This is a genomic window from Pseudomonas sp. BP01 (assembly GCF_022760795.1).
In the GTDB taxonomy this organism is placed as follows: Bacteria; Pseudomonadota; Gammaproteobacteria; order Pseudomonadales; family Pseudomonadaceae; genus Aquipseudomonas; species Aquipseudomonas putida_Q.
Window position 1 is genome coordinate 57,672 of the sequence record NZ_JAFBKA010000022.1, and the last position, 43,457, is coordinate 101,128.

General features: G+C 62.7%; 45 protein-coding genes and 1 riboswitch (1 of these 46 only partly in view). Of the genes, 16 read left to right on the top strand and 29 right to left on the bottom strand.

What is annotated here, in order from left to right:
- Positions 1–206, bottom strand: the 5' portion of a protein-coding gene (locus JOY50_RS19375; RefSeq protein ID WP_016484906.1) for a peptidylprolyl isomerase. It extends 280 nt beyond the left edge of the window; the window shows 206 of its 486 coding nt (coding positions 1–206); it begins with the start codon at positions 204–206; its stop codon lies beyond the left edge, outside the window.
- On the opposite strand from JOY50_RS19375, the gene JOY50_RS19380 reads away from it, so the two are divergent.
- Positions 205–507, top strand: a complete 303-nt coding sequence (locus JOY50_RS19380; RefSeq protein WP_138737441.1) for a DUF3565 domain-containing protein — start codon at positions 205–207, stop codon at positions 505–507. The two genes, JOY50_RS19375 and JOY50_RS19380, sit on opposite strands and share 2 nt — an antisense overlap.
- Positions 508–538: 31 nt before the next feature.
- Positions 539–2,626, top strand: coding sequence for a phosphate acetyltransferase (pta, locus tag JOY50_RS19385; RefSeq protein ID WP_243055652.1), 2,088 nt, complete (start codon positions 539–541; stop codon positions 2,624–2,626).
- 118 nt (positions 2,627–2,744) lie between these two features.
- Here pta and JOY50_RS19390 read toward each other — a convergent pair whose 3' ends face one another.
- The 10 genes from JOY50_RS19390 to JOY50_RS19435 all read right to left on the bottom strand — a co-directional run bounded on the left by JOY50_RS19390 (position 2,745) and on the right by JOY50_RS19435 (position 15,850).
- Positions 2,745–3,467, bottom strand: coding sequence for an OmpA family protein (locus JOY50_RS19390; protein ID WP_016501466.1), 723 nt, complete (start codon positions 3,465–3,467; stop codon positions 2,745–2,747).
- A 109-nt stretch (positions 3,468–3,576) separates the two neighbouring features.
- Positions 3,577–4,221, bottom strand: a complete 645-nt coding sequence (locus JOY50_RS19395) for an MBL fold metallo-hydrolase (RefSeq protein WP_138737442.1) — start codon at positions 4,219–4,221, stop codon at positions 3,577–3,579.
- Positions 4,222–4,239: 18 nt separating this feature from the next.
- Positions 4,240–4,587: a type II toxin-antitoxin system ChpB family toxin gene (locus tag JOY50_RS19400; RefSeq protein ID WP_019472461.1), complete on the bottom strand. Its 348-nt coding sequence runs from the start codon at positions 4,585–4,587 to the stop codon at positions 4,240–4,242.
- Positions 4,584–4,862 carry an AbrB/MazE/SpoVT family DNA-binding domain-containing protein gene (locus JOY50_RS19405; RefSeq protein ID WP_019472462.1) on the bottom strand — a complete coding sequence of 93 codons (279 nt, stop codon included), beginning with the start codon at positions 4,860–4,862 and terminating at the stop codon, positions 4,584–4,586. Before JOY50_RS19405 ends, JOY50_RS19400 begins: the two co-directional genes overlap by 4 nt.
- Positions 4,863–5,031: 169 nt before the next feature.
- Complete coding sequence (locus JOY50_RS19410) at positions 5,032–5,724, bottom strand: sensor histidine kinase KdpD (protein WP_138737444.1); 693 nt, start codon at positions 5,722–5,724, stop codon at positions 5,032–5,034.
- A complete protein-coding gene (locus JOY50_RS19415) occupies positions 5,721–7,328 on the bottom strand; it encodes a tetratricopeptide repeat-containing response regulator (protein WP_019472464.1) in 1,608 nt (535 codons plus the stop codon). Before JOY50_RS19415 ends, JOY50_RS19410 begins: the two co-directional genes overlap by 4 nt.
- A gap of 159 nt (positions 7,329–7,487) precedes the next feature.
- Positions 7,488–10,205: a LuxR C-terminal-related transcriptional regulator gene (locus JOY50_RS19420; RefSeq protein ID WP_132846353.1), complete on the bottom strand. Its 2,718-nt coding sequence runs from the start codon at positions 10,203–10,205 to the stop codon at positions 7,488–7,490.
- Between the two features lie 356 nt (positions 10,206–10,561).
- Positions 10,562–11,926, bottom strand: coding sequence for a DUF1329 domain-containing protein (locus tag JOY50_RS19425; protein WP_132846675.1), 1,365 nt, complete (start codon positions 11,924–11,926; stop codon positions 10,562–10,564).
- Positions 11,927–11,951: 25 nt separating this feature from the next.
- Positions 11,952–13,835, bottom strand: coding sequence for a DUF1302 domain-containing protein (locus JOY50_RS19430; protein ID WP_019472467.1), 1,884 nt, complete (start codon positions 13,833–13,835; stop codon positions 11,952–11,954).
- 332 nt (positions 13,836–14,167) lie between these two features.
- Complete coding sequence (locus JOY50_RS19435) at positions 14,168–15,850, bottom strand: fatty acid--CoA ligase (protein ID WP_132846676.1); 1,683 nt, start codon at positions 15,848–15,850, stop codon at positions 14,168–14,170.
- Between the two features lie 162 nt (positions 15,851–16,012).
- Here JOY50_RS19435 and JOY50_RS19440 point away from each other — a divergent pair, with 162 nt between their 5' ends.
- The 3 genes from JOY50_RS19440 (at position 16,013) to JOY50_RS19450 (ending at position 18,881) form a co-directional block, all read left to right on the top strand.
- Complete coding sequence (locus JOY50_RS19440; protein ID WP_132846677.1) at positions 16,013–16,978, top strand: 2-hydroxyacid dehydrogenase; 966 nt, start codon at positions 16,013–16,015, stop codon at positions 16,976–16,978.
- A gap of 52 nt (positions 16,979–17,030) precedes the next feature.
- Positions 17,031–18,029 carry a class I SAM-dependent methyltransferase gene (locus JOY50_RS19445; protein ID WP_132846678.1) on the top strand — a complete coding sequence of 333 codons (999 nt, stop codon included), beginning with the start codon at positions 17,031–17,033 and terminating at the stop codon, positions 18,027–18,029.
- 39 nt (positions 18,030–18,068) lie between these two features.
- Positions 18,069–18,208: riboswitch (yybP-ykoY riboswitch) on the top strand.
- Positions 18,209–18,296: 88 nt separating this feature from the next.
- Positions 18,297–18,881, top strand: coding sequence for a TMEM165/GDT1 family protein (locus tag JOY50_RS19450; RefSeq protein WP_243055653.1), 585 nt, complete (start codon positions 18,297–18,299; stop codon positions 18,879–18,881).
- A 137-nt stretch (positions 18,882–19,018) separates the two neighbouring features.
- Here the strand turns inward: JOY50_RS19450 and JOY50_RS19455 are convergent, their stop codons facing one another.
- From JOY50_RS19455 to JOY50_RS19470, 4 genes are all read right to left on the bottom strand, one after another.
- Complete coding sequence (locus JOY50_RS19455; RefSeq protein ID WP_019472471.1) at positions 19,019–19,834, bottom strand: M48 family metallopeptidase; 816 nt, start codon at positions 19,832–19,834, stop codon at positions 19,019–19,021.
- Between the two features lie 180 nt (positions 19,835–20,014).
- Positions 20,015–20,635 (bottom strand): SOS response-associated peptidase, encoded by a 621-nt coding sequence (locus JOY50_RS19460; protein WP_019472472.1) that lies wholly within the window; start codon positions 20,633–20,635, stop codon positions 20,015–20,017.
- A gap of 15 nt (positions 20,636–20,650) precedes the next feature.
- Positions 20,651–20,911, bottom strand: coding sequence for a putative signal transducing protein (locus JOY50_RS19465; protein ID WP_016501480.1), 261 nt, complete (start codon positions 20,909–20,911; stop codon positions 20,651–20,653).
- Positions 20,911–21,093, bottom strand: coding sequence for a CPXCG motif-containing cysteine-rich protein (locus JOY50_RS19470; protein ID WP_019472473.1), 183 nt, complete (start codon positions 21,091–21,093; stop codon positions 20,911–20,913). Before JOY50_RS19470 ends, JOY50_RS19465 begins: the two co-directional genes overlap by 1 nt.
- A gap of 125 nt (positions 21,094–21,218) precedes the next feature.
- Between JOY50_RS19470 and JOY50_RS19475 the strand changes: the two genes are divergently transcribed.
- Positions 21,219–22,385, top strand: a complete 1,167-nt coding sequence (locus tag JOY50_RS19475) for a 1-acyl-sn-glycerol-3-phosphate acyltransferase (RefSeq protein ID WP_243055654.1) — start codon at positions 21,219–21,221, stop codon at positions 22,383–22,385.
- Between the two features lie 36 nt (positions 22,386–22,421).
- Here the strand turns inward: JOY50_RS19475 and JOY50_RS19480 are convergent, their stop codons facing one another.
- The gene (locus JOY50_RS19480) at positions 22,422–22,682 is read right to left on the bottom strand and encodes a hypothetical protein (protein ID WP_132846679.1); all 261 of its coding nucleotides are present in this window, start codon (positions 22,680–22,682) and stop codon (positions 22,422–22,424) included.
- A 159-nt stretch (positions 22,683–22,841) separates the two neighbouring features.
- On the opposite strand from JOY50_RS19480, the gene JOY50_RS19485 reads away from it, so the two are divergent.
- Positions 22,842–23,048, top strand: coding sequence for a hypothetical protein (locus tag JOY50_RS19485; protein ID WP_016501484.1), 207 nt, complete (start codon positions 22,842–22,844; stop codon positions 23,046–23,048).
- A gap of 68 nt (positions 23,049–23,116) precedes the next feature.
- Here the strand turns inward: JOY50_RS19485 and JOY50_RS19490 are convergent, their stop codons facing one another.
- Positions 23,117–23,701 carry a YajG family lipoprotein gene (locus JOY50_RS19490; RefSeq protein ID WP_016484885.1) on the bottom strand — a complete coding sequence of 195 codons (585 nt, stop codon included), beginning with the start codon at positions 23,699–23,701 and terminating at the stop codon, positions 23,117–23,119.
- A 145-nt stretch (positions 23,702–23,846) separates the two neighbouring features.
- Between JOY50_RS19490 and JOY50_RS19495 the strand changes: the two genes are divergently transcribed.
- Together JOY50_RS19495 and mqo are read left to right on the top strand one after the other, a co-directional pair.
- Positions 23,847–24,080 (top strand): hypothetical protein, encoded by a 234-nt coding sequence (locus tag JOY50_RS19495; protein ID WP_243055655.1) that lies wholly within the window; start codon positions 23,847–23,849, stop codon positions 24,078–24,080.
- A 600-nt stretch (positions 24,081–24,680) separates the two neighbouring features.
- Complete coding sequence (gene mqo / locus JOY50_RS19500) at positions 24,681–26,189, top strand: malate dehydrogenase (quinone) (protein WP_243055656.1); 1,509 nt, start codon at positions 24,681–24,683, stop codon at positions 26,187–26,189.
- Positions 26,190–26,304: 115 nt separating this feature from the next.
- Here mqo and JOY50_RS19505 read toward each other — a convergent pair whose 3' ends face one another.
- The 4 genes from JOY50_RS19505 to JOY50_RS19520 all read right to left on the bottom strand — a co-directional run bounded on the left by JOY50_RS19505 (position 26,305) and on the right by JOY50_RS19520 (position 28,219).
- Positions 26,305–26,595, bottom strand: coding sequence for a PA4642 family protein (locus JOY50_RS19505; RefSeq protein ID WP_019470524.1), 291 nt, complete (start codon positions 26,593–26,595; stop codon positions 26,305–26,307).
- 68 nt (positions 26,596–26,663) lie between these two features.
- Entirely contained in the window at positions 26,664–27,134 is a 471-nt protein-coding gene (locus JOY50_RS19510) for a hypothetical protein (protein ID WP_132846681.1), read from the bottom strand.
- A gap of 51 nt (positions 27,135–27,185) precedes the next feature.
- Positions 27,186–27,659 carry a WbuC family cupin fold metalloprotein gene (locus JOY50_RS19515; RefSeq protein ID WP_019470522.1) on the bottom strand — a complete coding sequence of 158 codons (474 nt, stop codon included), beginning with the start codon at positions 27,657–27,659 and terminating at the stop codon, positions 27,186–27,188.
- A 2-nt stretch (positions 27,660–27,661) separates the two neighbouring features.
- Positions 27,662–28,219, bottom strand: coding sequence for a hypoxanthine-guanine phosphoribosyltransferase (locus tag JOY50_RS19520; protein WP_016501490.1), 558 nt, complete (start codon positions 28,217–28,219; stop codon positions 27,662–27,664).
- A 161-nt stretch (positions 28,220–28,380) separates the two neighbouring features.
- On the opposite strand from JOY50_RS19520, the gene upp reads away from it, so the two are divergent.
- Together upp and JOY50_RS19530 are read left to right on the top strand one after the other, a co-directional pair.
- Positions 28,381–29,019 (top strand): uracil phosphoribosyltransferase, encoded by a 639-nt coding sequence (gene upp / locus JOY50_RS19525; RefSeq protein ID WP_016501492.1) that lies wholly within the window; start codon positions 28,381–28,383, stop codon positions 29,017–29,019.
- 2 nt (positions 29,020–29,021) lie between these two features.
- Positions 29,022–30,296, top strand: coding sequence for a uracil-xanthine permease family protein (locus JOY50_RS19530; RefSeq protein WP_019470521.1), 1,275 nt, complete (start codon positions 29,022–29,024; stop codon positions 30,294–30,296).
- A gap of 132 nt (positions 30,297–30,428) precedes the next feature.
- Here JOY50_RS19530 and hemH read toward each other — a convergent pair whose 3' ends face one another.
- On the bottom strand, positions 30,429–31,445 hold the full coding sequence (hemH, locus tag JOY50_RS19535; RefSeq protein WP_243055658.1) for a ferrochelatase: 1,017 nt from the start codon (positions 31,443–31,445) through the stop codon (positions 30,429–30,431).
- 13 nt (positions 31,446–31,458) lie between these two features.
- The gene (locus JOY50_RS19540) at positions 31,459–32,364 is read right to left on the bottom strand and encodes a TIGR01777 family oxidoreductase (protein ID WP_243055659.1); all 906 of its coding nucleotides are present in this window, start codon (positions 32,362–32,364) and stop codon (positions 31,459–31,461) included.
- 187 nt (positions 32,365–32,551) lie between these two features.
- Between JOY50_RS19540 and JOY50_RS19545 the strand changes: the two genes are divergently transcribed.
- The 5 genes from JOY50_RS19545 to JOY50_RS19565 all read left to right on the top strand — a co-directional run bounded on the left by JOY50_RS19545 (position 32,552) and on the right by JOY50_RS19565 (position 37,624).
- Positions 32,552–33,538, top strand: coding sequence for an NAD(P)/FAD-dependent oxidoreductase (locus JOY50_RS19545; protein ID WP_132846683.1), 987 nt, complete (start codon positions 32,552–32,554; stop codon positions 33,536–33,538).
- A 100-nt stretch (positions 33,539–33,638) separates the two neighbouring features.
- Entirely contained in the window at positions 33,639–34,607 is a 969-nt protein-coding gene (locus JOY50_RS19550) for a DUF523 and DUF1722 domain-containing protein (RefSeq protein WP_132846684.1), read from the top strand.
- Positions 34,597–35,496 (top strand): MerR family transcriptional regulator, encoded by a 900-nt coding sequence (locus tag JOY50_RS19555; RefSeq protein ID WP_132846685.1) that lies wholly within the window; start codon positions 34,597–34,599, stop codon positions 35,494–35,496. Before JOY50_RS19550 ends, JOY50_RS19555 begins: the two co-directional genes overlap by 11 nt.
- Complete coding sequence (gene phrB, locus JOY50_RS19560) at positions 35,487–36,914, top strand: deoxyribodipyrimidine photo-lyase (RefSeq protein WP_243055661.1); 1,428 nt, start codon at positions 35,487–35,489, stop codon at positions 36,912–36,914. Before JOY50_RS19555 ends, phrB begins: the two co-directional genes overlap by 10 nt.
- An 11-nt stretch (positions 36,915–36,925) precedes the next feature.
- On the top strand, positions 36,926–37,624 hold the full coding sequence (locus JOY50_RS19565) for an SDR family oxidoreductase (protein WP_243055662.1): 699 nt from the start codon (positions 36,926–36,928) through the stop codon (positions 37,622–37,624).
- Positions 37,625–37,762: 138 nt separating this feature from the next.
- On the opposite strand, the gene JOY50_RS19570 is transcribed toward JOY50_RS19565, so the two are convergent.
- The 6 genes from JOY50_RS19570 to hemA all read right to left on the bottom strand — a co-directional run bounded on the left by JOY50_RS19570 (position 37,763) and on the right by hemA (position 43,111).
- Positions 37,763–38,281: an acyloxyacyl hydrolase gene (locus JOY50_RS19570; RefSeq protein ID WP_026034358.1), complete on the bottom strand. Its 519-nt coding sequence runs from the start codon at positions 38,279–38,281 to the stop codon at positions 37,763–37,765.
- A 104-nt stretch (positions 38,282–38,385) separates the two neighbouring features.
- The gene (murI, locus tag JOY50_RS19575) at positions 38,386–39,183 is read right to left on the bottom strand and encodes a glutamate racemase (protein WP_243055663.1); all 798 of its coding nucleotides are present in this window, start codon (positions 39,181–39,183) and stop codon (positions 38,386–38,388) included.
- Positions 39,176–39,931 (bottom strand): molybdopterin-synthase adenylyltransferase MoeB, encoded by a 756-nt coding sequence (locus JOY50_RS19580; protein ID WP_138737451.1) that lies wholly within the window; start codon positions 39,929–39,931, stop codon positions 39,176–39,178. The genes murI and JOY50_RS19580 overlap by 8 nt, the downstream gene beginning before the upstream one ends.
- Positions 39,925–40,755: a peptide chain release factor N(5)-glutamine methyltransferase gene (gene prmC / locus JOY50_RS19585; RefSeq protein ID WP_243055664.1), complete on the bottom strand. Its 831-nt coding sequence runs from the start codon at positions 40,753–40,755 to the stop codon at positions 39,925–39,927. Before prmC ends, JOY50_RS19580 begins: the two co-directional genes overlap by 7 nt.
- Positions 40,755–41,837, bottom strand: a complete 1,083-nt coding sequence (prfA, locus tag JOY50_RS19590) for a peptide chain release factor 1 (protein WP_016501505.1) — start codon at positions 41,835–41,837, stop codon at positions 40,755–40,757. Before prfA ends, prmC begins: the two co-directional genes overlap by 1 nt.
- Positions 41,834–43,111 carry a glutamyl-tRNA reductase gene (gene hemA / locus JOY50_RS19595; protein WP_019470509.1) on the bottom strand — a complete coding sequence of 426 codons (1,278 nt, stop codon included), beginning with the start codon at positions 43,109–43,111 and terminating at the stop codon, positions 41,834–41,836. Before hemA ends, prfA begins: the two co-directional genes overlap by 4 nt.
- Positions 43,112–43,457: the final 346 nt, after the last annotated feature.

Here is a 43,457-nt window from a genome sequence, read left to right on the forward strand (position 1 = left end):
CCGTAGGCGTCTTCCGGCTCGATGGTAACGTTCAGCTCGTCACCGGCCTGTTTGCCTTCCAGGGCTTTTTCCAGGCCTGGGATGATGTTGCCGGCACCGTGCAGGTAGACCAGCGGCGCGCCACCGGCGGAGCTGTCGATGGTCTCCCCGGCGTCGTTGGTCAGGGTATAGTCGATGGAGACAGCCTTGTTGGCGGCGATCAGCATGGGGCAAGACCTTTTGCAAAAGTATGTAGAGCGGACAAGTGTAACCAAGCCATCGTCCGATTGCGAACGCACTGCGGACGAGCAGCGGCCCATCAGTCGGATCACCGGCTTCCATCAGGACGAAGAAGGCCACTGGGTGGCCGAGCTGTCTTGCGGCCATACCCAGCACCTGCGCCACCAACCGCCGTGGCAGGCACGCCCCTGGGTGCTCGACCCGGCACAACGCGCGCAGCGCATCGGCCAGCCTTTTACTTGCGGCTGGTGCGCGCAAGGGGCCGATAGCGCTACCCTTGGCCGTTAATTTCTTGCACCGCTTATTTCGAGAAGCACGCATGCAGACATTTTTCATTGCGCCGACCGACTTCGGTGTCGGCCTGACCTCCATCAGCCTCGGCCTGGTGCGCACCCTGGAGCGCGCCGGCCTGAAGGTCGGTTTTTTCAAGCCGATCGCCCAGCCCCACCCGGGTGATACCGGCCCTGAACGCTCGACAGAACTGGTTGCGCGCACCCACGGCATCAAGCCTCCCGTGCCACTGAGCCTGGCCCAGGTCGAGCGCATGCTCGGCGACGGCCAGCTGGACGAATTGCTCGAAGAAATCATCCGCCTCTACCAACAAGCCTGCGTCGGCAATGACGTGGTGGTGGTCGAGGGCATGGTGCCCACGCGCCACGCCAGCTACGCGGCGCGGGTCAACCTGCACCTGGCCAAGAGCCTGGATGCCGAAGTGATCCTGGTATCGGCCCCGGAAAACGAAGTGCTCAGCGAATTGTCCGGCCGGGTTGAACTGCAGGCCCAGCTGTTCGGCGGCCCACGCGACCCGAAGGTACTCGGGGTAATCCTCAACAAGGTGCGCACTGACGAAAGCATGGCGGATTTTGCCACCCGCCTGCGCGAGCACTCGCCCCTGCTACGCGGCAACGACTTCCGCCTGCTCGGCTGCATCCCCTACCAGCCTGAGCTGAACGCCCCGCGCACCCGCGACGTGGCCGAGCTGCTCGGCGCCCAGGTGCTCAACGCCGGCGACTACGAACAGCGGCGCATGAGCAAGATCATCATCTGTGCACGCACCGTGGCCAACACGGTGCCGCTGCTGACGTCGGGTACCCTGGTGGTCACCCCGGGCGATCGCGACGACATCATTCTCGCCGTCAGCCTGGCCGCCATCAATGGCGTACCGCTGGCCGGGCTGCTGTTGACCAGCGACAGCAAGCCCGACGCGCGCATTCTCGGCCTGTGCCGCGGCGCGCTGCAGGCCGGCCTGCCGATCCTGTCGGTCAGCACCGGCTCGTACGACACGGCCAACCAGCTCAATTCGCTGAACCGCGAAATCCCGGTCGACGACCGCGAACGCGCCGAGTTCATCACCGATTTCGTCGCCAGCCACCTCGATGCAGCCTGGCTGCACCAACGCTGCGGCACCCCGCGCGAAATGCGCCTGTCACCAGCGGTGTTCCGCTACCAGCTGATCCAGCGGGCGCAGCAGGCCAACAAGCGCATCGTCCTGCCAGAAGGTGCCGAGCCGCTGCTGGTGCAGGCTGCAGCCATCTGCCAGGCGCGCGGCATCGCCCGCTGCGTGCTGCTGGCCAAGCCCGAAGATGTCGAGGCCGTGGCCCGCGCCCAAGGCATTAGCCTGCCGCCTGGCCTGGAAATCCTCGACCCCGAGCTGATTCGCGGGCGCTACGTGGAGCCGATGGTTGCGCTGCGCAAGAGCAAGAACCTCAACGCACCGATGGCCGAGCAGCAACTGGAAGACCCGGTGGTGATCGGCACCATGATGCTGGCCCTGGACGAAGTGGACGGCCTGGTATCGGGCCTGGTGCACTCCACCGCCAACACCATCCGCCCGGCCCTGCAGCTGATCAAGACAGCGCCGGGCTCCAGCCTGGTGTCGTCAGTGTTCTTCATGCTGTTCCCCGAGCAGGTGCTGGTGTACGGCGACTGCGTGATGAACCCACACCCGAGCGCTGCCGAACTGGCGGAGATCGCCCGGCAGAGTGCTGAATCGGCGCAGGCCTTCGGCATCGCGCCGCGGGTGGCGATGATCAGTTATTCAAGCGATTCGGCCAGTGATGAAGAGGTCGGGAAAGTACGCGAGGCGACACGCCTGGCACAGGGTGCAGCGCGACAGCTGCTGATTGATGGGCCGCTGCAGTATGACGCGGCGGCCAACCCGGCGATTGCACGGGAACTGGCGCCGGATAGCCCGGTGGCCGGGCGTGCCACGGTGTTCGTGTTCCCTGACCTCAATACCGGCAATACCACGCATAAAGCGGTGCAACGCAGTGCCGACGGGGTCAGCCTGGGGCCGATGCTGCAGGGATTGCGCAAGCCGGTGAACGACTTGCCGCGCGGGGCTCAGGTTGACGATATCGTGCATACCATTGCCCTGACGGCGATTCAGGCCAGCGTGGCGCGCTAAAAGCTGGGGCTGCTTTGCAGCCCATTCGCGGCACAAGGCCGCTCCTACAGGGATCGCGTAATGCCTGTGGGAGCGGCCTTGTGCCGCGAATGGGCCGCAAGGCGGCCCCGGGCATCAATCAGGGATATTGCTGAACCTGGCCTTGTTGCTGGTCATACTGCTGACCCGGAATCGGCTTCAGGTTCACTTCCACCCGGCGGTTCTGCGCACGGCCATTGGCGTCGGCGTTGCTGGCGATCGGCTGGTCCGGGCCCATGCCACGCACTGAAATACGCGAAGCATCCACACCCTGCGAGGTGAGGTAGGTGCTGACCGCCTGCGCGCGGCGCTGGGACAGGTCCATGTTGTGCTGGCGGCTGCCGGTGCTGTCGGTGAAACCGACCACTTCGATGGTGTTCTGGTTGAACTGCTTGAACGAGCCTGCGAGGTTGTTCAGCGGCGAGTAGAAGCTTGGGGCGATGTTGGCCGAGTCGGTGGCAAAGGTGATGTTGCCCGGCATGATCAGTTTGATCTGGTCGCCCTGACGCTGTACTTCCACGCCGGTGTTGGCCATCTGGGCGCGCAGCTCGGCCTCTTGCTTGTCGGCGTAGTAGCCATAACCCGCTGCTGCAGCACCCACCGCGGCGGCGCCGATCAGTGCACCCTTGCCACGGTTGTTGTGGTCGATGGCAGCACCGGCGATGGCGCCAGCCAGCGCGCCCAGGCCGCCATACTTGGCAGTCTTGCTCATCCCCGTGGAGCCCTGCGCCTGACCCTGGTTGTCATAAGGGTTCTGGCCGGCACAGCCAGTCATCAGGGCAGCGGCAGTTGCGACGATAATCAGACGACGCATGGTGAACATGGACAAGCTCCTACTGAAATTCATAAATGCGGCAGATCACGAAGGGATCTATGCCAGCCTTGGATTGCATCGGCAATGAAAAATTCAATGAAAGTGCCTTCATGTACGTTCAGGCACGGACAAAGGGGTTTTCCCGCATCTCATCGCCCAGACGGGTCTCTGGCCCGTGGCCAGTCACCACGATAGCCTGTTCGTCCAGCCGGTACAGCCGCTCCTTGATGGAACGCACGATAGCCCGCTGGTCACCCCCCCACAAATCGGTGCGGCCAATGCCACGGCGGAACAACGTGTCGCCGGCGATCAGCAGTTTGGCATCGGCGAACCAGAAGCTCATCGAACCCGGGGTGTGGCCAGGCGTATGCAATGCCACGCCACAGCCACAGGCCAACTCTTCGTCATCGCCCAGCCAGCGATCGGGCGCCGGTACCGGCGTGTAAGGAACGCCGAACATCTGGCACTGCATCTCCAGGTTGTCCCACAGTACCTGGTCCTCTTTGTGCAGGTGCAGGGTGGCGCCGGTCAGCTCCTTGAGCTTGCCCGAGGCGAGAAAATGATCGAAGTGCGCGTGGGTATGGATGATGCTGACCAGCGTCAGGCCGTGGGCCTGCAGGCGCGCGAGGATCTTCTCCGGGTCACCGCCCGGGTCGACGACAATGGCTTTCTTGGTCAGCGGGTCGCCGATGAGCGTGCAGTTGCACTGCAAAGGGCCTACGGGGAAGGTTTCGCGGATGAGTGCTGACGATGGATTCTGCATGGTGGGTACGGGAACCGGTTAATCGAATAGGGTTTGCACACGGGCCAGTGCATCTAGGATGACAACTTCGGGCACCGACTCTACGCGCTTGGCAAAGCGTGCTTCAAGGTCGACTGTGCGGACCTGGTTGCAGAGCATCACCCCCTGAGTCTGCGTGCCCGCACCGCTGAGCGTCACTGCGAAACCCGCATGCCTTGCAAAATCACCACCTTGGGTGATCGGGACGATCACTGCCAGGCCTGACGCATTGAACGCCGCCGGGGTGAGTACCAGTGCGGGTCGCCCCTCACCCTGTTGTTCTCGTCCCACTGTGGGGTCGAGGTTGACGCGAACGATATCGCCTCTGGCGAACTTCACCCGCTTCACACTTCACGTCCTACTGGGCGCATCGCACTCCAGTCGGCCATGTCCTCTGGCTCCGGCGCGCTCAGGTCGCACTGGGCCATCAATTCCTCAAGGGTGTATTTGGGTTTCGATCGGACGGGCTTGAGCACCATCGTCTCTCCCGCTGTGTCCAGGCTCAGGGTGGAGCCGACACCGAGGCGCATCTGTTTGAGCACTGCGGCCGGCAAGCGGATGGCGGCGCTGTTGCCCCACTGCTGAATCTTGATCTGCATGAGTATCTCCCAAGGTAGATACATAGTAGAAACCCTCCAAGCGATTGCAAGCGAAATGTAGAGACGTCGTATCTACATTGTCATCTGTCCGGACCGGACAAAAGCCCTGCAACCTCAAGAAGGAAATCCCCTACATCACCTTGGGAAGCCACCTTCCAACTGCAAAAACACGAAGCGCAAACTCAGCCATCTATCAGGGCAGGAACAACCTGAACAACCCGCCCCCAAGCGCCCCGCCATTGGAGATCTCGATCCGCCCGCGCACCCCGCCGCTTTCATGCAGCGCTGCAATCCGCGCTGCAAAGTACAGCCCCAGGCCGGTGCTGCCGCTGGTCGAGTCGATACCCTGGATGTATTGCTCCTGGCGCTCGAGCATGTGCTTTGGATAACCCGGGCCGTCATCGTTCACGCAGATGGCCAGCTGGTTGTCGGCCTCTTCGATGGTGATCAACAAGGCGTGCCCGGCAAAGCGGGTGGCGTTGGTGATGACGTTGGCGATCACCGAGGCCACCAGTTCACGGTCGAAAAAGCCCAGCGGGTTGTCGGTGTCGATGCGCCAGGTGGCGAGGATGTCGTTGTGCTTGAGCACTTCCTGGTGCGCCGCCAACTGGGCTTCGATGAAATCATCCAGCTCGTGGTAGTCCGGGCACACTGGCAACTGGTTGATACCCAGCTTGTACAGCCCAAGCAGTTGCACCAGCATGCCGTTGAGGTGGCGAAACTCGTGCTCCATGATTCCCTGTTCGACACCACCGCGCAGCTCTTCGGGCAAGCGTTCCACCCACTGATTGTGGGACTGGATCAGCGCTGACAAAGAGCTTTTGAGGTCGTGCACGGTGGAGGCGATCACCGTGGAAAAATCCAGCCCCTGATTGTCTTGATTCATGCGCCGAACACTCGGATGTGCAGTTTGCGGTAACGGTCATAGCGATTGTCGCTGGCAGGGATACCGGCCACGCTGGTCAAGGCGTCCTGGCATTCCTGCATGATCGCGGGCTGAGGGTTTTCACCGCCAATGCGCAGCAGCGCCTGGGCGGTGTTAAGGGCGATGCTGATGTTCTTCGGCTGCATACCCAGCGCCTTGCGGAACAGTTGCAACGCCTCGCCAAGCTGCCCTCCCTGGTAACTGCGCACACCCTGGCGATTGAGGGTGACCGCTTCGGTAATGGCGTTGAGCACACTGGGGTCGTCCGTCAGCTTGCCGACTTTTTCCATGACCTTGGGGTCGTCGCCATAACTTTCCACACAGCTCTTCAGCACGCCGAGCGCGGCGGCTTCCTGGCCCATTGCCTGCAACTGGGCGGCAACGGTCAGGGCCGAATCGACCGAGAAGAACTGGTTCATCTTATCCAGGCGCTGGATCGCCTGTTCGGTCAGCTTGCCGGCCGTTTCCGGGTCGCCCGCCTGCTGCAGGCTGGCCGCCTTCATCATCCGCGCACGCACCTGCAAGCCCTGGTCCTCGGGGTTTTCCTTGGCCACTTCGCTGAGCGTGGTGTTGATTTCGACACGGGTACGGGCGTCCAGGCCAAAGCCTGCGTTCTTGCTCATCAGCGCCTGCACCAGGCCAAGGTTGTTTTCAGCATCCTTGTAGCGCGAGCTCTGGCCCTGGTTCACGGCATGGCGGAACGCCTTCGACGCGGTCTCGAAGTCTTCGTTTTCCAGCGCCAGCTTGCCCAGCGTCGACTGCCGGCGTACCGACAGTGGCGATAGGCGTACGGCTTCTTCAAGCAGGTTTTGCGCGCGCCTGGAATCGCCCTGGGCCACCAGCACTTCGGCCATGCCATCGTAAAGGCCGGGCATGATCGGGAACGCCTTGAGCGCCTGCTCGTACACACCCTGGGCCTGGGCATTCTGGCCACGTTTATGCATCAGGGCGCCCAACGCGGCGTACACCCAAGGCTGCGGGCGGCTGGCCAGGATGGCCTTGAGGAACTTTTCCAGTTCCTCGAAGCGGTTGAGGTTGCGCAGGGCATCGGCCCGATAACGCAGGCACAGCGGTGCCAGGCGCGGGTCCTTCTTGCACAGCTCGGCACAAGCAGCCAGCACTTCGGCCGGGCGATTGCGGTCCAGCGCCTGCAGGATCGGCTTGAGCAGTGTCTTGCGCTGGAACAGTTTCTCGACGCGCTGGGCCAGGCCAACGCGGTTGAACGGCTTGGTCAGGTAGGCATCGGGCTCGTGCTCGATGGCACTGAGGACAATGGCCTGGCTGCTCTCGGCCGTGACCATGATGAACACGCATTCATGGCTGATGTGCTTGTCGATGATCAGGTCTTCAAGCACCTGCTGGCCGTTCTTCTTGCCGTCGCCCAGGTGGAAGTCCTGCAGGATGAAGTCATAGCGCTTCTGCGCACACATGCGCAGCGCCTGCTCGCCGCTGTCGGCGGTGTCCACGTCGCGCACGCCCAACTCACGCAGCATGGAACGGGTCGACGTGCGAAAGTCGGTAAAGTCGTCGACGATCAGAAAGCTTTTTTGCCCGTACTGCAGCATCAACACGACCTGCCTTGGAATGATTGAAAAATCGCGCTAGGCGATGCCACCGATCGCTGTATCGGCAGCCGGTCGGAAAAGATGAGGGTAGAGCATTGCTGGCCACAATCCATGGCCTCAGGCCATCACTTTAGCGATCAATGACCTGCAGGGCCAGTATCACGCCAGCAGCCCCAGCGATTTGGCCTTGGCCACCGCCTGTGTGCGCCGCTCGACCCCCAGCTTGCTGTTGATGTGGCTGGCGTGGGTCTTCACGGTGTGCAAGGAAATGAACAGCCGCTCGCTGATCTGCTGGTTGGAACAGCCCTGGGCAATCAGTTGGAGCACGGCCAGTTCGCGGCCACTCAGGGCTTCGCCAGTGCCCATGGTAGCGCTTGGTAGTTGCGGCAGTCGCTTGAGCAGTTCGGCCTGAACCGGGCAGGCGGCACCTGCCTGCAGTTGCTCATGAAGCCATTGCGGATGTTTTTCCAGCAGCAGCTGGAACGGTTGAAGTACGCCGCCACGCGCGGACTCCAGCAGGCTTGGCAGCAGCTGCGCGGCCTGCCCTTCCCGGCCTTCGTCCAGCAGCTGGGTGAGCCATTGGCACAGGGCGCTGACGGTAAGCATCATGCCGCCACTGGCCCGGCCTCGCTCGACCAGGCTTGCCAGCCGTTGCACGGCATCGTCGCCACGTAACTGGATGCGCTCGAGCAGCGCCTGCTGCAACGCAATGTGCAAGGGCAGCAATGGGTGGAACTCCGGTGCTGCCGCCGGCTGCTCGCCGCCGTAGGTCTGGCCCAGGCGCAGCAGCCAGGACTCGGCCAGGTCGGTACGCCCCTGGGCCAGCCACAGTTCGCATTTGACCAAGGTAATCATGGCCAGGTAGTAGACCGGGGGCACGTCCCAGATATGCATCAGGCGCTCGGCCTCTGCCAGTTCGGCAAAGGCCTCGGCAAAGTGCCCTTCCCGGCCATCGAGGGTCGCAATGACGCAATGGCCGATAAGCACACTGATATCCCGACAGGCCCGCGCCTCGCCCAGCCCGGCGCGCAAACGCGCACGGCCCTGGGCCGGCTGCAGCCGCGAGACCAGCAGGTAACCTTCGTAAAGCGTCAGGCGCGCACGCACCGCATACAGCCGCTGCGCCGAAAGCCCTTGCAGGCGCTGAAGCCCTTGGCGCACTTCGTCCAGCGCGCGCAGCACCTCGCCACGGGCATGCAGCACGCGCGCCCGGTCGTAATGGGCCAGCGCCTCGAACAACGGGTTGCCAACCCGCTGGGCCAGCTCCAGGGCTTCGCGGTTCCAGCCTCGGGCCCGCCAGAAATCGCCGTCGGCAATGGCCAGGTTGGACAGCGTCGACAAGCACACCAGGCGTTGGCCATAGCGCTTGCACGGCAGGCTCTGCAGCGCTTCGCCGCAATAAGCCACAGTACGTTCGCGGTCGCCACGGCCACGGGCAATCACCCCACTCAGCGCCAGCCACTGGGCCAGCATCGACTTTTGCGCGGTCGCCGAAGGCGCGGGCAAAAAGCGACTGAGGTAGCCCGCCAGTTCCTCGGCTGCGTCGAGCTGGCACGCCAGGCCCAACGCCCAGCTGTACAGCACGATCAACCGGGGAGTGCTGATCAGCAGGCTGTCGGGCAGGTCCATCTTCCAGCGCAGCAACATGCCGACGTTCTGTTCCGCCAGCAGTTGCTCCTCGGACAGGCTCTGCACCAGGTCGGCAGCGACATCGAGGTGGCCGGCACGCAGCGCCTGCTCTACCGCCTCGTCCAGCAGGCCCTGCTTTTCAAACCAGCGACAGGCACGCAGTTGCAAACCGGCCAGTGGTTCGCTGGCCTGCCGGCTGCGCAGCAGGTCGGAGAACAGGTGATGGTAGCGGAACCAGTGGCCATGCTCGTCCAGCGGCACCAAAAACACCTGGTGCGCCTGCAGGAAGCGCAGCACTGCGGCGCTGTCCTGGCGGCCACGCAAGGCATCGCACAATGGGGCGCAGAAGCGCTCTTGGCAGGCCGTGTCGTACAGGAACGCCTGTACATCGGCGGGCAGCATGTCGATGACTTCTTCAAGCAGGTAGTCGCGGATCAGGCCTTCGCCGCCATGTAAGGCCTGGGGCAAGGCTTGCTCGTCCGCCGACTCGCTGGCTGCCAGTTGCCAGAAACGCAGACCGGCCACCCAACCGTCGCTGCGCTGAATGAGGTTGTCCAGTGCCTGGCCGCGCAGGGCCGTTGGCTGCCGGCCGATCACCGCCAGCGACTCTTCGTCGGTGAGGCGCAAATCCTGTTCGTTCAGTTCGACAAGCTGGCGCGACAGCCGCAAACGCGCCAGGTGCCAGTCCGGGCGCTGGCGGCTGGTAACCAGCAACACCAGGCCGGCGGGCAGGTGGTTGAGGAAGAATTGCAGGCAACGGTCGAGTACCGGCCCCTGGGCCAGGTGATAGTCGTCGAGTACCAGCAGCAAAGGGGTATCGGTTTGCAGGTACAGCGCCAGCTCGTCGAGCAGGCCGTCGATCCACTCTTCGAAGGCAAACGGCTGGTGGCGCTGGCGCATTTTCAGCAAGCCCATGGCCTGCCCGCCCAGTGCCGGGCAGTACTGCTGCAGGCCTTCGAGCAGCCGCTCAAGAAAGCGGCCTGGGTCGGCATCACGCTGGCTCAGGCCCAGCCACAGGCTACGCCAATGCTCGGGCAGCGCTTCGCAAAATTCGATGGCCAGGGAGCTTTTGCCGAAACCCGCCGGGGCGTTGACCAGCAGCAACCGGCCACCCAGCCCGGCGTGCAAGCGCTGACACAGGCGCAGGCGCGGCACATGGCCGTCCGGCAGCGGCGGCCGGAAGAAACGCCCGTCCAGCAGGCCCAGGGCCTGGCTGGCAAATCCATGTGTACGGGACAAATCTGTCATGGCCGGCTCGTTCTGGGTGGAGGACTACGGCGATATGGATGCTTGCGAGACTAGCCGGTAACGCAGCGCATTTGAAGATGATGGGCGCAATTGCCCCGGAAAAGACTGCGACAAAAAGCAACATGGCTGATGGACAGGGGGCTGGGGCGGGGGTTTGGGTGGGTATTCAGCAAATTTATTGCCTGTTCCGACCTCTTCGCGGGCGCGCCCGCTCCCACAGGGGTTTGCACTGCTTTCAAGGCCGGTGCTGTACCTGTGGGAGCGGGCGTGCCCGCGAAGAGGCCGTACTGGTAAAAAGAAACGCCCCGGGGAGGCCGGGGCGTTCTGGGGATCACACGGAGTGGAGGCTTTTCAGATCAACGAATACCCGACTGGCGCAACGCCGCAGGCTGGAAGTCCGCTTTGCTGGCACTGAAGCCGAAGTCGTAGGCACGCTTCTCTTCGTTTTTCATGCCCAGGGCCAGGTAACGACCCGACTGCAGGTCGTAGATGGTTTCCAGGGTGTACCAAGGCACCTCTTTGTTGTAATACGGCTGGGAATGGGCTTCGGACACGCGCCACAGCTGGCCACGGCCGTCGTACTGGTCGATCACTGCGGCCTGCCAGGTGTCTTCGTCGATGTAGAAGTCACGCTTGGCGTAGATGTGCCGCTGGCCCGGCTTCAGGGTTGCGACCACGTGCCAGACGCGGCGCAGCTCGTAACGGGAAAGGTCCTGGTTGATGTGCCCGGCCTTGATGATGTCGGCGTACTTCAGCTTGGGGTCATCCAGCTTGAAGGCGTTGGAGGCGATGTACAGCTCCTTCTTGCCTTCCAGCTTCCAGTCGTAGCGGTCTGGCGCACCGTTGAACATGTCCAGGTTGTCGGACGTACGCAGGCCGTCGGCGGCGGTACCCGGGCCGTCGTACGACACTTGCGGCGCCTGGCGCACGCGACGCTGGCCGGCGTTGTAGATCCACGCCTTGCGCGGCTCCTTCACCTGGTCGAGGGTTTCGTGCACCAGCAGCACGGTCCCGGCCAGGCGCGCTGGCGCGGTCACTTCCTGCTTGAAGTAGAACAGGATGTTGCCTGGGTTGTTCGGGTCGTAATCCTTCATCCTGTCGCGGAAGACGAACTGGTCGGAGAAGTAAACCGGGCTGAAAGAGCCGTTCTGCTGTGGCGTGGCCTGGATCACCAGGCGGCTTACACTGCCCCCCCGGTAACGGGTGATGTGGTTCCAGATCACTTCCAGGCCGCTTTTCGGGATCGGGAACGGCACCGCCGTGTTGAAGTTATTCAAACCGTTGCCGCCTTCCGTCAGCGTGGTCTGGGTGGCGTTTTTCTTGATGGCGGCGAACACGTCCGCAGGTACCGTGGAGCCGCGATGGGTTTTGAATACCGGGATCTTGAAGGTGTCCGGGTAGCGCTTGAGCATGGCCAGCTGGCCCGGCGAAAGCTTGTCCTTGTACTGCTCGGCGTTTTGCGCAGTGATGGTGAACAGCGGCTTTTCACTGCCATACGGGTCGGCAAGGAAACCCTTGCCGTCGACGCTGCCCGCACTCTTCGACAGCGGCTCCCAGGGGCCGATGGAGCCATCGGCGTTGCCGGCCTTTTCCGCCCCCATAGGGGTCAGGGTACTGCCCAACTTGGCCGCCTCGTCGGCGGATACCGCAGCCATGACGCTGGTCGCCAGCAGGGACAGGCCCAGTACACCGGCTTGCAGCAGACTTCTGGTCGTGTTCATGTCGTGTCGTCCTGGATCTGTATGCTTAGAAGTTCACGCCGAAGCTGAGCGCGACGAAGTCACGGTCATCCACGGTGGTGTACTTGCCGTCGAAGAAGTTGGTGTACGACAGACTCGCCGTGTAGGTGTTCTGGTACTCGGCGTCCAGGCCCAGGCTGACTGCCTTGCGGCCTTCCTCGAAGTTGCCGCCTGGGCCTGGCGAGTAGCCAGAGACGTCATGGGACCAGGCCACGCTGGGCTTCAGGTTGACCCCGGCGAAGACGTCGTTGTAGTCCCAGATGGCGCGAGCGCGATAACCCCACGAAGTGCTGGTGGTGAAACCATCGCTGTTGCAGTTGCGCGACAGGTTGGCGGTGGAGCTGCCCAGCCCGGAGCCATTGATGGTGGAGCCGTTGAGCGCAGTACACATGCCACCAGGCAGTTCGCCAGGGCCGTAGACCGGGTCGCGACCATAGCGTGCCTTGCTGGTGCTCTCCAGGCCGCCGACATGGGTAACACCGACTTCGCCCACAACTGTGAGCCGGCTGGCGCCCATGACCTGGTCGAAGAAGTGGGTGAAGGTGGTCTGGAACTGGGTGATTTCCTTGCGCCGGTAGCCGTGCAGGTCCTGGCCCGGTGTGCCCTGGAGCACGGACGCATTACCAAACCCGGCCAGCGGCGTGACACCGGCGAACAGGATATCAGTAGAGTTCAGCTGCACCGGCGCATTAGGGCGATAGCTAAGCTCGCCGCTCCACGCAGTACCGGTAGGCAGCGTGGTGGCGAAGCTCAAACCGTACAGGCGGATATCCTCTGGATACTCGACAAAGTACTGGGAGTTGCCTGCAATGAGCAGCGGACGAAGCCCGGCAAGCGCTGTGGGCGTAAGGCTGTTGGCAAAAGCGAACGCAGCCGGGGAAGCGCCAGTCGCACTGAAGATCGGCGCACGGCTGTGGTAGTTCATGAAGTACGCGCCGAACTCGGTATCCAGCGGTTCGAACATATAGCGGAACGCAACACCGAACTGGCCACTGTCGCGGGCGTCGCGATCGGCACCACGCCTTACCAGCACGCCTTCTTCGTTGTAGTTGACATTGTTGGCGGCCAGCACGCCCCTGGCAATGGCAGGCAGTGCATTGAGGGTGCGGCTGCTGTTGAGCACACGCAGGTTGTCGGTGCAGCCGTCGGCAATGATGTCCGGCTGGGAGAAGAACGTACCGCAGTTATCAACAACCGTCTGGTCCCACTCGATCTGGTAGAAGGCCTCGGCCGACAGGTTGTCGGTCAGGCTTTGCGAGACATAGAACATGTTGACCGGGATCAGGCCTTCCTTGATCTCGGCCCCCGGGCGGCGGAACGCCGACACGTCGATGGGGTTGATCGAGTTGATGCCGCCGCCGATGAAGGTACTTTCACCCCAGCTCACCACCTGCTTGCCCAGGCGCACCGAGCCCGGCTGATCGCCGATGGAGTAGTTGTGGTAGACAAAGGCGTCGAGCAACTGGGCGCCGGACGACTTGGCGCCTTCCTTGCGGCCGGAGTCGCTGATGTCCTTGAACTCGCGGCCTTCGTCCTTCAGCTCGAAGTCGTACCAGTACTTGCCGCGCACGAACACGCCGGTGTCACCGTACTTGAGCTCCAGGTCGTGGATGCCCTTGAAGATCTTGGAAAAGGTTTCGCCCTTCTTGAAGTTCAGGTGGCCATCGTCGGATGTCTGCGACAGGCCCTTGCCGCCGTTGTTCACCCCGATCAGGTTCTTGTTGGGGTTGGCCGTCGACCAGCTGGCGCCGATGGAGAGCGACGAGTCGAACTGCCCTTCGATTTCACCAATGTTGAAACTGACAGCGAAAGCAGGACTTGCGAGCGTGGAAGCAAGGCTGACGGCCAGGGGCAACTTGGCCCGGCGCCAGAACAGGTTTGCAGATTTCATCGACGCTACTCCATGTACTTTATTGTTATGGCAGTGAGTCCTTTCAAGAACGGCCCGAGCGACCGGTTTGCAGGTTTGCACCTGCGGCGATACGGCTTGCGCGTATCGCCCTCCCCCATTCCTGAAAATCCCCTGGCCCCGACTATAGCCAGCAAGGCACAGGCGCTTGATCCCTCTAAAGTGTGATTTGCGCTCCATGCCGCCAACTCGCTGCAGTGTTGTCCCGGTTGCGGGCTGGCAGAGCTCAAGGATGGCGCATTTCTGCCATTTGGCAAGCCGTCGAGGCCTCTAGCGTGCGGGTCGCGTTCTGACGTTCGCGACCCGCACGGCACTTAAAGCGTGGAAAGGAACGCACTATTGCTGGCCTGCCACTGGACGATGTCCTGGCGGATGCGTTTCTTGTCGAGCTTGCCGACACTGGTCTTGGGAATTTCAGTAACAACGGCGATCTGGCTAGGAATCGCCCACTTGTTGATGTGCCCTTGCTCGACAAATGGCTTGAGATGGTCCTTGAGCGCCTTGGCATCGATGGCCTGGCCATCGCGCACTACCAGCAGGGCAAACGGGCGCTCGCCCCACTGCGGGTCGGCCACCCCCACCACCGCCACTTCGCGCACGGCTGGGTGACGGCTGATCAGGTCTTCCAGGTCGAGCGAGGAAACCCACTCGCCGCCGGTCTTGATCACATCCTTGATGCGGTCACGAATGTCGATGTAGCCCATGCCGTCGAGGGTGGCGACATCTCCGGTGTGCAACCAGCCCCCCTGCCACAGCTCCTCACTCTTTTCCGGCTCCTTGAAATAGCCCATGGTCAGCCACGGTGCACGCAGCACCAACTCGCCCTGGGTCTCGCCGTCTGCCGGCAGGAAGTTGCCGTCGCCATCGACAATGGCCGCCTCGACCAGCGGCACCGGCACGCCGGCCTTGATGCGGTAGGTGACGCGCTCATCCTCGCTGCCGGCCTGCAGCTCGTCGTTCAGGTGCGCGGCGGAGATCAGCGGGCAGGTTTCGGACATGCCATACGCCGCGGTCAACTGGATGCCACGCGCCAGGGCAGCCTGGTACAGCGAACGGTTGAGCGAGCTGCCGCCAATGATGATCTTCCAGCCGCCGAAGTCCTGCCCTTGCGAGGTCGGGCAGCTGAGCAGCATCTGCAGGATGGTCGGCACGCAATGGGAGAACGTGACCTTTTCCTCACGCCACAGCTTGACCAGCATGTCCGGCTCGTAGCGCCCCGGGTACACCTGCTTCATGCCAAGCATGGTGGCGGCGTAGGGAATGCCCCAGGCATGTACATGGAACATCGGCGTGATGGGCATGTACACGTCGTTGCTGCCCAGCAGGCGCACACTGTCGATGCTGCCGGTGACCGAAGCTTCGGCCAGGGTGTGCAGCACCAATTGCCGGTGGGTGAAGTACACACCCTTGGGGTTGCCGGTGGTGCCGGTGGTGTAGAAAGTGGTGGCTACCGAGTTTTCATCGAAGTCCGGGAAATCGTAGCGCGGGCTGGCGGCTGCCAGCAGCTGCTCGTACTCGCCCACCAGGTCCGGCAGCTCGGCGGTCTTGTCCGGACCATCCGTCAGCAACAAGGTCTTTTCAACGGTAGTCAGTTGCCCGGCAATGGCCTGGTAGAGGCCGACAAAATCGCTGTTGACCAGCACCACGCGGTCTTCGGCATGGTTCATGGTGTAGAGGATCTGCTCGGGCGACAGGCGCACGTTGATGGTGTGCACGACGGCGCCAATCATCGGGATGGCGAACATGCACTCCAGGTAGCGATGGCTGTCCCAATCCATTACCGCCACAGTATCGCCGGCCTTTACCCCGGCCTCGGTCAGCACATTGGCCAGGCGCGCAATGCGCTCGTTGAGCTGTGGGTACGTCAGGCGCAACTGGTCGCGATAGACGATTTCGCGGGTCTTTTCATAGCGGCTGCCGGACATCAAAAGGCGTTTGATCAGCAGCGGGTAGTCGTAGGCGCCCTCGGCGGGCTTGATGATGCGGGTCTGCAGCATGGGTATCCCTTTTCTGAAAAAGCGGGCCGGACAAGTCTGGGAACTACTGTAGTTCGCGAATGTGACGGCTAAATCAGCCGAAGGAATGATTTGGCTGCGCGGGGTATGAGTGGCATTGTCCGGGGGATGGATCATCCCTGCCCTGCCAACGGAGCCTTACTGATGCCCAGCCCGCGTCGCGCCGTGTTTCTCGATCACCAATCCCTGGACCTTGGTGACCTCGACCTTTCCCCGCTAAGAAGCCAGTTCGATGAGTTCGAGCTGTTCGATGCAACCCGCCCTGACCAGGTAAGCCAGCGCCTGCAGGGCGCCGTGGCAGTGGTCAGCAACAAGGTCATGCTCGACGCCGCGACCCTGGCCGCCAACCCACAGCTCAAGCTGATTCTGGTGGCCGCCACCGGCACCAACAATGTCGACCTGACAGCAGCGCGAGCCCAAGGCATCACGGTTTGCAACTGCCAGGGTTATGGCACGCCGTCCGTCGCGCAGCACACCCTGGCCCTGCTGCTGGCGCTGGCCACGCGTCTGTGCGACTACAACCAGGCAGTAGCCGATGGCCAGTGGGCCAAGGCCAGCCAGTTCTGTCTGCTGGACTTCCCCATCGTCGAGCTGGAAGGCAAAACCCTCGGCCTGCTCGGCCACGGCGAACTGGGCGGCGCGGTGGCGCGGCTGGCCGAAGCCTTCGGCATGCGCGTACTGAGCGGGCAGATTCCCGGCCGCCCGGAACGCGCCGACCGCCTGCCGCTGGACGAACTGCTGCCACAAATCGATGCCCTGACCCTGCACTGCCCGCTGAACGAGCACACGCGGCACATGCTCGGTGCCCGCGAACTGGCCTTGCTCAGGCCAGGTGCACTGGTGGTCAACACCGCCCGTGGCGGCCTGATCGACGAGCAGGCCCTGGCCGATGCCCTGCGCCGTGGTCACCTGGGCGGCGCGGCTACTGACGTGCTGAGCGTGGAGCCGCCAGTAAACGGCAACCCGTTGCTCGAACCCGGTATCCCGCGGCTGATCATCACCCCGCACAGCGCATGGGGGGCAGTGGAGTCGCGCCAACGCATCGTCGGCCAGCTCAGCGAGAATGCCCAGGCCTTCTTCGCCGGTCAGCCACGCCGCATGGTCAGCTGAGCGGGGCGCGCACCTCTGCTACACTGCGCCACTTTTTCAGGAGGCGTCGTCCATGGACCCGCGCAGTGAAGTATTGCTCCGCCAGGCAGAGCTGTTCCAGGGGCCGCTGCTGATCGCCGGCGCCCCCGCCGATGGCCTGCTTGGCCAATTGCCGCAGGCCCAGGCCTGGACGTGGCATGCGGGCGATCACGCCATGCTCGACAGCCGCTTCCCCGGCCGCAGCCATTATGGTGTCGAGCCGCCTGAGGTGGCCTTCGACAGCGCCGTGCTGTTCCTGCCCAAGTCCCGCGAGCTGGCTGCCTACCTGCTCAATGCCCTGGCGTCGCGCCTGGCCGGCCGTGAGCTGTACCTGGTCGGCGAAAAGCGCGGCGGCATCGAAGGCGCAGCCAAACAGCTGCAGGCCTTTGGCAAACCGCGCAAGCTGGACAGCGCCCGGCACTGCCAGCTGTGGCAAGTCACCCTCGAGCAGGCGCCCGAGGCCAAACCGCTGGAGAGCCTGGCCGAGCGCTTCGAGCTGGCCCTGGAGGACGGCCCGTTGCACGTAATCAGCTTGCCTGGCGTATTCAGCCACGGGCGCCTCGACCGCGGTACCGCCCTGCTGCTCAAGCACCTCGACGGCCTGCCGAGCGGGCATGTGCTGGACTTCGGCTGTGGCGCCGGGGTATTGGGCGCAACGGTCAAGCGCCGCTATCCACAAAACCGGGTAACCCTGCTGGACGTGGATGCCTTCGCGGTGGCGGCCAGCCGGCTGACGCTGGCGGCCAATGGCCTGGAAGGCGACGTGATCAGTGGTGATGGTATCGACGCGGCGCCCACCGAACTGAGCCTGATCCTGAGCAATCCGCCGTTCCACACCGGGGTGCACACCAACTACCAGGCTTCGGAAAACCTGCTAAAAAAATCGGCCGTTCATCTGCGAAAAGGCGGTGAAATGCGCCTTGTTGCCAACAGCTTCCTGCGCTATCAGCCGCTCATCGAAGGGGCGCTGGGCAACTGCACGTTGCGCGACGACGCTGACGGTTTCCGTATCTATCAGGCAACACATGGATAAAAACAGCGCTTGCCGAAAGCGTTTAGCCTAGGCAGAATCCGCACCGTCCTAGGGGAGTAGTCTCCCGCGAGCACCCAGCTCGCCCGGTACGCGTCAACATACTTGGTCAACAGACCATGGCGCGTGCGACCCACCATGCCAGCCTGCATGGAGAGATCCGCAAAGACGGATCCAGGGTTTGACAAGACCTATGACACGCACACCTTACCCGGGGCGGGGAGGCTGTACGTGTCATAGCCGTGTCGACCCGCCCCCGTAGGAATCCTGATGCTGGAATCTCTGCTGGTCCCCACCGCCATCGTTGCCCTCGCCGAAATCGGCGACAAGACGCAACTGCTCGCGCTCATTCTCGCTGCCCGCTTCCGCAGGCCGTGGCCGATCATTGCCGGCATCATCGCCGCCACCTTGGCCAACCATGCCGCAGCCGGCGCCGTGGGTGCCTGGTTTGGCAGCTTCTTCAGCGACTCGGCATTGCACTGGATCCTGGCCGCGAGCTTCACCGCCACTGCGCTGTGGACCCTGGTACCCGACAAGATGGATGACGACGAGAACCCGGCGCGCCGCTTCGGGCCGTTCCTGACTACGCTGATCGCGTTCTTCCTGGCCGAAATCGGTGACAAGACCCAAGTCGCCACCGTCATGCTGGCGGCGCAGTATCCGCACCTGATCATGGTCATCATCGGTACCACGCTGGGCATGCTGATTGCCAACGTGCCGGTGGTTCTGGCGGGTAACTTCGCTGCAGACAAACTGCCATTGACCCTGATCCGTCGCCTGGCAGCAACGGCGTTCTTCGTGCTGGCCATCGTTGCGGTCTATACGGCGATGAAAGCCAGTGGTTGGGTTGGCTAACTGCAGAAGGGGCCGCTCCGCGCCCCAATCGCCGGCAAGCCAGCTCCCACCCCGACCGCACCGGCTTCAAGCCATGTGCGGTACATGTGGGAGCTGGCTTGCCGGCGATTGGGCTGAAAAGCAGCCCCCTTGCGGTCTTACTGCTTTGCCGCCTGATACAGCGGCATCACCTTCGGAATCGCCGCCTGCAGTGAAGCGATGCGGCTCGCGGATGCCGGGTGAGTACTCATGAACTCAGGCGGTGCACCCTCGGAAGCCTTGCTCATCTTGTTCCACAAGGTGATCGCGGCATTCGGGTCGTAGCCGGCACGCGCCGAAAGCTCCAGGCCAATCAGGTCGGCCTCGTTCTCGTTGGACCGGCTGTTGGGCAAGGTCATGGCGTAGTTGACCACCGTGTCGGCCATGGCCATGCTGCCCTGGCCGAGGCCGAAGATGGCACCGGCACCCTGGCGGGCCATTTCCACACCGTACGCCTTGGACATGGCTTCACGGCTGTGCTCGCGCAAGGCGTGGGCAATCTCATGGCCCACTACTGCGGCAATTTCCGCATCGGTGAGCTTGAGCTGATCGATCAGCCCGGTGTAGACGATGATCTTGCCGCCGGGTCCGCAGTTGGCGTTCAGCTCATCGCTCTTGATGACGTTGACTTCCCAGTTCCATTGCGCGGCATCCGGCCGGAACTTGGGCGCCTGAGCGATCAGGCGGCTGGCGATTGCCTGCACACGCTTGGCATCGGCGCTGGACTTGTCGAGCACACCCTTGCTCGATGCTTCACCCAGAGTCTGCTGGTACGACTGGGCGTACATCTGGTTGACCTCATCGGTCGAGAGCATGCTGAACATGTACTGCTGGCGCTCGACGCCAACAGCACCGCCGCTGGTGGTGTTCACCGCCTGGCAACCGGCCAGCAGGATGCCAGCACTGAGCAGGCTGACGACAAAAGACTTACGCATGAAAACACTCCCTTTTTACATGCGCCGTATCCTAGGCCGAGTCGCCAGTGCCCGCTATAGCCGTAGGGAAGATTTTCGTCACCTGTACCGGCCTCTTCGCGGGCATGCCCGCTCCCACAAGTATACCGAGCGACCTGTGGGAGCGGGCGTGCCCGCGAAAGGGCCAGTGCAGGCAGAGCATCAGGCCGGGGTCAGGCACTCTGGCGCATCCAGTTTCGGGTCATTGACGAAATTGGCCAAGGCCCGCTCCCGCAAGGTTGCCGACGGGCTGGCCAGCAACTCGTGCAAGCGGGTAACCGGCGTATCCGGGTCAAGCCAGGCCGCCTGCCCCGCCTCGTCCAGTATCAGCGGCCGACGCTGGTTCATGGCTGCCTGGGTCACCACTGCACAGCTCAGCCACACCTGGTCCTGCACCGGGTAGGCCTCCCACACTGCCGCAAAATACAGCGACGAGCCCTCCCCCGGGGTCAGCCAATACGGGCGTTTACGCACGCTGCCACGCCACTCGTAAAAGCCGTTGGCCGGCATCAGGCAGCGACGCTGGCGAAATGCATCGCGAAACATTGGCTGCTCGGCCAGGGTTTCGGCGCGGGCGTGAGCAGGGGTACGGGACAGGTCGGTGAGCCAGGCCGGAGTAAGCCCCCAGCGCGCCTTGGCCAGTTGCTGCTGGCCATCGAGCTGGCGCTGGATCAGCACCGAAGCCCCGGGTGAAATGTTCCATTGGGCCGGCTGGCCTTCGGGGAAGCCAGGCAGGCTGGCAAGCGCCTGGGGCCAGCGAAACAGGGCATAACGTCCACACATGGGCGAATTCAGAACCTAGCAGATCAAGGTACCGGGGAAGCTCTCCGGTTCGTCGCCAACCAGTGGCTGGGCATCATTGTACGCATCGATCAGCTGCCGTGCGTACTCGGCCTGCTCATCCGCTACCGCAAGCCCGAGCAGGCCTTGCAGGGGCAGTTCGCCTACGCCCCCCATCAAGTCACGGCCTACCAGCTGCACGTTGATGCCTTCACTGGCCAGCATGCCGACCAGCATTTCGGCTTCGAGCAAGTTCTCAGGTTCGTAGATTCGTCGCATCAGTCATTCTCACCAAAGACATCCAGCATCCACTCCTCGCCATGGACCTGCAGCACGAAGCGGATAGGCTTGCAGCACACCTGACAGTCCTCGATGTACTCCTGATCACCACCGGACAGGTCCACCGTGGTTTCGACTTCTTCGCCACAATAAGGGCAATCGTAGTTCGCAGTTTCCAGCATCGCGGCCTCCGGGGTGACTTATGCGTATAATTGCCGGTCTGTTTACAGGGCCTGTGTGTGTCCGAGCCGTTTATCGGAGCCCGCCCCTACCTTATTACCCTAGCCGTTTCCAACAAGAGAGCATGATGGGCGAATTCGATGCCATCCGACCGTACGACGACGCTGAGGTCCCTGCCGTTCTGGCACGCCTGCTCAGCGACCCGGCATTCCTCGATATCCTCACCCACTTCCGCTTCCCGCGTGCGGCCGGTGCTCTCGGCTGGTTGCTCAAGCCACTGATTGCACGCCGCCTGCGCAAGGAATTCGCCGGCGTCACCTGCGTTTCGACCCTGCAGGACAAAGTCGAGTATTACGTCGACCAGACCATCGACCGCGCCACCGACGGCGTTACCTATTCGGGCGTGGAACAGCTCAAGGCCGGCACCGCCTATCTGTTCCTGGCCAACCACCGTGACATCGTCATGGACCCGGCGTTTGTCAACTACGCGGTGTACCACGCAGGCTTGCCCACCCCGCGCATTGCCATTGGTGATAACTTGCTGCAAAAGCCGTTTGTCAGCGACATGATGCGCCTGAACAAGAGCTTCATCGTGCACCGCTCGATCAGCGGGCGCCGCGAGAAGCTGGCGGCTTACCAGTTGCTCTCGGCCTACATCAACCACTCGATCCGCAACGACGCCGCGTCGATCTGGATCGCCCAGGCCGAAGGCCGCGCCAAAGATGGTAACGACCGGACCGATTCGGCGATCCTCAAGATGTTCCACATGAGCCGCAAGGACGAGCCGTTCGGTGCGGTCATCCAGAGCCTGAACCTGACGCCGGTGTCTATCAGCTACGAATACGACCCGTGCGACCAGGCCAAGGCCCGCGAGCTGTACATCCGCGCCACCACCGGTACCTACACCAAGGCGCCGGGCGAGGATGACAACAGCATCGCCAAGGGCATTACCGGCTACAAGGGACGGGTGCACATCAACTTCACCCCGCCGGTGACCGCGTACCACGAAGACACCAAGCAGCTGGCAGCGGAAATCGACCGGCAAATCCTTGGCGGTTACCGCCTGTTCCCGGTGCATTACCTGGCGTATGCGATGTGGGACAGCAAGGATGAGGCGCTGCAGGTGCCAAGTGCCGAGAAAGTGTTCCCGGCGGACGAGCTGGCCAAGGCCAAGGAAGAATGGCAACGCCGCCTGGATGCCTGCCCCGAAGAGCAGCGGCCTTACCTGGTGTTGCAGTATGCGACGCCGGTGCGTAACCAGTACCAGGTCAGGCAGCAGGCACCTGTAGCCTGAAAGATTGCCGGGGCTGCTTTGCAGCCCCAATGGTTCTCAGACCCAGGTACTGAACCAGGACAACAGCAGCGCCATCGCCAGACACGAAAAACCGAGGATGTAGAAGTACTTGGGCACCCGCAGCTCGAACGCGTCCACCACCCCCTCCTCCACCGCCATGTATTCGCGGGCCTCGGCCTCGCGTCGGCGTGCGCTGTGCAGCAGCAACCCGCCTGGGCAGGTCAGCAGCAGCGCCAGCAGATTGATCAATTTGGTGGGATGGGCGGCCAGGAACCCCCAGAGCACTTGCAAGGACATCACGCAACCTCGGTGTGAGCAGCGGCAAAGCCACGCATTCTACCCAAGTCGCCCTTCGGCGCCCGGCATGGGCGACAAAGTGTCATTAAATTTCATCTGTCATCGGCTCGTCATCTGAACAGGCCACCCTGTCGGCCTTCCATGACCCGGAGCTTGTTCATGTTGCACGCCGAAAACCAGGACCGACTCTACCTCGTTGCCCAGAGCGATGAGCAACAGGCGTTGATCGATGGTTTTGCCATCAATGTGCAGGACCGCCAGTGGCTGGTCTACTGTGCGCTGGGCGGGCATGTACATGAAGATTTGCCAGAGGTGGATGCCGGGACTGGCTTCAGCTTGCTGGATTTCTACGTGGAAGCAGCTTAAGCCTGAGCCGGCAATAAAAAACCCGCTACCTGGCACAGGGAGCGGGTTTTTTTCATCCAGCCAAACGCTTACTGGCCCAGCACCTGCCCGATGGTCGGGTCTTTGAACAGGCGGGTCAGGGCATCGCTCAGCACATCACCGACCAGCTGGGTATTGGTATCCTGGTTCGGCGCCATGCCGAAACGCTGGTCCAGCGAAGCGCCGTAACGGCCGCTGTAGCTGCGCCCGCCATTGCGCACGTCGGCGCGGAAGGTGGCGCCGATGGTGGCCTCGGTCACGTACAGGTTGTCTTTGGGCGACTGATATTTCAGCTCGGCCAGGGTCACGGTCAGCTGGGGTGCACCAGAGGCGTTCGGCGTTGGGGTGAAGCCGAGCAGGCGCACCGCAGCTTCGGCCTGGGCCTGCAGCTTGGGCACTACGTCGTTCCCGCTGACGCTGATGGTGCTGGTCTCGGGGTACATGCCACCACGGGTGCCCAAGGATTGCGAAGGCCGGCCGTCAACCACCCGCACCACGACCGGCTGGCCGTGACCCACAGGTGCGAGCTGGGCCTTGAGCGTGGGTTGCGGGTTGAGTTGTTGCGGGCTGTGGGCACAACCGACCAGGCTGAGGCTGGCCACGGCGATCAAACCGAACAACAGACGTTGCAACATGCGCGTTTCTCCAGAAAATGCGGCAAAGGCCCACAGTATACCTAGCCAGGCACAGACCAGTCATCGGCCGGACCCGGTTGTCACAATCGTTTCATGGCCCCGCCCTTATCCTTGCGCCAAGCCCTCACGCAAAGGAGTCGCCGCCATGGCCTCGCTCTGGTCCCTGCTCTTCCAACGCCCGCGCCACAACGCCTACGCCCGCCTCGATGCCCAAGGCAAATGCCTGGCCTTCAAGCAATGTAGCCAGGTACCAAGCGGTAGCGGTTGGGTCCAGATCGGTGAAATCCAGCTCGCCTGGCTGGGCCGGGAGTTGCCCGTCGACGCCCGGGTTTGCGCCCACGCAAGCCGCCGCTGGCACCAGCGCATCCTCGCAGCCTGACAAACGCTGCAATAAAAACCACGAATGGCGACATTTCTGCCCGCGACATCGCTATAATCTCCCCCCGATTATAAGGACGTCTCCTGATCGGGCCCCGCACTCGCCGATTGACCCCGGCAACTACACCGCTTCGCCCACAGAGAGCCTTCCACTCAGGTCTTGCATCGGCTGTCGTGCCTGCTTTTCCGGCCCTTCACACTGCATGAACCTGCGGGTTGCCATCGCGCAGTCCCCTTTTGAGGTTCACGTCTCCAAAAGAGCGTGAAAAAACGGTTTTCACAACTTCACAAGAGTGTGGCGAGCAAATGAACAGTCTGGCATGTGCAAAAGCGGCAGATGTGTCCCGAACAGCCCTGAACAGGCGGCAAATGCGCTCATCCCGTATGAGTGTCTGAACCGTTCCATAACGCACGCACGACACCTTGACCATAAGTCGAATTGCCGCACCCGTGGCAAACGGCGTTCAATAGCTGAACCCGAAGACTGATTGGCGGTGTCCGCGGAAGTTGCAAGAACTGCGAAAAGTCGGACATGGCGACCCTGGCTACCCCAGGTCCTATGCTGTCAATTAGGTAGCTGTAGATTGTGGAGACGCGTTAAATGGCGCAGAACGAATCGGTTGATGTAGTACTGGTAGGCGCGGGCATCATGAGTGCCACCCTGGCCGTACTGCTGAAGGAGCTTGACCCGACCCTGAAGCTTGAGGTCGTCGAGGCGATGGACTCCGGAGCCGCGGAAAGCTCCAACCCTTGGAACAACGCAGGTACCGGCCACGCTGGTCTGTGCGAGCTTAACTACACGCCTCAGGCCGCCGATGGCAGCATCGACATCAAGAAGGCCGTGCACATCAACGCCCAGTTCGAGGTGTCGCGCCAGTTCTGGGCCTACCTGAGCAAGAAGGGCAACTTCGGCTCGGCGCGTGCGTTCATCAACCCTGTCCCGCACCTGAGCTACGTCGAGGGTGACAAGGGTGTTTCCTTCCTCAAGAAGCGCTTCGAGCTGCTCAAGCAGCACCATGCCTTCGCTGACATGGAATACACCGAAGACAAGGCGGTGATGAGCGACTGGATGCCGCTGATGATGCCTGGCCGCCCGGCCGACCAGCACATTGCAGCTACCCGTGTAGCCAAAGGCACCGACGTCAACTTCGGCGCCCTGACCAACAAGCTGCTCAAGCTGCTGGGCGACTCGCCGGACGCGCAGGTGAAATACAGCAAGAAGGTCGTCGGCCTGCGCCGTAACGGCAAAGGCTGGACCGTGAGCATCAAGGACGTCAACAGCGGCGGCAGCCGCGAAGTCGACGCCCGCTTCGTCTTCCTCGGCGCCGGTGGCGCGGCCCTGCCGCTGCTGCAGGTCTCGGGCATCCCGGAAAGCAAAGGCTTTGGCGGCTTCCCGGTCAGCGGCCAGTGGCTGCGTTGCGACAACCCGGAAATCGTCAAGCAGCACCAGGCCAAGGTCTACAGCCAGGCCGCCGTGGGCGCCCCGCCGATGTCGGTACCGCACCTGGATACCCGCGTTGTGGACGGCAAGACTTCGCTGCTGTTCGGCCCGTACGCCGGTTTCACCACCAAGTTCCTCAAGCACGGTTCGCTGATGGACCTGCCGCTGTCGGTGCGTATGGGCAACATCGGCCCGATGCTGGCCGTGGCCCGTGACAACATGGACCTGACCAAGTACCTGGTCAGCGAAGTGATGCAGTCTATGGAGCAGCGCCTGGAAGCCCTGCGTCGCTTCTACCCGCAGGCCAAGGCCGAAGACTGGCGCCTGGAAGTGGCTGGTCAGCGCGTGCAGATCATCAAGAAAGACCCGAAAAAAGGCGGCGTGCTGCAGTTTGGTACCGAACTGGTCTCGGCCCAGGACGGCAGCCTGGCCGCACTGCTCGGCGCTTCGCCAGGCGCTTCGGTGACCGTGTCGATCATGCTGGAACTGATCGAACGCTGCTTCCCCGAGCAGGCCAAAGGTGCCTGGGCTGCCAAGCTCAAGGAAATCTTCCCGGCGCGCGAGAAGACCTTGGCAACCGATGCTGCCCTGTACCAGAAAATCAGTGCCGAGAACGACGTGGCGCTGGACCTGGTGGAAAGCAGCCCGGCGGCCAAGCACTACGCCTGAACCGCCCGGTAACGAAAAAACGCCCCTCGGGGCGTTTTTTTATGCCTGGATCTCTATCAGCCTGTGCTGGCCCTTTCGCGGGCTTGCCCGCGAAAGGGCCAGCACAGGTTGAAGATCAGCCGCGGGCCTTGTCGATGATCTCGATGTACTCAGGCGCATTGCGCTGGTCGGCAATCTGCTCGACGAAGGTCTTGCCGTGCTCGTCCTTGCCATCCAGGTCCAGGCCTGCTTCGACAAAGAAGCCGACAAAGCGCTCGAAATCGTCGACACGCAGCCCACGGTAGGCCTTGACCAGCTTGTGGTGCGACGGCGAGGTCACGCCATCGGCCGGTTCGAACTGGAGGAACGACTTGATGTAGTCGTCGCTGATTTCGTCGCCGATTACCTGTTTCTTGTCTTTACGCATTGCCGACTCCAACTGGACCATCACGGGATTTCGAAGGCCGGCAGTTTACCCCTCGCAGGCCGCGTGCCTCAACGCGTACGTACGGTGCCGGTGTGCAGGTCGGCCCAGATGTGGCCGTTGCCATAGGTGAGAAACTGCACGTACAAGGTCTCGTTGCGCAGCAAATCCATGATTACCCGGTAGTCACTGACCGGGTAATTCAGGCTCAAGGTACGGCTTTTTTCGTCATACACGGGCTTCTTCAGGCTCTTGGCCGCTTCGCCGTCGAAGGTCAGCAGCACGTGGGCGATGGTCGCGCCCTTGCTCAATGGTTTGCCCTTCAGGCGCACCTGCAACGACGAGGTGATCGGGATCGGCTGCTGGTCGGACTGGCGCTGGGCCCCCACCACCACCGAGTAGTCGGTCACTTGCAGCAGTTGCTGGCCGGTCGGCGCTTCCTGGCGCAAGGACTGATCATCGGGAGGCAGGAACTGGCTGTGCAGGGGGGCGGCGGCGAGAGGCATGCTGACGGCCAGCAGGAGGGGGAAAATCGCACGCATGTGAGGCTCCTTGTATGAAGGAGCACTCTAGCATGCCGGGTGCAGGCAACCTCAATCGAACTGCGCGAGCATCCAGGCCTGGTACTCGGCCACGCCGGCTTCCCCCTCGCGCGGCGCCCAGTGTGCATGTTCGCCTTCGCCCACCGGCCGGTAGGGCCCCGCCTTGCATTCGAACAGGATGCTGTCCGGCTCCAGCACCACCAGCCCATGGTAGGTACCGGGCGCCAGGTCCACACCCAGGCAGTCACCGCCTGCCTGCAGCACTCGCTTGTCGGTCACTGCGCCCTGCTCATCGAAGATCAGCAAGCCCAGGCGGCCCTTGAGCACGATCAGGCCTTCGGCTTTGTCGTCGCTCAGGTGGCGGTGCGGCGGAATGTAGGTACTGGGCTGTAGCCCGACCGCCATGCGGTGGCAGGGCTCTTCCATCTCATGGAAGTTATGGTGCTGCCGCCCGCGCGGGTTGGCGGCAGCCTTTTCGGCCAGCCCGGCGAACAGCGATTGGTCGATGAACGCAGGCTGGCGCATGGTCACAGCCCCTTGACGGCGAAAATGCCGTTGGCATTGCGCCAGTAGCCTTTGTAATCCATGCCGTAACCGAAAATATAGCGGTCGACACATGGCAGGCCCACGTAGTTGGCCTTGAGGTCCGGGCTGGCCTTGCGGTCGTGGTCCTTGTCGATCAGGACCGCGGTGTGCACCGAGCGCGCGCCGGCATGCTTGCAGAACTCGATGATGGCGCTGAGGGTGTGGCCTTCGTCGAGGATGTCGTCGACGATCAGCACATCGCGGTCGATGAACGACACTTCCGGCTTGGCCTTCCAGAACAGCTCACCGCCGCTGGTCTGGTTGCGGTAGCGGGTAGCGTGCAGGTACGAGGCTTCCAGCGGGAACTGCAGGTGGGTCAGCAGTTTGCCAGAGAAAATCAGGCCACCGTTCATCACGCAGAACACCACCGGGTTCTTGTCGTGCAGGTCCTTGCAAATCTGCTCGCCGACTTTGGCGATGGCCGCTTCGACTTCGGCTTCGGTGTACAGGCAGTCAGCTTCACGCATGACTTGACGGATGTGCTCGAGATCGGCGGACATGGCGCTCTCCGGGGGGGCATTTTGGAAAAGCGGGCAAAGGTACGCATCCGCTCGTCCCAGATCAAGCATTTATGGACTAACGTCCAGAATGACCAGACGACAGCACAGGCTGAATAGATTAATCTAGCGCGGTTTTTTTGCCCGCCTTTCGGAGCCCCCCTATGCCCACTCGTGAGATCCGCCACCCGCTGATCCGCCACAAGCTCGGCCTGATGCGCCGTGCCGATATCAGCACCAAGAATTTTCGCGAACTCGCCCAGGAAGTCGGCGCGCTCCTGACCTATGAAGCCACCCAGGACCTGCCACTCGAAACCTACGAGATCGACGGCTGGTGTGGCAAGGTGCAAGTTGAAAAAATCGCCGGCAAGAAGATTACCGTAGTACCCATCCTGCGCGCCGGCATCGGCATGCTTGACGGCGTGCTCAGCCTGATCCCGGGTGCCAAGGTCAGCGCCGTCGGCGTTGCCCGCAACGAGGAAACCCTCGAAGCCCATACCTACCTGGAAAAGCTCGCGCCGGACATCAACCAGCGTCTGGCCCTGATCATCGACCCGATGCTGGCCACCGGCGCTTCGATGGTCGCTACCATCGACCTGCTGAAAAAGGCCGGCTGCAAAGAGATCCGCGCCATGGTGCTGGTCGCCGCACCAGAAGGCATCGAAGTGGTGGAAAAAGCCCACCCGGACGTGAAGATCTACACCGCCTCGATCGACCAGCGCCTGAACGAACACGGCTACATCGTGCCGGGCCTGGGCGATGCCGGTGACAAGATCTTCGGCACCAAGCAAAAGGACGCCTGACCATGCAGGACGGCTTCAACGACCCGCTCTGGCGCCAGGTCGTTTCGGGCGCGCAGATGCTCTTCGTGGCATTCGGCGCGTTGGTGCTGATGCCACTGATCACCGGCCTCGACCCGAACGTCGCGTTGTTCACCGCAGGCATCGGCACGCTGCTGTTCCAGCTGGTTACCGGCCGCCAGGTACCGGTGTTCCTGGCCTCCAGCTTTGCCTTCATCACCCCGATCATCCTCGCCAAGGGCCAGTTTGGCCTGGCCGAGACCATGGGCGGCGTGATGGCGGCCGGTTTCGTGTACACCTTCATGGGCCTGATGGTAAAAATCAAAGGCACCGGTTTCATCGACCGCATGCTGCCGCCTGTGGTGATTGGCCCGGTGATCATCTCCATCGGCCTGGCCATGGCACCGATCGCTGCCAACATGGCAATGGGCAAGGGTGGCGACGGCGTTGCGTTGATGCCCTACAAGACCGCCATGCTGATCTCCATGCCAGCCCTGCTGACCACCTTGATCGTCGCTGTGTTCGGCAAGGGTATTTTCCGCCTGGTACCGATCATCTCTGGCGTGCTGGTGGGCTTTGCCCTGTCGTTCGCCTTTGGTGTGGTCGACACGGCCAAAATCGCCGCTGCACCGTGGCTGGAAATCCCCAATTTCACCGCACCGGCGTTCAACTGGCAGGCCATCCTGTTCATCGTCCCGGTTGCCCTGGCACCGGCGATCGAGCACATCGGCGGGGTGATTGCGGTCGGTAGCGTGACCGGCCGTGACTACCTGAAAAAGCCTGGCCTGCACCGCACCTTGCTAGGTGACGGCCTGGCCACCACGGCAGCCGGCCTGTTCGGCGGCCCGCCCAACACCACCTACGCCGAAGTGACTGGCGCGGTGATGCTGACCAAGAACTACAACCCGAAGATCATGACCTGGGCGGCGGTCTTCGCCATTACCCTGGCGTTTATCGGCAAGTTCGGCGCGCTGCTGCAAAGCATCCCGGTGCCAGTAATGGGCGGTATTCTTTGCCTGCTGTTCGGTTCGATCGCGGCAGTGGGCATGAACACCATGATCCGCCACAAGATCGACCTGGCCGAAGCGCGCAACCTGGTGATCGTGTCGGTAACCTTGGTATTTGGTATCGGCGGCGTGCTGATCGGCAGCGGTGACGGCCCGGATGACTGGGGCCTGAAGGGCATCGCCCTGTGCGCCATCGTGGCGATTGCCCTGAACCTGATCCTGCCGGGCAATGATGGCTGGAAGCACAAGAAACTGGATGATCAGTTGCCTTGATCCGGCTTTAACCTCAGCCGGCCCTATCGCCGGCAAGCCAGTTCCCACAGGTACACCACAGGTTTCAGAGACTGTGATGCTCTTGTGGGAGCTGGCTTGCCGGCGATAGGGCCGGTATAGGCAGACGCAATGTCAGGCCTTTTCGCACATATCAGCCAACACCCTCACCCACTCCGGGTGATCATTCAGGCACGGCACCAGCACCAGCTCACGCCCGCCAGCCTCGACAAACTGTTCGCTGCCCCGCATGCCGATCTCTTCCAGCGTCTCGATGCAATCGGCCACGAACGCCGGGCACATCACCAGCAGCTTCTTTACGCCGGCCTTGGCCAGCTCATCCAGCCGCGTCTCGGTGTAGGGCTCGATCCACTTGTCCCGCCCCAGCCGAGACTGGAACGATACCGACCATTTGCCATCCGGTATGCCCATTCTCTGCGCAAAGGCTTTGGCCGTAGCCAAGCATTGCCCGCGGTAACACACCGCACGCACCTCGGCGGATGCACCGTGGCAGCAATCAGCGGTACGCAGGTCGTGCTTGCTGCCCTTGGGAAACAGCTTCTTCAAGTGCCGCTCCGGCAAGCCATGGAAGCTCAGCAGCAGGTGGTCGTAATCCTGTTCCAGGTAAGGCCGGGCGCTGGCCGCCAGCGCCTCGATGTAGTCAGGGTGCTCGTAGAACGGCTGCAGCACACGCATCTGCAGCGGCAGCTGGCGTTCGCTGATCACCTGTTTTGCCAGCTCGACCACAGTGGTCACGGTACTGTCGGCGAACTGTGGATAAAGCGGCGCCAAGGTCACCTTGCGCACGCCTCGGGCTGCCAGGCGTTCCAGCACTTCGGGCAAAGCTGGCTGGCCATAGCGCATGGCGATTTCCACCGGGCCATGGGGCCAGTGCTCGACCATTGCTGACTGCAGACGACGAGTCAGCACCACCAGCGGCGAGCCCTCCTCCCACCAGATCGAGCCATAGGCATGCGCCGACTGCTCCGGGCGCTTGATCAGGATCAACGACACCAGCAGGCGCCGCAGCGGCCAAGGCAGGTCGACCACGTACGGGTCCATGAGAAACTGGTTGAGGTAGCGGCGCACATCGGCCACCGAGGTGGAAGCCGGGGAACCCAGGTTGACCAGCAGCAGGGCGTGATCGGTCATGCAGCGTCCTATGTCAGAGGCGGCTGGACAGGTTGTCCAGGGCCGATTGCAGATCGTTGAAGCGGAAGGTGAAGCCAGCCGCCAGCAAGCGTACCGGGCGTGCCCGCTGGCCGCCCAGCAGCAAGGTCGACATCTCGCCCAGGCCAGCCTTGAGCAACAATGCCGGCACTGGCAGCAGCGCCGGCCGATGCAGGGCCCGACCCAGGCGCCTGGCGAACTCGCGGTTGCGCACCGGCTCCGGAGCGCAGGCATTATAAGGACCGCTGGCATCGTTGTGCTGCAAGAGAAAATCAATCAGGGCGACCTGGTCGTCTATATGGACCCACGGCATCCACTGCCGTCCATTGCCCAATGGCCCGCCAAGCCCGAGCTTGAAGGGCACGCGCAGGCGCGACAAAAAGCCGCCATCGCTGGCCAGCACCAGCCCGGTGCGTACCAATACCACGCGGATACCCTGTGCCTGGGAGCGCTGGGCCGTCTCTTCCCAGGCAATGCACAACTGGCTGGCGAAATCTTCGCGCACCGGGGGCGAAGCTTCGGTCAGCTCGCGTTCGCCACCGTCACCGTACCAGCCCACTGCGGAGCCGGAGATCAGCACGTGTGGGCGTTGCTCACGGGTGCCCAACCAAGTCAGCAGTTGCTCGGTCAGGGTGACGCGGCTGGCCCACAGCAGGTTGCGTCGGGCAGCCGTCCAGGGCCGATCGGCAATCGGCGCACCGGCCAGGTTAACCACCGCATCAAGGTGATCGTCCGCCTCCAGTTGCTCCAGGCTGGCGATGCCACGTACGCCACTGCCACATATTTTTGCCACCTGTTCAGGTCGCCGGCTCCAAACCGTAAGCCGATGCCCCTGGCCTAGCCAGTACTGGCAAAGATGCTTGCCAATCAAACCGGTGCCACCTGTCAGCAATATATGCATGGCTGTGTCCTCGCAGAATGCGGCGGTGGTCTATTTTTAACATCAAGGCACTTTTTTGACCCGACGCTCTCGGATAAACATAGGCCAACCTGACCGCCAAAGCGGAATAACCTTATACAGAATTTCTGGATTGTACAGGTTTGCCTGACAGCGTAGTCTGCTAACAGCAAGGTTTGAAGAGGCCATCATGACAGTACCTATTGCCATCATCGGAGCCGGTATCGCCGGCTTGTCAGCCGCCCAGGCGTTGCAAAAGGCCGGGCAATCCGTGCATCTGTTCGACAAAGGCCACGGCAGTGGTGGGCGCATGGCCAGCAAGCGCAGCGAGGCCGGCGCGCTGGACCTCGGCGCCCAGTATTTCACTGCCCGTGACCGGCGCTTCGTCGAGCAGGTGCAACAGTGGGTTGCCGCCGGCTGGGCCGAGCAGTGGAAGCCACAGCTGTACAACTACCGTGATGGCGAGCTCACCCCCTCCCCTGACGAACAGACCCGATGGGTAGGCGTACCACGCATGAGCGCCATCACCCGTGGCCTGCTCAAGGATGTGACGGTGAACTTCGGCTGCCGTATCGCCGAAGTGTTCCGTGGCAAGCAGTACTGGCACCTGCAAGACACCGAAGGCTGCAGCCATGGCCCTTACAGCCGCGTGGTGATCGCCGTGCCGGCACCGCAGGCCACGCCACTTCTGGCCTCCACCCCGAAATTGGCCGCCGTGGCTGCGGGCGTGCAAATGGAACCTGTATGGGCTGTCGCGCTGGCCTTCCAGACACCTTTGGACACCCCGATGCAAGGCTGCTTCGTGCAAGACAACCCGCTTGACTGGCTGGCCCGTAACCGCAGCAAGCCCGGCCGCGACGAGCAACTCGATACCTGGGTGCTGCACGCCACGTCTGACTGGAGCCGGCAGCACATCGACCTGCCCAAGGAAGAAGTGATCGAACAGCTGTGGGGCGAGTTCGCCGAGCTGGTCGGTTGCGTGGTGCCGGCCCCCACCTTCGCCCTGGCTCACCGCTGGCTCTATGCGCGCCCCAGCATCAATCATGAGTGGGGCGCACTGGCCGATGCCGACCAAGGGTTGTACGCCTGCGGCGATTGGTGCCTGTCCGGGCGCGTAGAAGGCGCCTGGCTCAGCGGCCAGGAAGCGGCGCGGCGACTGCTCGAACACCTGGAGTAATGTAGCGTTATACACAAATTCTAGTTTGCATAACTTCCCGGCTGTGCTGGAATAAACTTGTACAAAATTTTATATTCGTACAGGTTTACCGGAGGCAGCCATGCACGACCTTTCAGCCCACAGCAAGCCGCGTATCGCCATAAGCGCCTGCCTGACCGGGCATAGTGTGCGTTACAACGGCGGGCACAAAGCCTCAGACCTGTGCCGTACGCAACTGGATGCTCATTTCGACTGGCTGCCGGTGTGCCCGGAAGTCGCCATCGGCCTTGGCGTACCGCGCGACCCGATCCGCCTGGTCGGCAACCCCGAACGACCGGAAGTGGTCGGCACCCGTAACCCTGGCATGGACCTGACCGGCCCGCTACGCAGCTATGGCGTGCAGATGGCCGCCGAGCTCGACAGCATCTGCGGCTATATTTTCATGCAAAAGTCGCCCTCCTGCGGCCTGGAGCGGGTCAAGGTGTATCAGGACAACGGTCATCCGGCCATCCAGGGGGGGCGCGGCGTGTATGCCCAGGCCTTCTGCGCACAACGCCCGGACCTGCCAGTAGAGGAAGAAGGTCGCCTGCATGACCCCGTGCTGCGCGAGAACTTCATCAGCCGCGTGTACGCCTACGCCGACTGGCAGCGCCTGCTGGCCGGGGGCCTTACTCGGGGAGGCCTGGTGCGCTTTCATTCGCGTTACAAGTACCTGGTGATGGCCAACAACCCCCAGGCCTACCGCACGCTGGGCCGCCTGCTCGGCAGCATGAGCAAGGATGACGACCCACAAAGCATCGGCCCACGCTACTTCAGTCAGCTGATGCAGGCCTTGCGCCGCTGCGCCAGCCGCGGCACCCACTGCAATGTGCTGCAGCACCTCAGCGGCTATTTCAAGGACAGCCTGACGCAACAGGACAAAGCCGAGCTGCAGACAATCATCAGCCAGTACCAGCAAGGCGTGGTGCCGCTGGTAGTGCCGCTGACCCTGCTCAAGCACCATTTGCGCAAGCACCCCGACCCGTATCTGCTGCAACAGGCCTACCTGCAGCCGCATCCGGAAAGTCTGGGCTTGCGCAATGCAGTCTGACACCTTGCTCCCCATCGGTGAACTTGCCCGTCGCACGGGCGTAAACCCGGTCACCCTGCGCGCCTGGGAGCGCCGGTATGGCCTGCTCAAGCCGCAACGCACCGCAAAGGGACATCGCCTGTACCCGCTGGACCAGGTTGATCGGGTCGAGGCAGTCCTTGGCTGGCTGCAGCGTGGGGCATCGGTCGGGCAAGTACGCGAGCTGCTCGACAAACCCTCCAGCACGCTGCCCAAAGGTGACTGGCAGGCCCGGCAATTTCAGCTGATCGAAGCCATTGCCAGCCTGTCACAACGCGCCCTTGACCAGCAGCTCAACCAGGCCATGGCCCTGTACCCGGCCGTTACCCTGTGCGAACAACTGCTGCTGCCGCTGCTCGACCTCCTCGACCTGCGTTGGCGCAATTACTTCAATGCGCAGCTGGAACAGGTGTTTTTCCACAGTTGGCTACGCAGCAAGCTAGGTGCCCGGGTCTACCATGACAACCAGTTGCTGCAGGGGCCTGCGGTGTTGCTGGTGGAAGACAGCGAACGTGCCTTCAGCCCCGGTTTATGGCTATGCGCCTGGCTGTTCACCAGCAACGGGTTCCCGGTCGAGGTGTTGGAGCACCCCGTTGCCGGCCCGCACCTGCAACGCGCCGTCAGCACACTCAGCCCCCGCGCCGTGCTGCTGCACCTGGGGCCCCGCATCGATGGCAAGGCGCTGCAACGCACCCTGCACAACCTGCCCATGATAATCCTGGCCGGTGGCCCGATGCTGTTGCTGCATGAAAAGCAGCTGCGTGCCCTCGAGCTGCCCAACCTCGCCCTCTTCGAAACCCCACAGGTGGCACTGCGCCTGCTTCAAGCCCAAAGCGGCCACCCTGTAGAGATGAATGCCCCATGCACCTGACCTGGCTGCGCAGCGACCTGCGCATCGATGACAACAACGCACTCAGCGCCGCCACCGAGCGCGGGCCGACCATTGCCCTGTGGCTGGTCAGCCCCGGGCAATGGCAAGCCCATGATGACGCCGCCTGCAAAGTCGATTTCTGGCTGCGCAACCTGCACGACCTGCGCCAGTCGCTGGAAGGCCTGAATATCCCGCTGCTGATCCGCAAGATCGACACTTGGGACCAGGCACCACAAGCCGTGCTTGAGGTATGCCGCCAACATCAGGTGGCAAGCGTTCACTGGAACGAAGAGTACGGCATCAACGAGCAGCGCCGCGACGATGCCACCCGGGCCCTGCTGGAAAAGTCGGGCATTCAGGCACACATCCACCTCGACCAGCTGTTCTTCCGCCCGGGCACCATCCTGACCCGCAGTGGCGACTACTTTCAGGTATTCAGCCAGTTCAAGAAAACCTGCCTGGCGCACCTGCACCGCAGCCTGCCTGCCATGGCCCACCGGGTTAAGCGCCAGGCACCGCTGCAAATCCCCAGTGACCCTGTTCCGCAACACGTGGACGGTTTTGCAACCCCCGCGCGCGCCTTGCGTGAACATTGGCCAGCGGGTGGAGCCGAGGCGCAGCGGCGGCTGTCCCGCTTTCTCGACGAAACCATCAATGACTACCAGCAACTGCGTGACCTGCCTGCCAAACCGGGTACCAGCCAGCTTTCGGCGTACCTGGCCGCCGGGGTGATCTCGCCCCGGCAGTGCCTGCACGGTGCCCTGGCCAGCAACCGGGGCGAGTTCGACAGTGGCAGTACGGGCGTGCAGACCTGGATCAATGAGCTGCTCTGGCGCGAATTCTACAAGCACATCCTCAGCGGTTATCCACAGGTCTCGCGCCACCGCGCCTTCCGCGCCCAGACTGAAGCCCTGCCTTGGCGCGATGCACCGGCCGACCTCGAAGCCTGGGAACAGGGCCGCACGGGTTTCCCGATTATCGACGCAGCCATGCGCCAGTTGCTGCACACCGGATGGATGCATAACCGGCTGCGCATGGTGGTGGCCATGTTCCTCAGCAAAAACCTGCTGATCGACTGGCGCAAGGGCGAGCGGCATTTCATGCGCCACCTGATAGACGGTGACCTGGCTGCCAACAATGGCGGCTGGCAGTGGAGCGCCTCCACCGGTACCGACGCAGTACCCTATTTCCGCATCTTCAACCCTGTTTCACAGTCCCAGCGGTTCGATCCACAAGGGCATTTCATTCGGTACTGGTTGCCGGAGCTACATGACCTAGATGAGAAAACTATCCATGAACCGATGAAATCCAGGGATCTATTTGCTAATAATTTGTATCACAGTCCTATGGTCGATCTCAGCAGCAGTCGCCAGCGTGCACTGGAAGCCTTCAAGGGCCTTCCACGCCGGCAGGATTAGAGGGCAACGTCTTGAATGACTCACGAAGTTTTTGGGTTACGGGCGCCAGCAAGGGACTAGGTCTGGCTTTGGTGGAACGCTTGCTCGAACAGGGCCATCGCGTTGCCGCCAGTGCTAAGGAAAGCGAGGAATTGAATACATTGGCAGCACAACATGGTCGGCGTTTTTTGCGCCTGCCATGGCTGTTGCATGCCGAACCCGACGCAGCCGATGCCTGCCAGCAGATATGCCATGCCTGGTGCTCGCTGGATGGCTTGATCATCAATGCCGGGACCAGCGATTACCTGCCGGACGATGTAGCAGACAGCGAGCTGTTCGAGGCCATAGGCACTACCAACCAGCTGGCAGTTGAGCTTTGCCTGACCAAAGCGCTGCCTTTGCTGGCGAAGGGCAATTCGCCGCAGGTGATGGCGTTGTTCAACCGTTATTCGGCGTTGCAGCTGTATGCACCGACACAGGTCATTGCGGGCTGGAACAACCTCCCGCAATGGATGCGTGAGCAACGCAAAGGTCTGAAGGAGCTGGGTATCGAGCTGACCGTAGTGGCGCCACAGTCGCTGAAGGTGCCGGTGACGTCGGTGCAGGCGATACCGGAGCAATGGACGCCACAAAGTGTTGCACAAGAGTTGTTGCGTCGGTGGCCGCAGGCTGAACCGGAACTGGTTCTGGAGACCCTGGACGTCAGTAGCCTGTGGCCGTTGACGCGCTAATACCTGAAAACAGCGTTAGCTTCTTCGCGGGCGCGCCCGCTCCCACAGGAATACCCAGATCTTGAATGCTGCAGTATCCCTGTGGGAGCGGGTTTATCGAAGCGTCGAACCGCCGCGAAGACGCCGGCGCAGGCGAACTCAGAGCGCCATGCGGTAATGGAGGCTGTAGCTCTCAACCCCATCGTTGGGCTCTTTGATACCCGCGTTGGAGTAATGGATCGCCCGCACCCCAATCTCATGCCCGCCGGCAAAGCGCAAACCAAAGCCGATGCGGTCCTCGAACTGGAATGCCGAGCCTAGCTCGTTGCTTTCCAGCTCGGTGCTGGAGAACGCCGCCACACCGATCCCCGCTTCGATGTAGGGCTTCACCGACTCCCCGGCAAATTCATAGACGAACACTGGCGCGAACGACAGGCTATGGTTGCTCGCCGTCTCGTCACCCTCCCAATAGGTGTAGGCTCCATCCCAGTAGCCGGTCAGCCGACCGACGCTGGTCTGCCACCAGCTCGCGTCCCAGTTCGATTGCAGCCCCAGCCGATAGACCATGGTCGAGTCACCGGTCTGCCCCACCGAAAACGAAATGTCGGCAGCCTGTGCCGACATCGCTTGACCCAAAGTAAAGGCGGCAGCCGCCGCCAAGCCGAGCAGTTTCCTCATAAGAAACATCCTTCTTCCTGATGCTGTTATTAGTGTCCGCCTCAAGCAGGCAAGCGGTAGAAAGCAGAAGTGGAACGATAGTTCAGCTGTTTTTCACGTTTTTTTCACAACGCAAAGCTTTGCACATCGTCGGACTTCTGCCACAGCACAGGTAGGATTTTTCTGAGGGTTTCAGGGTCAGCGCTGGTCCAGAAGCGGGCGTCGCCGGCCGGGCCGTCGGCTAACAGGTCATTGGCACCCAGCAGCCTTTGCAACTGACGCGCCACCGCGGCGCCGGTGTCGATGATCGCCACATCGGCTGGCACAAGTTGGGCCAGTAACGGGCGCAAGAAAGGGTAATGGGTGCAGCCGAGGATCAGCGTGTCGCAGCCGGCGGCCAGCAACGGCTGCACATAGCCCTGCAGCATCTGGCGCAGCGCCAGGCTGGCCAGGTCACCGGTCTCGATCAGCTCGACCAGCCCCGGGCAAGGTTGCGTAATAACCTGTACGTCGTTGGCGAAACGGTCGAGCAAGGCTGCGAACTTGGCGCTTTGCAAGGTACCGGTGGTTGCCAGTACACCGACTACGCCCGAGCGGGTGGCGGCCGCAGCAGGCTTCACGGCCGGCTCCATGCCCACCAGCGGCCAGGTCGGGTACAGCTCGCGCAAGTCAGCCACTGCCGCCACCGTGGCGGTGTTGCACGCCAGGACCATGGCCTTGGCGCCTTGCGCATGAAAGAACCCGGCAATGTGCCGGCAGCGCTCGCGGATATAGTCCGGAGACTTTTCACCGTAAGGCACATGGCCGCAATCGGCCACATACAGCAGCGTCTCGTTGGGCAGCAGGCGCTGGATCTCGGCGAGTACCGACAAACCGCCGACCCCCGAGTCCATCACGCCGACCGGCGCCGAACGCTCAGCCATCGCGCTTGCCGCAAACTGCGCACGCCGGGTCGCGCTTGACGCGCAGCTCGCGGATACGGGTGCCGAGGGCATCGATCAGCAGCAGCCGGCCCACCAGCGGCTCGCCGAAGCCGGCCAGCAGTTTCATGGCCTCCAGCGCTTGCAGGCTGCCCACCAGACCCACCAGTGGCCCGATGACGCCAGCTTCGCTACAGGTCAGCTCATCTTCACTGCCATGCCCATACAGGCAGTGGTAGCAGGGGCTGTAGTCGCGCCGAGGGTCGAACACCGACAGCTGCCCTTCCAGGCGGATCGCCGCGCCGCTCACCAGGGGTTTGCCAGCAGCCACACAAGCAGCGTTGACCGCTTCACGGGTAGCAAAATTGTCGGAGCAATCCAGCACCAGGTCGACCGCCGCCACAGCAGCAGCGAGCGAGTCTTCATCCAGAGCCTGGCGATGGGCAACCAGGCCGATCTCCGGGTTGATCGCCTGCAAGCGCTGCAGGGCTGAATCGACCTTGCTCATGCCGACGCTGGCACTGTCGTGAATCACCTGGCGTTGCAGATTGGTCAGGTCGACGGTGTCGAAGTCGGCCAGGTGCAACTCACCTACCCCGCCGGCAGCCAGGTACAGCGCAACCGGAGAGCCCAGGCCGCCGAGCCCCACAATCAGCGCCTTGCTCTGCTTGAGCCGCAGTTGGCCGTCGATGTCGATCTGGGCCAGCAATACCTGCCGGCTGTAACGCAGCAGTTCCTGATCACTCAGCATGGCAGGCGCCCCAGGGTAATACGTTCATGGCCGCCCAGGTCCGTTCGGCTGGCGACCTCGATAAAGCCTTGCTCAGCCAGCAAGGCGCGTACCGCCGCTGCCTGGTCGTAACCATGCTCCAACAGCAACCAGCCACCCGGCAACAGGTGCGCGGGGGCCTGGGCAGCAATCACGCGCAGGTCGTCCAGGCCATCGGCGCCGGCCACCAGCGCACTGCTGGGCTCAAAGCGCACGTCACCGGCCACCAGGTGCGGGTCTGCGGCGGCAATGTAGGGCGGGTTGCTGACAATCAGGTCGAAACGCTCGCCGGCCAGGCTGCCGAACCAGTGGCTGACCCGCACCTGGGCGTTGCCCAGGCCCAGGCGCTGGCGGTTGCGCTCGGCCAGGGCAGCGGCTTCTTCCACCCGGTCAACCGCAGTCACCTGCCAGGCCGCGCGGTCGCTGGCCAGGGCCAGGGCAATCGCACCGGTACCGGTGCCAAGGTCGAGGACCTTGGCTGGCGAGGCGGGTTGCAGCTCGAGGGCCGTCTCGACCAACAGTTCGGTATCCGGCCGCGGGATCAGGGTATGCGGCGCCACTTCCAGGTCGATCTTCCAGAAGCCCTGCTGCCCGAGGATGTAGGCCACCGGCTCGCCGCCACGGCGACGCTGCAGGTAATCGGCGTAGGTCTGGGCATCTTCGCTGCTGACGATTCGCTCGGGCCAGGTGTGCAGGTAGCTGCGCGACTTGCCGATGGCAGCAGCCAGCAGCAATTCGGCATCCAGCCGCTCGGTGGGCGATTCGGGCAACTGCGCGTTGCGCAGCAAGCTGGCGATGATGGTCATCAGTCCCCCAGGGCAGCCAGTTGGTCGGCCTGGTATTCGGCCAGTAGCGGTTCGATCACTGCGTCCACGCCACCGCTGAGGATGTCGTCCAGCGAGTACAAGGTCAGATTGATACGGTGATCGGTCACCCGGCCCTGTGGATAATTGTAGGTGCGGATGCGCTCGGAACGGTCACCGGAGCCCACCAGCAGCTTGCGCTCGCTGGCAATGGCATTCTGTGCTGCGCTGGTCTGCATGTCGTTGAGCTTGGCCGACAGCCAGGACATGGCACGGGCGCGGTTCTTGTGCTGCGAACGCTCTTCCTGGCATTCGACCACGATACCGGTGGGCAAGTGGGTAATACGGATCGCCGAGTCGGTCTTGTTCACGTGCTGGCCACCCGCGCCAGATGCACGGTAGGTGTCCACGCGCAGGTCGGCCGGGTTGATTTCGATGGCTGCTTGTTCGTCCGGCTCGGGCAGCACCGCCACCGTGCACGCGGAGGTGTGCACGCGGCCCTGGGATTCGGTTTCGGGCACGCGCTGGACGCGGTGTGCGCCAGACTCGAACTTGAGCTTGCCGTAGACGTTCTCACCCTCGACACGGGCGATGATTTCCTTGTAGCCGCCGTGCTCGCCTTCGTTCTCGGACAAGATCTCCAGGCGCCAGCCGCGTTTTTCGGCGTAGCGCGAATACATGCGGAACAGGTCGCCGGAGAAGATCGCCGCCTCGTCGCCACCGGTCCCGGCGCGAATTTCGAGGAACACGTTGCGGCCGTCGTTGGGGTCTTTGGGCAGCAGCATGCGTTGCAGCTTCGCCTCCAGCGTCAGCAGCTGTTCCTTGGCTTCACGCACTTCTTCCACGGCCATTTCGCGCAGGTCCGGGTCGCTGTCCTTGAGCAGCGCCTGGGCGCCTTCAAGGTCGCCCTGGACTTTGCACCACTCTTTATAAGCAGCGTAGACCGGCTCGACCTCGGCGTATTCACGGGAATACGCGCGAAAGCGCGTCTGGTCGGAAATGACCTCGGCATCACCGAGCAGGGCGGTGAGCTCTTCGAAGCGGTCCTGGAGGATATCCAGTTTGTTCAGCAGCGACGCTTTCATTGCGGGGATTTGTCCGTGGAGCCCTCGTTGAGGGCAAAGAGTTCCTGGGCCATGGCCAGCGCATCGAGGCGGCCCTCGGCCGAGAGCTTTTTCAATTGCACGCTGGGCGCATGCAGGAGTTTGTTGGTCAGTCCCCGGGCCAGCTGGGCCATTACGTCCTCGGGGTTGCCGCCGTTGGCCAGCAGGCGCAGGGCCTTTTGCAGTTCGTCGTCGCGCAGGCGCTCGCTCTGCTGGCGGTAGGCCTTGAGCACGTCCACCGCAGCCAGTTCACGCAGGCGCAGCATGAAATCTTCGGCACCTACCGATACCAGCTCTTCGGCAGCCTGGGCTGCGCCCTGGCGGCTCTTGAGGTTTTCCGCCACCACGTCGTGCAGGTCATCGACAGTGTACAGGTAGACGTCGTCCAGCTCGCCGACTTCAGGTTCGATGTCACGCGGCACGGCAATGTCGACCATGAAGATGGGCTTGTGCCGTCGCTGTTTCAGCGCACTCTCGACCGCGCCTTTGCCCAAAATGGGCAGCTGGCTGGCGGTGGAACTGATGACGATGTCGCTGTTGGCCAGTTCCTGGGGGATGTCGGCCAGCAGTACGGCGTGTGCGCCAAACTGCTCGGCCAGGGTACTGGCCCGCTCCAGGGTACGGTTGGCCACGACGATACGCCGCACGCCTTGCTCATGCAGATGGCGAGCGACCAGGGTGATTGTTTCGCCCGCCCCGATCAACAAGGCCTGGCTTCGTCCCAGGTCGCTGAAGATCTGTTTGGCCAGGCTGACCGCGGCAAACGCCACCGATACCGGGTTTTCACCGATGGCGGTGTCGGTACGCACCTGCTTGGCAGCACTGAAGGTGGCCTGGAACAGGCGCCCGAGCAGCGGGCCGACGGTACCGGCCTCGCGCGCTACGGCGTAGGCGGACTTCATCTGGCCGAGGATCTGCGGCTCGCCGAGCACCAGCGAGTCCAGGCCCGAAGCCACGCGCATCATGTGCTTAACGGCATCGTGCTCTTCATGCACGTAGGCACTGGCGCGCAGCTCGTCCAGGCTGAGGCGGTGATAGTCGGCCAGCCATTGCAGCACGGCGTCGGCGGACAGGTGGTCCTGCTCTATATAGAGCTCGCTACGGTTGCAGGTCGACAGGATCGCCGCTTCGCGGCTGGACGTCAGTCGGCAGAGCTGCTGCAGGGCGTCTACCAGCTGCTCTGGGGTAAACGCCACGCGCTCGCGTACGTCTACCGAGGCAGTCTTATGGTTGATACCAAGTGCAAGAAAGGCCATGCAAGGTCGCTGGTTGTGACGGGAAGCCGATAATTGTCCTCTTTCGCAGGTTTTAGAACAACCACCGTTCGCTATTGCGCTGATAGCGCCGCGGCTATCGCCGCTCGCGGGCCAGTATGAGCGTTGAGTTCAGCTCTCACTCCCGCTTTTGATCTGGCGTTTGATCTGCTTTTGATCTGGCTTTTGATCTGGCTTTTGATCTTCGCGACTTCAGGAGGTCGAACGCAGGCCTTGCGAAGGGAGGTGACGGGCATGGATGCCCGTCAAGCGCTGGGCCCCAGGATGGGGCCTGCAGCGCGGTCCTCCCGGGAGCGAGGCCGGAGTGAGGGAACCCCGGAGCGCAGCG

What these genes read in the sequence shown, in the direction of transcription:
- JOY50_RS19380 (WP_138737441.1), top strand. Translation starts at nt 205, where the DNA reads ATGGGGCAAGACCTTTTGCAAAAGTATGTAGAGCGGACAAGTGTAACC.
- pta (WP_243055652.1), top strand. Translation starts at nt 539, where the DNA reads ATGCAGACATTTTTCATTGCGCCGACCGACTTCGGTGTCGGCCTGACC.
- JOY50_RS19390 (WP_016501466.1), bottom strand. Translation starts at nt 3,467, where the DNA reads ATGTTCACCATGCGTCGTCTGATTATCGTCGCAACTGCCGCTGCCCTG.
- JOY50_RS19395 (WP_138737442.1), bottom strand. Translation starts at nt 4,221, where the DNA reads ATGCAGAATCCATCGTCAGCACTCATCCGCGAAACCTTCCCCGTAGGC.
- JOY50_RS19405 (WP_019472462.1), bottom strand. Translation starts at nt 4,862, where the DNA reads ATGTATCTACCTTGGGAGATACTCATGCAGATCAAGATTCAGCAGTGG.
- JOY50_RS19410 (WP_138737444.1), bottom strand. Translation starts at nt 5,724, where the DNA reads ATGAATCAAGACAATCAGGGGCTGGATTTTTCCACGGTGATCGCCTCC.
- JOY50_RS19415 (WP_019472464.1), bottom strand. Translation starts at nt 7,328, where the DNA reads ATGCTGCAGTACGGGCAAAAAAGCTTTCTGATCGTCGACGACTTTACC.
- JOY50_RS19420 (WP_132846353.1), bottom strand. Translation starts at nt 10,205, where the DNA reads ATGACAGATTTGTCCCGTACACATGGATTTGCCAGCCAGGCCCTGGGC.
- JOY50_RS19425 (WP_132846675.1), bottom strand. Translation starts at nt 11,926, where the DNA reads ATGAACACGACCAGAAGTCTGCTGCAAGCCGGTGTACTGGGCCTGTCC.
- JOY50_RS19430 (WP_019472467.1), bottom strand. Translation starts at nt 13,835, where the DNA reads ATGAAATCTGCAAACCTGTTCTGGCGCCGGGCCAAGTTGCCCCTGGCC.
- JOY50_RS19435 (WP_132846676.1), bottom strand. Translation starts at nt 15,850, where the DNA reads ATGCTGCAGACCCGCATCATCAAGCCCGCCGAGGGCGCCTACGACTAC.
- JOY50_RS19440 (WP_132846677.1), top strand. Translation starts at nt 16,013, where the DNA reads ATGCCCAGCCCGCGTCGCGCCGTGTTTCTCGATCACCAATCCCTGGAC.
- JOY50_RS19445 (WP_132846678.1), top strand. Translation starts at nt 17,031, where the DNA reads ATGGACCCGCGCAGTGAAGTATTGCTCCGCCAGGCAGAGCTGTTCCAG.
- JOY50_RS19450 (WP_243055653.1), top strand. Translation starts at nt 18,297, where the DNA reads ATGCTGGAATCTCTGCTGGTCCCCACCGCCATCGTTGCCCTCGCCGAA.
- JOY50_RS19455 (WP_019472471.1), bottom strand. Translation starts at nt 19,834, where the DNA reads ATGCGTAAGTCTTTTGTCGTCAGCCTGCTCAGTGCTGGCATCCTGCTG.
- JOY50_RS19460 (WP_019472472.1), bottom strand. Translation starts at nt 20,635, where the DNA reads ATGTGTGGACGTTATGCCCTGTTTCGCTGGCCCCAGGCGCTTGCCAGC.
- JOY50_RS19465 (WP_016501480.1), bottom strand. Translation starts at nt 20,911, where the DNA reads ATGCGACGAATCTACGAACCTGAGAACTTGCTCGAAGCCGAAATGCTG.
- JOY50_RS19470 (WP_019472473.1), bottom strand. Translation starts at nt 21,093, where the DNA reads ATGCTGGAAACTGCGAACTACGATTGCCCTTATTGTGGCGAAGAAGTC.
- JOY50_RS19475 (WP_243055654.1), top strand. Translation starts at nt 21,219, where the DNA reads ATGGGCGAATTCGATGCCATCCGACCGTACGACGACGCTGAGGTCCCT.
- JOY50_RS19480 (WP_132846679.1), bottom strand. Translation starts at nt 22,682, where the DNA reads ATGTCCTTGCAAGTGCTCTGGGGGTTCCTGGCCGCCCATCCCACCAAA.
- JOY50_RS19485 (WP_016501484.1), top strand. Translation starts at nt 22,842, where the DNA reads ATGTTGCACGCCGAAAACCAGGACCGACTCTACCTCGTTGCCCAGAGC.
- JOY50_RS19490 (WP_016484885.1), bottom strand. Translation starts at nt 23,701, where the DNA reads ATGTTGCAACGTCTGTTGTTCGGTTTGATCGCCGTGGCCAGCCTCAGC.
- JOY50_RS19495 (WP_243055655.1), top strand. Translation starts at nt 23,847, where the DNA reads ATGGCCTCGCTCTGGTCCCTGCTCTTCCAACGCCCGCGCCACAACGCC.
- mqo (WP_243055656.1), top strand. Translation starts at nt 24,681, where the DNA reads ATGGCGCAGAACGAATCGGTTGATGTAGTACTGGTAGGCGCGGGCATC.
- JOY50_RS19505 (WP_019470524.1), bottom strand. Translation starts at nt 26,595, where the DNA reads ATGCGTAAAGACAAGAAACAGGTAATCGGCGACGAAATCAGCGACGAC.
- JOY50_RS19510 (WP_132846681.1), bottom strand. Translation starts at nt 27,134, where the DNA reads ATGCGTGCGATTTTCCCCCTCCTGCTGGCCGTCAGCATGCCTCTCGCC.
- JOY50_RS19515 (WP_019470522.1), bottom strand. Translation starts at nt 27,659, where the DNA reads ATGCGCCAGCCTGCGTTCATCGACCAATCGCTGTTCGCCGGGCTGGCC.
- JOY50_RS19520 (WP_016501490.1), bottom strand. Translation starts at nt 28,219, where the DNA reads ATGTCCGCCGATCTCGAGCACATCCGTCAAGTCATGCGTGAAGCTGAC.
- upp (WP_016501492.1), top strand. Translation starts at nt 28,381, where the DNA reads ATGCCCACTCGTGAGATCCGCCACCCGCTGATCCGCCACAAGCTCGGC.
- JOY50_RS19530 (WP_019470521.1), top strand. Translation starts at nt 29,022, where the DNA reads ATGCAGGACGGCTTCAACGACCCGCTCTGGCGCCAGGTCGTTTCGGGC.
- hemH (WP_243055658.1), bottom strand. Translation starts at nt 31,445, where the DNA reads ATGACCGATCACGCCCTGCTGCTGGTCAACCTGGGTTCCCCGGCTTCC.
- JOY50_RS19540 (WP_243055659.1), bottom strand. Translation starts at nt 32,364, where the DNA reads ATGCATATATTGCTGACAGGTGGCACCGGTTTGATTGGCAAGCATCTT.
- JOY50_RS19545 (WP_132846683.1), top strand. Translation starts at nt 32,552, where the DNA reads ATGACAGTACCTATTGCCATCATCGGAGCCGGTATCGCCGGCTTGTCA.
- JOY50_RS19550 (WP_132846684.1), top strand. Translation starts at nt 33,639, where the DNA reads ATGCACGACCTTTCAGCCCACAGCAAGCCGCGTATCGCCATAAGCGCC.
- JOY50_RS19555 (WP_132846685.1), top strand. Translation starts at nt 34,597, where the DNA reads ATGCAGTCTGACACCTTGCTCCCCATCGGTGAACTTGCCCGTCGCACG.
- phrB (WP_243055661.1), top strand. Translation starts at nt 35,487, where the DNA reads ATGCACCTGACCTGGCTGCGCAGCGACCTGCGCATCGATGACAACAAC.
- JOY50_RS19570 (WP_026034358.1), bottom strand. Translation starts at nt 38,281, where the DNA reads ATGAGGAAACTGCTCGGCTTGGCGGCGGCTGCCGCCTTTACTTTGGGT.
- murI (WP_243055663.1), bottom strand. Translation starts at nt 39,183, where the DNA reads ATGGCTGAGCGTTCGGCGCCGGTCGGCGTGATGGACTCGGGGGTCGGC.
- JOY50_RS19580 (WP_138737451.1), bottom strand. Translation starts at nt 39,931, where the DNA reads ATGCTGAGTGATCAGGAACTGCTGCGTTACAGCCGGCAGGTATTGCTG.
- prmC (WP_243055664.1), bottom strand. Translation starts at nt 40,755, where the DNA reads ATGACCATCATCGCCAGCTTGCTGCGCAACGCGCAGTTGCCCGAATCG.
- prfA (WP_016501505.1), bottom strand. Translation starts at nt 41,837, where the DNA reads ATGAAAGCGTCGCTGCTGAACAAACTGGATATCCTCCAGGACCGCTTC.
- hemA (WP_019470509.1), bottom strand. Translation starts at nt 43,111, where the DNA reads ATGGCCTTTCTTGCACTTGGTATCAACCATAAGACTGCCTCGGTAGAC.